Here is a 54,934-nt window from a genome sequence, read left to right as displayed (position 1 = left end):
GGAAAGAGGGCCCGTGCCCCGAAGGCCGGGGCGATCCCGCCGATCACCCGTGACGACCAGCGGTCGAGCGGGTGGGGCGCCGTATCGGCGAATTCCGGCGCCGCGGTGACATGGGGCCAGAAGCCGGGCTCGTCGGGGGAGATCAGCGCGATCGTCTCCTCGCCCTCATGCGCCAGCCCCGAGACGAAGAGCCGGTGCGGCGCGAGAGCCTCCCCGAGTGCCGCGATCACCGGGCTTTCGGCAACCGGGGTTTCGCTCACCGGCGGCGCGGCTTCACGCGCGGTTCGGTGGTGCGGATCATCGACCCCGCGCCATGTTCGGTGAAAAGCTCGAGCAGGCAGGCATTGGCAACCCGGCCGTCGACGATGACGACCGCGCGCACCCCGTCTTCCACCGCCTTCAGCGCGGTTTCGACCTTGGGGATCATGCCGCCCGAGATCGTGCCGTCGGCGATCAGCGCGGTGACGTCGTCGGGGGTAAGCTCGGTGATCACCTCGCCGGCCTTGTTCTTCACCCCGGCCACGTCGGTCAGCAGCAGAAGGCGGTCGGCCTGCAAAGCGCCCGCCACCGCGCCCGCGGCGGTGTCGCCGTTGACGTTGAAGGTCTCGTTCTCGTTCATGCCGGTGGCGACCGGGGCGATCACCGGGATGATCCCGGCGTTGTAGAGGTCGCGGATGACCTGCACGTTCATCTCGACGGGGCGTCCGACGAAGCCCAGTTCGGGATCGTCCGCCTCGCAGACCATCAGGTCGTCATCCTTGCCCGAGATCCCGACCGCGCGCCCGCCCTGATCGTTGATCGCCTGCACGATGCGCTTGTTGACGAGACCCGAGAGGATCATCTCGACCACTTCGACGGTGGCCTTGTCGGTCACCCGCTTGCCGCGCACCCAATCGCTCTCGATCCCAAGTTTCTTGAGCATCTCGTTGATCATCGGTCCGCCGCCATGCACCACGACCGGATTCATGCCGACCTGGCGCATCAGCACGATGTCGCGGGCGAAATCGGCCATCGCCTCGTCATCGCCCATCGCGTTGCCGCCGAATTTCACCACCACGACGGCGCCGGTATAGCGCTGCAGGTAGGGAAGGGCTTCGGATAGGGTGCGGGCGGTTGCGATCCAGTCTCGATCCATGGTCTGCTTTCTCATCAGCTGTTCCTCGGAGGCAGCGGCGGTCCCATCTTGCTAGACCCAATCGGCGGGCTTGGAAAGGGCAGGCCGTTGCGCTCGGGGCAAAAGCGGCTAGGGTCACGCGGGCGCAAACGGGGAGACGAATGATGGATGATCGCAAGGTAATGCTGCTGACGGGGGCGAGCCGCGGGATCGGTCATGCCACGGTGAAACGCTTCGCCGCCGAGGGCTGGCGGGTGATCACCTGCTCGCGCCACGCGTTCCCCGAGAGATGCCCCTGGGGAGGCGGTCGCGAGGATCATATCCAGGTCGATCTCGCGGACCCGAACCAGACGATCCGGGCGATCGAAGAGATTCGCTCGCGTATCGACGGGCGGCTGCATGCTCTGGTGAACAATGCCGGGATATCCCCCAAGGGCCCCAATGGCGAGCGGCTCAACACGCTCGACACCGATCTGCGCGCCTGGGGTCAGGTATTCCACATCAATTTCTTCGCCTCGATCGTGCTCGCGCGCGGGTTGGTGGAGGAGCTCTCGGCCGCGCAGGGTGCGGTGGTGAACGTGACTTCGATCGCGGGCTCGCGGGTCCATCCCTTCGCGGGGGCCGCCTATTCGACCTCGAAAGCCGCGCTCAAGGCGCTGACCCGCGAGATGGCGCATGATTTCGGGCCCCTGGGCGTGCGGGTGAACGCGATCGCGCCGGGCGAGATCGAGACGTCGATCCTGAGCCCGGGCACCGAGAAGATCGTCGAGGCCCTGCCTCTGCGCCGCTTGGGGCAGCCCTCGGAAGTGGCCGACGTGATCTGGTTCCTGTGTTCGGATGCCTCGAGCTACGTCACCGGCACCGAGATCGAGGTGAATGCCGGCCAGCACGTCTGAGGCGGTTCAGCCCTTCTTGCCGATCCGCGGCTCGGTCCCCATCGCGAGCCGCGCGATGTTGGAGCGGTGGCGCCAGAAGATCAGCACGGCTAGGCCCGCGGCGAGCATCATGAGGTCGCGCCGCTCGAAGGCGAAGGCGAGCGGAACCGTGGTCGCGGCCGAGACCAGCGCCGAGAGCGAGGAGATGCGCGTCACAACCGCGGTCAGCAGCCACACGCCGCAGGCGGCGAGGCCGACCGGCCAGGACAGCGCGATCATCGTGCCAAGGAAAGTCGCCACGCCCTTGCCGCCCTGGAAACGCAGCCAGACGGGATAGATATGGCCGATGAAGGCGGCGGCGCCCGCGACCTGTGCGGCGGTCTCGCCGAGAAAATAGCGCGCGATCAGAACCGCGATGGCGCCCTTGCCGCTGTCGAGCAGGAGCGTGGCGAGCGCGGCGGGCTTGTTTCCGGTGCGCAGCACGTTCGTCGCCCCGATATTGCCCGAGCCGATCTTGCGCAGATCGCCCAGCCCCAGAGCGCGCGTGATCACCACGCCAAAGGGGACCGAACCGAGCAGGTAGCCCAGTGCAGCCACCAGCCCGAGCCATACGGACCCGTTCTCAAATCCCGGCATTGCCTGCCCTCGCCTCGCTTATAAGTCGTTATTGTTTCTATAAACCTGCACCCCTGAGACGAATGTGGCAAGCGTTTTGCCCTCCATCCGCGAGGTGTCAAATGGTGTGTTCTTGGATTTCGAGCGCAGTTTGAACCGGTCGAGCACGAAGGGCGCGTCCGGGTCGAAGAGCACCAGATCGGCGGGTGCGCCTTCGGCGAGCCGACCCTGCGGCAAACCCAGACGCTTCGCCGGGTTGAGCGCCAGCCCGCGGAAAAGCTGCGGCAGCGAGAGCTGACCGGAGTGGTAGAGCCGCATCGCCGCCGGCAGGATCGTCTCGAGGCCCACCGCGCCCGAGGCGGCCTCTTCGAAGGGTAGGCGCTTGCTTTCCTCGTCGGCCGGAGTGTGCATCGAACAGATCACGTCGATCAGCCCCTCGGCTACCGCCTCGATCACCGCGAGACGGTCTTCCTCGTCGCGCAGCGGAGGCGTCAGCTTGAAGAAGGTGCGATAATCGCCCACGTCGAGCGCGTTGAGCGTCAGGTGATGGATCGACACGCCCGCGGTGACGTCCAGCCCCGCCTCCTTGGCGCGCTTGAGCGCGGGCAGGGCCTTTGCGGTGGTGATCTGGTCGGCGTGATAGGCAAGCCCGGTCATCTCGACCAGCGCGAGGTCGCGCTCCAGCCCCATGCGTTCGGCCATCGGCGAGACGCCGGGCAGGCCGCGCAGGCTCGCGAACTTGCCCGAGGTGACGGCCGCGCCTTTCGACAGGCCCGGTTCCTGCGGATGGCCGATCACCAGCACGCCGAGGCTCGCAGCATAGGTGAAGGCGCGCTGGAGCACCTTGGTCTGGTCCGAGACCCGCGCGACATCGGTGAAGGCGACCGCGCCCGCATCCTTGAGAAAGCCGATCTCGGTCATCTCCTGGCCGTCGCGACCCTTGGTCAGCGCGGCCATGTGCAGGATGCGCACCGGCGCATCCGCGGCGCGGCGGCGCACGAATTCCAGCGTCTCGGGCGTGTCGATGGCGGATGCGGTGTCGGGGCGCGCCACGATCGTGGTCACCCCGCCTGCCGCCGCCGCGAGCGCCGCCGAACGGAAGCTTTCCATATGCCGCTCGCCCGGCTCGCCGATCTTCACCCCGAGATCCACGATCCCCGGTGCCAGACATTTGCCGCCGCAGTCGATCACCTCGGCATCCGCGGGGGCGGACATGTCGCCGATCGCGGCGATCCGGCCGTTGTCGATCACCACGTTGCCGGTGGTTTCGCTCAGCGCTTCGGGGTCGATGAGGCGGGCGTTTTGAAGGAAGATCGTCATCGGCTGGGCCTCGTTCAACTCATCATCATGCGCCGCGCGTTGCGGGCGCTTTCGATCCGCTCGACCACCGGTGCGCTGTCGGCGAGGTGCCGGATCAGGTGTTTCGCGCCCGAGCGGGTCACGATCTGCACATCGCCCATCAGCCGCCGCACCGTCTCGATTTCCAGAAGCATCACCTGCCGGCCCTGCGGTCCGATCAGGCGTCTGTCGGTGAGCTGCCAGCGACGCGCGAAGGCCTCGGATTTGAAATACCAGCCGCGTGCCGCCATCCCGAGCGCGATCGCGAGCAGCGCAACCGGGATCTGGTGCGGCTTGCCAAGCGCGATCAACACCGCGCCGGCGAGCGCCATGCCGATCCCGGCGAGCCAGAGGTGATCGCTCCAGTAGCGGCGCGTATCGGGTGCGAAGACCGCAAGCACCGTCTCGTCCTCGTCGAGCGGCAATTCGCTCTCGGGGCCGGGGCGGTAATTGAGGACCTCGTCGCGCTCAAGCTCAGACATAGGTGCCCTCGTTGAGCGCGCGTCCGCGATCGGCGCGCAGGTTGCGCGCCAGCAGGTCCATCACCGCCATGCGCACCGCGACGCCCATCTCCACCTGTTCCTGAATGACCGAGCGGTTGATGTCGTCGGCAATGGTGCCGTCGATCTCGACGCCACGGTTCATCGGTCCCGGATGCATCACGATGGCGTCGTCCTTGGCATAGGCCAGCTTCTCGGCATCCAGCCCGTAGCGGTGGAAATATTCGCGCTCGGACGGAATGAAGCCGCCATCCATGCGCTCTTTCTGAAGCCGCAGCATCATCACCACATCGGCGTCGCGCAGCCCTTCGCGCATGTCGTCATAGACCTCGCAGCCGAATTCGGCCACGCCCGACGGCATCAGGGTGGGGGGCGCGATCAGGCGCACGCGGTTTTCCATCTTGCCCAGCAGGATCAGGTTCGACCGCGCGACCCGGCTGTGCGCCACGTCGCCGCAGATCGCGACGGTGAGGCGCTGGATCCGGCCCTTCTCGCGCCGGATCGTGAGCGCGTCGAGCAGCGCCTGCGTGGGATGTTCGTGCTTGCCGTCGCCGGCATTGATCACCGCGCATTCGACCTTCTGCGCGAGCAGGTCCACCGCGCCGGACGATCCGTGGCGCACGACCAGCAGGTCGGGATGCATCGCGTTGAGCGTCAGCGCGGTGTCGATCAGCGTCTCGCCCTTCTTCACGCTCGAGGTCTGCATCGCCATGTTCATCACGTCCGCCCCGAGCCGCTTGCCCGCCAGTTCGAAGGAGGCCTGGGTGCGCGTCGAGTTCTCGAAGAACATGTTGATCTGCGTCATCCCCTCCAGCGCATCCGTCTTCTTGACCGTGCGACGGTTGAGATCGACATATTCTTCGGCAAGGTCGAGAACTGTGCGGATATCCTCGGGGCTCAGATGCTCGATCCCCAGCAGGTGCCTTGGGCGAAATGCCATTGCGCGATGCTCCGGTTGGACTGGTCCCGCTTATGGCAAACGGGGGGGCGGGCGTCCAGCCGCTTTACCGTCGCATGTCGGCAGATTAGGGTGACGCGATGGAGACTCAAGCGCCCCCGGAATTCGACTATCACGCCGCTCTGGCCGCTCTCGAATGGCAGCTCGAGATGGGTGTGGACACGCCGATCGCCGACGAGCCGGTCGATCGCTACGAGCTTCCGGGCAAGCAGGCCGCGCCGCAACCGCCCGCGACGGACGCCGCGGCCCCCGATCCGGCGCTTCCGCCGGTGGCGCAGGTCGCAAGGATCGAGGGACCCGATCCGGTCGTCGTCGCGCGCGAGGCGGCAGGCCGGGCCGACAGTCTCGAAGCGTTGCGGGCGGCGATCGAAGCCTATGATCTGTGCGAGCTGAAGAAAGGCGCGCGCAACACCGTATTCGCCGATGGTAAGCCCTCGGCGCGGGTGATGGTGATCGGCGAGGCGCCGGGGCGCGAAGAGGACCAGAAGGGGCGCCCCTTCGTGGGGCGTGCGGGGCATCTGCTCGACCGGATGTTCGCAGCGATCGGCCTTTCGCGTGAGACGCCGGATGCCGAGGCCGGTCTCTATATCACCAATGTCCTGCCTTGGCGCCCGCCCGGAAATCGCGAGCCCGAGGCCGCCGAGATCGCGCAGATGCTGCCCTTCCTCGCCCGTCACGTCGATCTCGCCGATCCCGACCTGATCGTGCTGATGGGCAACGCGGCCTGCGCTGCCGCCCTCGGCAAGCGCGGCATCCTGCGGCTTCGCGGCACCTGGGCCGAGGCTTTCGGGCGTCCGGCGCTGCCGATGACGCACCCCGCCTATCTGCTGCGCAACCCTGCGGCCAAGCGCGAGGCCTGGGCCGACCTTCTGCAGATCCGGGCACGGCTCCTGGCGCAGGGGTGAGGGGCGCGAAAATCCGTCGCGCGGCCGTGAAAAAAGTGACGGAAGTTCCGGGCTTGCACGTATAACAAACCGTTCCCCTCCGCTGCAGGGGCGCGATAAGATGAGATCGCGTCTTCGCGCGGTGGCGTGAGCGCTGATCCGAGACCGGAATACTGGAGATCACATGCGGTTTCTCACCCGCTCCCTGATGGGGCTGTTCTTGCTGGCGCTCACCCTCGGCCTGCTGGCGATGGGCGGGTTTTCGATCTTCAAGGCGATCGAGGCGCGCAAGAGCGCGAGCGGTCGGGCCCCTGCCGCGCGCGAGCGGGTCTTCGCGGCCAATGTGATTGCGCTCGACTACACCACGATCGAGCCGGTGCTGACCGCCTATGGTGAGGTGCGTTCCACCCGCGAGCTGGAACTGCGCGCGGCTTCCGCGGGCACGATCGCGACGCTCGCGCCCGATTTCGAGGACGGGGCGGACGTCGCGAAAGGCGAATTGCTGGTGAAGCTCGATCCGGCCGAGGCGCAGGCCGCGCGCGACACCGCCAAGGCCTCGGTGGCCGAAGCCGAAGCCGCGCTGGCCCAGGCCGAGCGGTCGCTCGCGATCGCCCGCGACGATGTGGCGGCGGCGCAGCGGCAGGCGGATCTGCGCAAGTCGGCGCTCGAACGCCAGCAGAGTCTCTCGGATCGCGGCGTGGGCTCCGCCTCCGCGCTCGAGACGGCGGAATTGGCCGCCTCCGCGGCCGAGCAGGCGGTGCTCAACCGCCGTGCGGCGCTCTCCTCTGCGCAGGCCCAGCTCGATACCGCGCGCACCGGGCTGACCCGCGCGCGCATCACGCTTTCGGAGGCGGAGCGCAAGCTGGCCGATACCGAGATCCGGGCCGAATTCGCCGGGCGCCTCGCCGAGGTGAATGCGGTCGCGGGGGGGCTCGTGTCGAATAACGAGATGCTCGGGAAGCTGATCGACCCGTCCGCGCTCGAAGTCGCGTTCCGGGTCTCCACCGCGCAATTCGCGCGTCTGACGACGAGGCAGGGCACGCTGCGCGATCTTCCCGTCACCGCGGACCTCAACAGCTCCGGCGCGCGCCTGCGCGCGGAGGGGCATCTGACGCGGGTTTCTCCGGCGGTCGAGGCCGGGGTGGCCGGGCGCCAGCTCTTCGCGCAGGTCACACAAGGGGCCGCGCATCTGCGACCCGGCGATTTCGTGACCGTGCAACTGCGCGAGCCGGCGCTCGAGAATGTCGCGAAGATCCCGGCCGCGGCGGTCGATGCGAAGAACACGGTGCTCGTCCTCGGCCCGGAGGACCGGCTGGAGGAAGCGCCGGTCGAGATCCTGCACCGTCAGGGCGATGCGGTCATCATCCGCGCCGATCTCAAAGCGGGGACCGAAATCGTGGCCGAGCGCACGCCGCTTCTCGGGCGCGGGATCAAGCTGCGCCCGATGCGTCAGGGCCAGTCCGCCACCCCTGCGCCGAGCCGGACGGTCAAGCTCGATCCCGAACGCCGCGCCAAGCTGATCGCCTTCGTCGAGGGCAATGCGCGGATGCCCGAGACGGCGAAGAAGGACCTGATCGCTCAGCTCTCGCAGGACGAGGTGCCGGCCGAGACGGTCCAGCGGCTCGAATCGCGGATCGGAGGCTGAGATGGCGGGGCCGAAGGACCTCGGGTCGATCCCGCGCGGACGTGGCCTGATCGGGCTGTTCACGCGCCACGCGACGCTTGCCAATATCGTGCTTGTCATCATGCTCTGCGCGGGGATCGTGGCGGTGCCGCGGATGCGCGCGCAATTCTTTCCCGACTCGGTCGAGGAAACGGTTTCCGTCTCGGTGAAATGGCCGGGCGCGGGGGCGGAGGAAGTCGACCGCGCGATCATCCAGGTGCTTGAACCCTCGCTCATCGCCGTGGAGGGCGTCGAGCATTCCGAAAGTCGGGCCTCGGAAGGCTCTGCGCGGATCTCGCTCGATTTCGAACCGGGCTGGGACATGTCGCGCGCGGTCAACGATGTCGAGAACGCGCTCGCCACCGCAGGGGACCTCCCCGAAGGCGCCGAGGCGCCGGAGGTCCAGCGCGGCGTCTGGCGCGATACCGTGACCGATCTGGTGATCACCGGCCCGCTCTCGGTCGAACAACTCGGTCGGTTGGGCGACGAGGCGGTGACCCGGCTCTACCAGCAGGGCGTGACGCGCACCTCGCTTGCCGGGATCGCAGCGCCCGAGACCGTGGTCGAGGTGTCCACGGTCTCGATGATGGCGCATGACGTGACGCTGACCCAGATCATCGACGTGATCTCGGCCGCGGCCTCGACCGATCCGGCAGGCGATGTGGCCGGCGGCGCGACCCGCGTCACCACCGGGGAGGAGCGTCGCAGCGCCCCCGAAATCGCCTCGCTGGTGATCCGGACCGAGCCCGACGGCTCGCAACTCACCGTGGGCGATGTCGCGACGATCCGGGTCGAGGGCGGCAACCGGGACCGGGCCTATTTCGTGGGCGACAATCCGGCGGTGGTGATCAATGTCGCGCGCTCGGCCGCGGGCGACGCGATCGCGATCCAGAAGAAGGTCGAGAGCGTCATCGCGACGATGCAGCCGACGCTGCCCGCGGGGACCACGATGGATCTGGTGCGCACGCGCTCGGACCGGATCACGCAGCGGCTCGATCTGCTGTTGAACAACGGGGTGCTCGGGCTCGCCCTCGTGCTGGGGCTTCTGTTCCTCTTCCTCAATGCGCGCACCGCCTTCTGGGTCGCGATGGGCATCCCGACCTCGATGGCCGCCGCGCTGGCGGTGATGTATTTCTCGGGGATGACGCTCAACATGATCTCGATCTTCGCGCTCATCCTGACGCTGGGGATCGTGGTCGATGACGCCATCGTGGTGGGCGAACATGCCGATTTCCGCGCCCGCCATCTGGGCGAGCATCCGGTGATCGCCTCCGAGCGCGGTGCGCGCAGGATGGCCGCACCCGTCTTCGCCTCGACCCTGACCACGGTGATCGCCTTTGCCGGGCTCACGATGATCGGCGGGCGCATGGGGAGCATGATCCTCGACATTCCCTACACGGTGATCGCGGTGCTCGCGGCCTCGCTCGTCGAGTGCTTCCTGATCCTGCCCAACCACATGAGCCACGCGCTGCGCCACACCTCCGAGGGCAAGTGGTACGACTGGCCGTCGCGCAAGGTGAACGAGGGGCTCGCATGGTTCCGCCGCGTCGTGATGAAGCCGCTCACCCGCGCAGTGGTGGCGGCGCGTTATCCGGTCATCGCGGCCGCCATCGCGCTGCTGTTCTGGCAGGTCTCCTTCGTGCTCTCGGGCAAGGTCCAGTGGCGCTTCTTCAGCCCGCCCGAGCAATCCACCGTCAGCGGCTCCTTCGCGATGGTCGAGGGGGCGACTCGGGCCGATACGCTCGAGATGATGCGCGCGATGCAGGCGACCGTGACCAAGGTCGCGAAGGAGTTCGAGGACGAATACGGGGTGAACCCGGTCGAATACGCGATCGCGCAGATCGGCGGGGCGTCGGGCCGGGGGCTCGCCTCGGCCGATACGAAGGATGCCGATCTGCTCGGGTCGATCTCGGTCGAGGTGATCGACCCCGACTATCGCCCCTATTCGAGCTTCGAATTCGTCTCGCGCCTGCAAAAGGAAATGCCGCATCTGCCGCTCGTCGAGGAGATCAGCTTCCGCCGTTACAGCGCGGGCGGGGCGGGCGACGGGATCGACGTGCAATTCTCGGGGGCGGAGACGCGCGTGCTCAAGGAGGCGGCGGAGGACCTGAAGACCGCGCTCGCACAATTCCCCGAGGTCTCCGCGGTCGAGGACAACCTCGCCTATGACAAGCGCGAGATGATCCTCGACCTGACGCCGCAGGGCGAGGCGCTGGGCTTCGATATCGCGACGCTGGGGCGCGAGCTGCGCGCCCGGCTCAATGGCACGGAAGCCGCGAGTTTCCCCGACGGGGTGCGCACAGCAACGATTCAGGTGGAGCTTCCGAAAGACGAACTCGCCGCCGATTTCATCGACCGGATGCAGTTGCGCAGCCCCTCGGGCAAATGGGTGCCGCTGGCCGATATCGTCGCGGTGCGCAGCCAGACCGGGTTCTCGACGATCCGGCGCGAGGATGGCGTGCGGCAGGTCGCGGTCACCGGCGATATCTCCGAGGATGATCCGGCGCGCGCCAACCAGATCACGGCGCAGATCGAGAAGGAGATCCTGCCGCGGATCGCCGAGGAGCGCGGCGTGAGCTTCCAGCTCGCCGGTCAGGCCGAACAGGAGCGTGATTTCCTGTCGGACGCGCTGGTCGGCCTCGTCATGTGCCTCGTGGGCATCTTCATCGTCCTTGCCTGGATATTCGCGAGCTGGACCCGGCCGCTCGTGGTGATGTCGGTGATCCCCTTCGGCGCCGTCGGCGCGATCTGGGGGCATTATATCTGGGACATGCCGCTCTCGATGTTCTCGGTGGTGGGCGCGATCGGCATGGTCGGGATCATCATCAACGACGCGATCGTCCTGATCTCGACGGTCGACGAATATGCCGAGAAACGCGGCCTCGTTCCGGCGATCGTCGATGCGGTTTCGGATCGTCTGCGCCCGGTGCTGCTGACCACGCTGACCACGGTGCTCGGCCTCGCGCCGCTACTGTACGAACAATCGAGTTCGGCACTGTTCCTCAAGCCGACGGTCATCACCCTCGTCTACGGGCTCGGTTTCGGGATGGTGATCGTGCTGCTGGTGGTGCCTGCGGTGCTGGCGATCCAGCTCGATTTCGGGCGTCAGATCCGTGCGGTGCGCCACGGGGCGCGTGTCGTTCGGCTGCGCGGCGTCCTGGCCGGGGTGGCGCTGCTGCTGACGGGGGGCTTCGCGGTCACGCTCGGGCGCGCGATGGTCGAGGGCGGGGCGCTTCTGCCGGCCTTCGGGGCCTTCGCGCTGATCTCGGCGCTGATCGTGGGTCTTGCCGGGGTGCTCGCGCCACGCTTGTTGCGCGGACATGTCCGGCACATCGCGCCGCCAGATGCCTGAATTCAGCGGGTGCAGCCGTCGATCTGCACCGCGCCGCGATCGGAAAGCACGGTGATGCGTATGTCTTTCGGGTCGACATCGAAGGGCTCGGCCTCGGGGGGCACGAAATCCGCCGTGGCGACGAGCTGATCGCCCTCGCGGTGGCTCTGGGCCTCCGAGACCCAGACCGGCGTCGAGGCGAGTTCGAAAAGCGGCTGTTCCGGGCCGATCGCGGGCGGCAGCGTGATCCGTGCGGTCACGTTCATCCCGTCGCGGACGGGTTGCACGGTGCATTCGGTGGGCGCGACGATCCTTTTCGGCTCGGCGGCGAGCGCGGTTTCGATCCGCGGGTCGGGGGCGCCCTTGCCTGTCAGGTCTGCCTCGAAATGCAGGTTCGCGGGGATGCAGATCTTGTCGCAGATCCCGATCGTCGCCTCGATGCGCAGATCGACCGTCTTCGCCGTGTCCTCGGGGGTGATCTCGATCGGGAGGATCAGACCGCCATGATAGCCGACCGTCCGAATCCCGGCCGTGTCGAACACCTCGGGCGCGGGCCAGTGCAGTTTCGCCTTGCCGAGGTTCTCGGATCCGGCGAAGGCGATCTGTGGCGGAATGCCCGCATCGCCGGGCGCGCGCCAATAGGTCTTCCAGCCGGGCGCGAGCGCGATCAGGAGACCCGCCATGCGCGTGCCGTCGTCACGTTGCCATCCTTCGAGGATTTCCGCCCGCTCGAGGCCCGGCGGCAGCGGCTGATCGGTCAGCGCCGCAAGCTGCTGCGCGGAGGCCGCAAGCGGAAGGGTGCCGAGAAAAAGCCCGAGAACTGGTAACAGACGCGTCATTGCTTTTCATTATCCTGCGCGGGGGCGACGCCAAAGTCACAAACGCGACAGGTCGGTGCAACAAATCCGCGCAGGGCCGCCGTGTTCGGGATGCGGGCTTGAACCCTGCTCGGGGCAGCGCCACCTTGAAAGGAATGAACCGGATGTGTGGCAAGGGGGCGGATATGGATCTGACGGGCAAGTTTCTGATCGCGATGCCGGGGATGGGGGATCCGCGCTTCGAACATTCGGTGATCGCCGTTTGCGCCCATTCCCCCGAGGGCGCGATGGGGCTGATCGTGAACAAGCCCCTGCCGAAACCCGATTTCTCGGAGCTTCTCGAGAGCCTCGGGATCGAGCCGGAAGGCTCCGATAGCAGTACGCACCGCCCGATCCTCTTCGGCGGCCCGGTCGAGACCGGGCGCGGCTTCGTGCTGCATTCGCCGGACTGGCGCAGCGCGGAAGGGCAGATGGAGGTTTCCGAACGGCTCCGGATGACGGGTACGCGCGACATTCTGGAGGATATCGCGATGGGGCGTGGCCCCGACCGCGCGCTGATGGCGCTTGGCTATGCGGGCTGGGGGCCGGGCCAACTCGAGGAGGAGATCCTCGACAATGGCTGGCTCACCGCCGATGGCGACGCCGATCTGGCGCTCGATGACGATCACGCCACGAAATGGATGCGCGCGCTCGAGGGCATGGGGATCGACCCGCGCACGCTTTCGGCCGCGGCGGGGCGGGCCTGACCGCTCGCGCGCGCCTCACATCACTTCAGCACTCCGTGAAGCGTGACGCAGATCAAGCCGTCTCGCGCGGCATGAGCGCACCTTCCGATCGAAGACAGTTTCGGTCAAAGGAGGAAGGACCATGTCTCTTACACGCCGGGCCGCACTCGCCCTCGCTCTCGCCGCGTTGCCGGCGCTTTCGATCACGCCCGCAATGGCTGCCGACAGCGTCGTGAAAGTTTCGCTCTGGGACAAGGGCGACATGTCGATGGACACTCTCGGAAAGGTGCCGCCGATGGGCTTCGCCATGGTGGGGGCGGCCGAGAAGGACAAGACCGCAACGATGGGGGTCACCGTCACACCCGACGCGGTGCCCGCCGGAAAGGTGACCTTCGAAGTGACGAATGACTCGAAGGGAACGATCCACGAGATGATCGTCTCGCCGGTCAAGGACATGTCGACGCCGCTCCCCTATATCGATGACGAGATGCGCGTCGACGAGGACGCCGCGGGCCATCTGGGCGAGGTCTCCGAGCTCGATCCCGGGGCGAGCGGGGCACTGACGCTCAATCTCAAGCCGGGCTCCTATATCCTCTTCTGCAACATCCCGGGCCACTACGTGCTCGGCATGTGGACGCTGTTCACGGTGAAATAAGCGGCTCTGGAACGGGCTGCGGCGGGCCGGTCCTTCGCGGCCAGCCCATTTTTGTGGCCGCGCTCAGTCGCGCGGGGCGGCGGCGCGGCGCAGGCGGTCGTTGATCGCGCGGCCCAGCCCGCTCTCGGGTACCGGCGCGAAGGCGAGGGTCGCGACACCGCGCTCGCGCGCCAGCGCATCGCCCTTGCGCAGGGTGGCGAAAAGACTGGCCGCCGCCTCGGTCAGATCGCCCCTGGGCGAGAGGTTCAATGCCGCCTGGCCGCATCCCGGACCGAACCCGATCCAGATCTCGTCCGGACGCGGATCGGTCACGTCGAGGCGCACCGCCGCACCCGGCGCGTAGTGGGACAGGAGCTGACCGGGTGCATTCGGTTTGGCCGCATCGCCGCCGGTCGGCAGTTGCAGGCCGAGTTCGGCTTCGAGTTCCTCCGCCGCGATCCCGCCGGGGCGCAGCAGCGCGGGCGGGTCGAGCGCGAGGATCGTCGATTCCACCCCGACCGCGCAGGGGCCGCCATCGACCACTGCGGCGATTTTCCCGGCCAGCCCGTCGAGCACATGCTGCGCCGTGGTGGGGCTGATCTTGCCCGAAGGATTGGCCGAGGGCGCCGCGAGCGGCCCGCCGAACGCGGTCAGAAGGGCACGCGCGACCGGATGGGCGGGCAGACGGATCGCGACCGTGTCATTTCCCGCCGTCACCAGATCGGAGAGACCGGCATCGGGACGCAACGGCAGGACAAGCGTGAGCGGTCCGGGCCAGTATTTGCGTGCGATCTGGCGCGCGGCCTCGGAGAAGACCGCGATCTTTTCGGCGGCCTCCAGCGAGGGCAGGTGCACGATCAGCGGGTTGAAATGCGGCCGTCCCTTCGCGGCGAAGATCTCCGCCACCGCCCGGTCGTTGCGCGCATCCCCCGCGAGCCCGTAGACCGTCTCGGTCGGGATGGCGACGAGTTCTCCCTGCCGCAACAGCTCCGCCGCGCGGGCATAGCCGGCGGGATCGGGGGCGAGGATCGCGGTCTCGTGGGGCATTGGGGTCCGTGACGCAGCGTTGAAGTTGAAGAGGGATACCCGTGCGATAGGGTGTCGGCATCCAAAGAGGACATAGAGGCGCGTGCACAGAATGCCAAGCGGCGCCCGGAGGAGACCCATGAGCTACCGTTCGCCCGTTGCCGATATCCGCTTCATCCTCGACAAGGTGGTGCCGCTCGCACCGGTGGCCCAGACCGAGCTTTTCTCCGAAGCGACGCCCGACACGGTCGAGGCGATCCTGACCGAGGCGGGACGGCTTTGCGACGAAGTGATCGCGCCCACCCTGCGTGACGGCGACCTCGATCCTGCGCGCCTGGAAAACGGCGTAGTGCGGTCCCCGAAAGGGTTCAAGGAGGCGTTCAAGGCGATCGGCGAAGGCGGCTGGGTCGGGATCGCGGCCGATCCCGAATATGGCGGCATGGGCCTGCCGCAGGCGCTGAACGTCGGCTTCAACGACATGCTCTCGGGTGCGAACCTCGCGCTGCAGCTCAACCCGCTGCTCACGCAGGGCCAGATCGAGGCGCTCGAACATCACGCCAGCGACGAGATCAAGGCGCTCTACCTGCCCAAGCTGATCTCGGGCGAATGGTCGGGCACGATGAACCTGACCGAGCCGCAGGCGGGCTCGGATGTTGGTGCGCTGCGCACCAAGGCCGAACCCAATGGCGATGGCAGCTATGCGATCACGGGGCAGAAGATCTTCATCACCTGGGGCGACTCGGATGCGGTCGACAATGTCTGCCACCTCGTTCTGGCGCGCCTGCCCGACGGGGCGCCCGGCACGAAAGGGATCAGCCTGTTCATGGTGCCCAAGCGGATCCCCGACGAAAACGGCAATCCGGGTGTGGCCAACTCTCTCAAGGTCGTTTCGCTCGAACACAAGATGGGCCTTCACGGCTCGCCCACCTGCGTCATGAGCTACGAGGGCGCGACCGGCTGGATGGTCGGCGAGGAGCACAAGGGCATGGCCGCGATGTTCACGATGATGAACAACGCGCGGCTGAACGTGGGCGTGCAGGGGATCGGCGTTGCCGAAGCCGCGTTCCAGAAATCGCTCGAATACGCGAAGGATCGCGTGCAATTCGCGCCGATCGTCGAACATGCCGATGTGCGCCGGATGCTGGCCGAGATGAAGGCCGAGATCTTCGCCGCCCGCGCGATCGCGCTGGCCTGCGGCGTGGCGATCGACATGGGCCGCGCGACGGGCAAGGACAGCTGGCAGGCGCGCGCCGCGCTCCTGACCCCGATTGCCAAGGCCTATGGCACCGATATGGGGATCCGGGTGACCAATCTCGGGATCCAGGTCCATGGTGGCATGGGCTATATCGAGGAAACGGGAGCGGCCCAATTCGCGCGCGACGTGCGCATCGCCGCGATCTACGAGGGCACGAACGGGATCCAGGCGATGGATCTTGTCGGCCGCAAGATGATGGATGACGGAGCTGCGGCCTTCCGTCTGCTGCAGGAGATCGAGGACGAGGCGCGGGCCGCGCGCGGCGATTTCCCGGTGCTCGCCGAGGATGTCTGGCAGGCCGCGGAGGCCTTGCGCGAACATACCGAATGGATGGTGGGCCAGGGGATGCAGGACCGGTTCGCGGGCGCCGTTCCTTATCTCGACGCTTTCGCACGGGTTCTGGGCGGCTATTATCATCTGCGTGCCGCGATGGCGGAGGGACGCAACTCCGCGCGCGGTCATCTCGCGGCGGTCTATATCCGGCGCTTGATGCCGATCTACGCAGCCTCGCTGGCCGAGGCGAAAGAGGGGGCCGAGGGGCTTTACGCGCTCTCGGTGGAAGATCTCGAGGCATGAGAGACGAAGGCGCAGGCATCCGATACCCTTGGCCCGAGCCTCCCGAGCCGGGCGCCGCGGTCGAGGTCGCGGAGGGTGTTTTCTGGCTGCGCCTGCCGCTCCCGATGACGCTCGATCACGTCAATTGCTTCGCGCTTGACGAGGGCGAAGGCTGGACGCTGGTCGATCCCGGCATCGACACCCGCAAATGCCGCGCCGCGCTGCAGGCGGCGCTGGACGGGCCGCTCGGGGGCAAGCCCGTCACCCGGGTTCTGGTGACCCATTATCATCCCGATCATATCGGGCTGGCCGGATGGTTGCAGGCGCAGGGTGCCGAACTCTGGACCACGCGGACCTCGTGGCTGTTTGCGCGCATGCTCACGCTTGATCCGCAGGACCGCCCGGTCTCCGAGACGCTCGACTATTACCGCCGCGCGGGGATGGATCCGGAGATCTTCGCGAAACGCGTGGAGGAGCGTCCGTTCAACTTCGCCGATTGCGTGCATCCGATGCCGCTTGGCTTTCGCCGGATCGTCGAGGGCGAAGAGATCACCCTTGGGGGCCGGCGCTGGGTGGTGCGGATGGGCGATGGGCACGCGCCCGAACATGCGACGCTGTGGAGCCGCGATGATGATCTGGTGATCGGTGGGGATCAGCTCCTGCCGTCGATCTCTGCAAATCTCGGGGTCTATGCGACCGAACCCGAGGCCGACCCGCTCAGCGATTGGCTGGTCTCCTGCGAGCGGTTCGCGCGCATCGCCGAGGCGCGGCACCTCGTGCTGCCCGGCCACAAGCTGCCCTTCACCGGGTTGCCGCTGCGGCTGCGCCAGATGGTCGAGAATCACGAGGGCGCCCTGAGGCGCCTGCGCAACCATCTCGCCGAACCGCGCACGGCCTGCGAATGTTTCCCGCCGCTCTTCAAGCGCCGCATCGACGAGGGGACCTACGGGCTCGCGCTGGTCGAGGCGATGGCGCATCTCAACCATCTCTGGCACAAAGGTGAGGCAAGCCGGACCCTGCGCGAGGACGGCGCCTGGGTCTGGAGCCTAACATGACGGACATTCGTACCACCGCCGAAGCCCATGAAGAGACCGCCCTTCCGCGGGCGCGGGTGACGCAGACCTCGGACGATGCCCCCAAGACCGCGGAGTTGCAGCCGCTCCCGCCCCAGCTCTTGCGCGAGCCGCCCGAGGGCAAGAGCCCCGCGCAATGGGCCTATGAACGGCTGTTGCTCTATATCCAGAACTTCGAAGAGCAGTTGCAGGATGACGAGGAGGTCGTGCTCGGCCTGACCGGCGGCGAGGCGGGCGTGCTCCAGATCGAGGGTATCGGCTTTTTCGATCCCGATATCCTGACCTTCTACGGCGTCGACGAATACGGCGCGCGCACGCAGCTCATCCAGCATGTCGGCCAGCTCAACGTGATGCTGATCGCCCAGCCCAAGGCTCCCGAGGACGAGACGCCGCGCCGGATCGGGTTTCGTCTGGCCCGCGCGCTGGGAGAAGATGCCGCCAAGACGCAAGACGAGGCGTGACAGCTACCGATCGCTCGGCTAGGTTTTCCAGCGGGAGAACTGCGTAATTAGGGAGTACGCGCAATGGTCGATCACCAGCACGGCAGCATGAACATCCGTGACCAGGAAAAAACATTCTCAGGTTTTGTGCGCTTCGTCACCTATGCGGTGATTGCGATCATCTGCGTTCTGGTGTTTCTCGCTCTGGTAAACGCCTGACGCGCTGCGGCGCGGCGGAAAGAGACACCTTCAGAACGGGAGATCGGGCAGATGATGCGCCTGCTTCTCGTCTGCCTGATGCTGCCGATCCTTCTGGCCGGTTGCGGTGCAGACCATATCTATGCCTCGGACGCCGAGGTCGCGAAATACCGCTATGTATCGGACGAACCGCCCTCGCTGACGCTTTACACGGTGATCAGCACGAATACGGGGGCGGGCGGGCATTCCGCGCTGCTCATCAACGGGCGCGAGCGGATCATCTTCGACCCGGCGGGGACCTGGAATCACCCCTGGGCTCCCGAGCGCAACGACGTGCATTTCGGCATCACCGAGAAGATGCGGAAATTCTACATCGACTATCATGCGCGCGAGAGCTGGTATGTCCGGGCGCAAAAGATGCCGATCACCATGGCGCAGGCCGATCAGCTGATGGCGCGTGTGGAGCGCAACGGTTCGGTCAACAAGATGATGTGCGCGGATTCGGTCTCGAGCGTGTTGCGCGACATGCCTTGGCTGCATGACCAGGTCCCCTTCACCTTCTCGCCGCTCAAGCTTTCCAAGGCCTTCGGACAGCTCCCCGGCGTGACGGAGAAAGATCACTACGACAACGATCCGGATGACAATTCGGGCGTTCTCATGATCCAGCAGCAGGCGCCCGAGCACGGCACGAACCTGCCGTTCTGAGCCCGGCTCACCGGGCCCGCGCCTGTCTTTGCGACAGCGCGCGGGCCAGCGCCGGCCCCGCGATCAGCACCAGCAGGAAACGCGCGATCTGCATCGCCATAACGAAGGGCACGTCCACCTGCGTGCCCGCCGCGATGATTGCGACCGAATCCGCGCCGCCGGGGCTCGTGGCGAGATAGGCGGTGACCGGCTCGATCCCCGCGAAGACCACGAGGAGCCCCGCGAACCCGGCGCAGATCGCGATCAGCGCGAGGATCGAGGCGAGTATGCGCGGGAGCAGTCTCGCGGCGTGGCGCAGGACCTCGCGGGAGAAACGCAGCCCGATCCCCCAGCCGACGACAGCGTAGCTCACCGCCAGGACGGGCGCGGGCAGGGTGATCGTGACGAGGCCAGCGGCGCTCGCGGCGAGCCCGAGTCCCATCGGAAAGATCAGCCCGCCGCCCGGCACCTTGAGGCGCAGACCGAGAAAGGCCGCGCCGATGCCGAGCGCGAGCGTCTTCGCGACCTCGATCACGATCAGCGTGTCGGGCGTGGCGGGCGCGGGTGCGGTGACGCCCGGATGGGCGACCCCGAACAGGCGGACCACCGCGGTCGCCGCGATCGCGCAGCACGCGACACGGGTATATTGCATCACCGCGACAAGCCGCATATCGGCGCCGTAGCTGTCCGACATCAGCGTCATCACCGTCGCCGCGCCGGGCGAGGAGCCCCAGATCGCCGTCGTCCCCGGAAGCCCGCCGGCGCGGGCCATCACCCAGCCGAGTGTCGAGGCGCCGAGCACGGTCGAGAATGTCCCGGCGAGAAAGATCGGCCAGTCCCGTGCGATCTCGGGCAAGAGCGAAGCGGGCAGTTTCGAGGCGATCATCACGCCGACCACCCCCTGTGCCGCGATGAAGGCCGCGCGCGGCATCGGCACGCCCCCGCCGCTCGCCGCGAGCGCGATCGCCGCGGCCATCGGCCCGAGCAGGAGCGCTGCGGCCAGATGCGCGGCCGCCAGCAGCCAGGCGAGGAGGACCGACCCGCCCAGCAGCACCGTCCAGCGGATCGCGAGGCTCCAGCGGGCGGGGTCGGGACGGGAGGCGAGAGTGTTGCGCATGGCGCCTCTTGCGGGGTCGGGATCACCTCCGTCACCATCAGATAGGGGAGGGCGCGTCAAGGTCCTGCCCCGCGCAGCGCGGATGGCAGGACCGAATGAACGCCAGAGCGGGGGTAGGACCGGGCTCTGGCAGATCCCGGCCACGGCCGGCGCGGATATCTGCCATCTTTCTTCTCGCCCGACCGTGAAAACGATTGATCTGACGTTGAAACTCGCCACCCTAAGCGCAGTCCCGTGCAACGGACGGGAACTGACAAATGGGAGGAAAGGATGTTTCACAACATCAAGCTCGGGGCGCTCGTCGCCACGGCTGTCGCCTTGAGCGCGCCTGTCGCCAAGGCCGAGAATTTCATCAACATTCTGACCGGGGGCACCTCGGGGGTCTATTATCCGCTCGGCGTCGCGCTGTCGGAAGTCTATGGCCAGAACATGCAGGATGCGCGCGTCCAGGTGCAATCGACCAAGGCTTCGGTCGAGAACCTCAACCTGCTCCAGCAGGGGCGGGGCGAACTGGCTTTCGCTCTGGGCGATTCCGTGAAGGATGCCTGGGAGGGGAATCCCGAGGCCGGGTTCAAGGCACCGCTGAGCAAGCTGCGCGCGATCGCGGCGATCTATCCGAACTTCATCCAGATCGCGTCGCTCAAATCCGCCGGCGTCACGACCCTGACCGACCTGAAGGGCAAGAGCCTCTCGGTGGGGGCGGCCAAGTCGGGGACCGAGCTCAACGCGCGCAAGATCTTCGGTGCGGCGGGCATGAGCTATGACGATCTGGGCAAGGTCGAGTACCTGCCCTTCGCGGAATCGGTCGAACTGATGAAGAACCGTCAGCTCGATGCGACCTTCCAGTCCTCGGGACTGGGCAACGCCGCGCTGAAGGATCTCTCGACCACCCAGGACGTGACCTTCGTGTCGATCCCGGCCGAGATCGCCGACAAGCTGGGCGCGCCCTACAAGGCGGGCGTGATCCCGGCGGGCACCTATCCGGGCCAGGATGCCGACGTGCCGACGATCGGGATCACCAATATCCTCGTCACCCGCGAAGGCGTCTCGGATGAAGAGGCCTACCAGATGACGAAGCAGCTCTTCGAGCATCTCGACACGCTCAAGGCGGCGCATTCGGCCGCGAACGGCATCTCGCTCGAGGCGGCGGTGCAGGGTCTGCCGATCCCGCTCCATCCGGGCGCCGAGCGCTATTACAAGGAAATGGGCGTTCTGAAGTAACGCCACATGCAAGATGAGGGAGGGCGGCGCGCATGGTCGGGTCGCCCTCACCATTCGGGGGAGGAGGACATCATGGATATGGACAAGGAAGCGGCGGTCGATGCGGTGGTGCACGACCCGCTCGCCGATGGTTTCCCGCATAGCCGCGAGGGTCGCGCGCTGTTCTGGCTCGCCGTGGCCTTCTCGATCTGGCAGATCGGTTTCGCCGCGCATGTGATCACCCCGTCGAGCCAGGTGGCCCGTGCGATCCATGTGGGCTTCCTGCTCGCGCTCGGTTTCCCGCTCCTGTCGATCGCGAAGGGCTACGGGCCGGTCGGGCGCACGCTTGCCTATCTCCTCGCCGCGGGCGGGGTCGCCGTCGCCGCCTATCAGTGGATCGAATACACCCCGCTCCTGTTGCGCGCGGGCGATCCCACCACGCTCGATCTGACGATGGGCGTGGTTCTTCTGGTGACGGTCTTCACCGCGGCCTGGATGCTGATGGGACCGGCGCTTCCGATCATCGCGGGCTGTTTCCTCGCCTATGGCTTCTTCGGCCAGTATTTCCCCTCTCCGCTCAACACCCGCGGCTATGCCTTCGAGCAGGTGGTCGAGCAGATGAGTTTCGGCACGGAAGGGATCTACGGCATCCCGACCTATGTCTCGGCGACCTACATCTTCCTCTTCATCCTCTTCGGCTCGTTTCTCGAGAAGGCGGGGATGATCAAGCTTTTCACCGATGTCTCGCTGGGGCTCGTCGGTCACCGCATGGGCGGCGCGGCGAAGGTCTCGGTCCTCTCGTCCGGGCTGATGGGCACGATCTCGGGATCGGGCGTGGCGAATGTCGTCACCACCGGCCAGTTCACCATCCCGCTGATGAAGCGCTTCGGCTATCGTCCCGCCTTTGCGGGCGGGGTCGAGGCCACATCCTCGATGGGCGGGCAGATCATGCCGCCGGTGATGGGGGCGGTGGCCTTCATCATGGCCGAGACGCTGGGCGTCGATTACGTCGAGGTGGTGAAGGCCGCGCTGATCCCCGCGATCCTCTATTTCGCGGGCGCGTTCTGGATGGTGCATCTCGAGGCGGGCAAGCGTGACCTGCGCGGCCTGGCGAAATCCGAGTTGCCGAGCCCGCGCAAGGCGCTGCGGGAAGGCTGGTACCTGCTGCTGCCGCTCGGCGTGCTCGTCTACCTGCTGTTCTCGGGCTACACGCCGCTCTTCGCGGGGACGGTGGGCCTGTCGCTGACGGGGCTGCTGATCCTCGGCGGCTCGGTCGCCCTCGGGCTGCCCAACCAGGTGCTGCGGATGATCTTCTGGATCGTGATCGCGCTGGTTGCCGGGGCCTTCTTCGAAGTCGGGATCTGGGCTGTCCTCGCGGCTGTCGCCGTGCTTGTCGCGATCAACGCCTTCATCAAGGGCGGGCGCGAGACGCTGGCGATCTGCCGTGACAGCCTTGCCGACGGCGCGCGCACCGCTCTGCCGGTGGGGATCGCCTGCGCCCTGGTCGGTGTGATCATCGGCGTGATGACGCTGACCGGGGCCGCCACGACCTTCGGCCAATTCATCGTGGGCGTCGGCAAGTCGAGCCTGTTCCTGTCGCTGGTCCTGACGATGATTACCTGCATCGTGCTGGGCATGGGGATCCCGACGATCCCGAACTACATCATCACCTCCTCGATCGCGGGACCGGCGCTGCTCGATCTCGGCGTGCCGCTGATCGTGAGCCACATGTTCGTCTTCTATTTCGGCATCCTCGCCGACCTGACGCCGCCCGTGGCGCTCGCCTGTTTCGCGGCGGCCCCGATCGCCAAGGAAAGCGGCCTCAAGATCAGCTTCGAGGCGATCAAGGTCGCGGCGGCCGGTTTCGTGGTTCCCTTCATGGCGGTCTATACGCCCGCGCTGATGTTGCAGGATGGCGGGCCGCTCGCGGCGGCGATCGGCTACTGGCCTGCGGTCGCCTATGTGATCTTCAAGGCGCTCATCGCGATCGCGCTCTGGGGTGTGGCGGTGATCGGCTGGCTCGGGCGTCCGCTCGCGCTGTGGGAACGGGGGCTCGGCATGGTCGCCGCCTTCACGCTGATCGCGGCGCTGCCGCTGACCGACGAGATCGGGTTCGCGCTGGTCGCGGCCTTCGCGGGCGCGCTCTGGCTGCGCCGGGAAAGGGCCACCGCATGAGCGCGACCTGCCTCATGGTCGGCGCGGCGATGATCGCGCTTGCGCCCTCGGGCCAGTTCAGTCTGGATTGGACCCATTCGGTCGAGAAGGAAGGCTGGCGCGAGCATTGGCAGGTCACCGATCACCACTCGCTGCGCCTCGTCGGCGCGGCGGTGAAGGGATCGGGTGCGGGCATGGAGCCGGGACCGGGCGGGCATTTCGAGGATGGCTGGTGGGTCTGGAAGGCGAACGGCCCGGAAGTTCCCGAGATCGAACTCGCGGCCTCCGGGGCGACCGTTTCGGGCTGGACGCTGTGTTCGGAAAGCTGCGAGGTGGTGGGCGCGCGACGCGAGGCGCCGATCCGCATCGCACCTTGTGACGCGGATGCCGGGGGCGAAGGCTAGCCTCGCCGCGCGAGAGGAGGGGCAGGATGGCACGAGCGGGCGCGCGCATGACGCTCTGGCGCGTGATCGCGATCTGCGCGGTCTCTGTCGCTGCGGCGGTGGGGGCGTGGAACATCACGCTCTCAAGCATCGACGCGCGGCTCGAGCGCAGCCTGATCCTCACCCTGCGCGCCCTCGAGACCGAGATCGACCGTTTTCGCTACCTGCCTTCCGTGGTCGGCGAGGATGCCCGAATCCGCCGCGTGATCGAGCAGCCCGAGGCGCCCGGCGCGGTGCTCGATGCCAACCGTTACCTGGCGCAGGTGCTCGGGCTCTCCGGCGCGGATCAGCTCTATCTGATGGACGGGCAGGGTGTGACGCTCGCGGCCTCGAACTGGGACAGCCCGGCCTCTTTCGTCGGGCATGACTACAACTTCCGGCCCTATTTCCGCGATGCCATCGCGACCGGGCGCGGCGCCTTCTACGCGATCGGGGTGACGACCGGGGTGCCGGGCTATTTCCTCTCGGCCCGGATCGGGCGGGGAGACGAGCGGCCCGGCGTCGTCGTCGTGAAAATCGATCTCGATCCGCTGCAACAGGCCTGGGCGCAGGCAGGGCAGGCCGTCGCCGTGGCCGATGCCGATGGGGTGGTGTTCCTCTCGGGCAATCCGGGCTGGCTCTACCATCCGCTTCACGGCCTCGATCCCGAGGCCCGCGGGCGGCTGGCCCGTTCGCAGACCTATCCGGGCCGCGATCCGGCGGGGGCCGCGCCGCTGATGCAGGGGGCGGCGCAATGGATGTTCGACGCGAGCGGGGCGCGGCTGCGCAGTCGCACGGCGGATTTCGGCGAGGGCTGGACGGTGGTGGCGGCCTCTCCCGTGCGCCCCGCCTTGCTCGCGGCGCTGATCGCCGGGGCGGCTGCGGCACTGATCTCGGTGCTGGGGCTCGCGCTGGCGAAGACGCAGGCGCAGCGGCGTCAGCTGGTCGCGCTGCGCCTGCGCCAGTCCGAGATGCTCGAACGCAAGGTGGCCGAACGTACGCAGGCGCTCGGGCGCGAGATCGAAGCCCGCCGGCAGACCGAGGCCGAGTTGCGCGCCGCGCAGGAGGGGCTCGTGCATTCCGAGAAGATGGCGGCGCTCGGCCGGATGTCGGCGGCGATCGCGCATGAGATCAGCCAGCCGCTCGCGGCGATGGAGGCCACGCTTACCGCGGCGGGCCTTGGCGTCGCGCGCGATCCCGAGAAGACCGCGACGCGGATCGAGACCGCGCGCAACCTGATCCGCCGGATGCAGCGCACGATCAAGCATCTCAAGAGCTTCTCGCGCAAGGATACGGCGGCGCTCGCCCGTGTCGAGATCGGCGCGGTGGTCGCAAGCGCGTTGGAACTCGTGGCGCCGCGCGCCCGGGCGCAGGGCATCAAGCCGAAGGTGGTCGCCCCGGACGGGCCGATCTTCGCGCAGGCCGGCCGGGTGCGGCTCGAGCAGGTGCTGGTGAACCTGCTCCTGAACGCCCTCGACGCGGTCGAGGGGCAGCCCGGCGGCGCGGTCGAGCTGCGTCTCGAGGCGGCGCCCGACGCGGTCCGGATCTCGGTGCGCGACAGCGGCCCCGGCATCGCCCCCGAAGACCTGCCGCGCGTCACGGAGCCGTTCTTCTCGACCAAGCAGGACGGGGAGGGGCTGGGTCTCGGCCTCGCGATTTCGCAAGCGATCCTCGCGGAGATCGGTGGCCGGCTCGAGATCCGCTCGACACCGGGCGCGGGGGCGGAGATGGTCGTGACGCTGGCGCGCGCAACCGAAGAGGAGGAGGCATGAGCGCTCTGATCCATGTCGTCGAGGACGACGACGACCATCGCGCGGCGCTTGTCGATCTGGTCGAGGCGGGCGGGCATGACTGCGCAGGCTTCGCCTCGGCGCAGGATGCGCTGGCTTCCGCCGAACGGCCCGATCTGGTGGTCAGCGATCTGCGGATGCCCGGCATGGACGGGTTCGCGCTGCTCGAGGCGCTCAAGGCGCGCGCGCCCGATCTGCCGGTGGTGATGATCACCGGGCACGGCGATGTCTCGCATGCGGTGCGCGCGATGCAGCTCGGCGCGGAGGATTTCCTCGAGAAACCCTATGACGGGGCGCATCTGCTCGCGGTGATCGAGCGCGCGCTGCGGGCGCGCGCGGCGCGCACCGAACTGGCGCGTCTGCAAGGCGAGATCGCACGGCGCGACGGGGCGGAGATCCTCGGCCAGTCGGCTGCGATCGAGGCGCTGCGCGGGCGGATCGCGGCGCTCGGCCCGCTCGAAATCGATATCGTGGTCACCGGCGAGACCGGCACCGGCAAGGAGCTGGTGGCGCGCGCCCTGCATGGGGCGAGCCCGCGCGCCGAGGGGCCCTTCGTGGCGCTCAACTGCGCGGCCCTGCCCGAGAGCCTGTTCGAGATCGAGGTCTTCGGTCACGTGGCAGGCGCATTTCCCGGCGCGCAGGACAAGGCGGGCAAGCTCGAGGCGGCCTCGGGCGGGACGCTGGTGCTCGACGAGGTGGAGGCGATGCCCGCGCCGCTGCAGGCGAAGCTCCTGCGGGCGCTGCAGGAGCGGCAAGTCGAGCGGCTGGGGGAGAATCGCCTGCGTCCGCTCGATCTGCGGATCATTGCGCTGTCGAAGTCCGACCTGCGCGCGCTGACCCTCGACGAGAGCTTCCGCCCCGATCTCTTCTATCGCCTCGCGGGGGCGGAGATCGCGCTCGACCCGCTGCGCGGACTGGGCGCGGATATCGTGCTGCTGTTTTCGCATTTCGCCGAGCTGGCGGCGCGGCGATACGGCCGGGACTTGCCGGAGATCTCTTACAGCCTGCGCGAACAGCTCAAGCGACGTCCCTGGCCGGGCAATGTGCGCGAGTTGAAGGCGGCGGCGGAGCGCTACGCCCTCGGGCTCGATCTGCCCGAGGCGCCGGCGGCGTCAACCTCTTCCCCGCAGACACTCGCCGACAAGGTCGCGGCCTATGAGGCGCGCGAGATTCGCGCCGCGCTCGAACGCTGCCGCGGAAATACCGAACGCGCGGCCCAGGCGCTCGGAATCGCGCGCCGGACGCTCAATGACAAGATCAGCCGCTATGGCATTCGCGCGGAGTGAGGCGCAGGCCCGGATTTTACGAGGAAAGGGGGAGTGGTGCTGCTGGAGAGACTTGAACTCTCGACCTCTCCCTTACCAAGGGAGTGCTCTACCGCTGAGCTACAGCAGCGCCGGTTTCGGTCCGTCGCTTCGACCGTGGGCGGGGATTTAGACGCAATCGCGATAGGGTGCAAGGGCAAATCTTGCCTCTCTCTCGACAGGATTTCGCTACCGCGTTAAACGGAGCGCCATGACGGGCAGGAAGACAGACGGATCGGACAAGGATCGCACCGCGGAGAAGACCCGTGAGGAGCGCCTCGCGGAGGCGCTTCGGGCGAATCTGCGCAGGCGCAAGGCGCAGGCGCGCGCGCGCCAATCCGATGCGATGCCTCCCGAAGAGCAAAAGAACGAGGGCAGTTGAGATGGACAGCATTGTCGTGCGCGGAAACGGTCCGCTTTCGGGGCAGATCCCGATCGCCGGGGCCAAGAATGCCTGTCTGGCGCTGATGCCGGCCACGCTTCTGAGCGATGAGCCGCTCACCCTGACCAATGCGCCGCGGCTCTCGGATATCCGCACGATGACCGAGCTTCTCGCGAGCCTCGGCGCCGAGGTGACTGCGCTGCAGGACGGCAAGGTGCTTGCGGCCTCGTGTCATGGCGAGATCAACCCGGTCGCCGATTACGAGATCGTGCGCAAGATGCGCGCCTCCAATCTGGTGCTCGGTCCGCTGCTGGCGCGGATGGGGCATGCGGTGGTGTCGCTGCCGGGCGGCTGCGCGATCGGCGCGCGCCCGATGGACATCCATGTCGATGCGCTCTCCGCGCTCGGGGCCGAGATCGAGCTGAAGGACGGCTACCTGCACGCAAAGGCCCGCGGAGGGCTCAGGGGCGCGACCCACGAGATGCGTTTTGCCTCCGTCGGCGCGACCGAGAATTTCCTGATGGCGGCCTCGCTGGCGAAGGGGACCTCGGTGCTCAAGAACGCCGCGCGCGAGCCCGAGATCGTCGATCTCGCCAGATGCCTGCGCGCGATGGGGGCGCAGATCGAGGGGGATGGAACCTCCGAGATCGTGATCGAGGGCGTGGAGCGGCTCCATGGCGCGACCCATCCCGTGGTCGCCGACCGGATCGAGCTGGGCACCTACATGCTTGCGCCGGCGATCTGCGGCGGCGAGGTCGAGTGTCTGGGCGGCCGGATCGACCTGATCGAGGCTTTCTGCGAGAAGCTCGACGCCGCCGGGGTCTCGGTCGAGCAGACCCATACGGGTGTGAAGGTGAGCCGCAAGAACGGGCGGATCCGCGCGGTCGACGTGGTGACCGAGCCCTTCCCGGGGTTCCCGACCGATCTGCAGGCGCAGATGATGGCGCTGCTGACCACCGCCGAGGGCACCTCGGTTCTGGAAGAGAAGATCTTCGAGAATCGCTTCATGCACGCGCCGGAACTGACGCGGATGGGGGCGAATATCGAGGTCCATGGCGGTCACGCGACGGTGCATGGCGTCGAGACCCTCAAGGGTGCGCCGGTCATGGCCACCGATCTGCGCGCCTCGGTGTCGCTGATCCTCGCGGGGCTGGCCGCCGAGGGCGAAACCGTGGTGAGCCGCGTCTACCATCTCGATCGCGGTTACGAGCGCGTCGAGGAGAAGCTGAAGGCAGTCGGCGCTCATATCGAGCGTGTGAAAGCGAGCTGAGCGGCTGGCAATCGCGGCCCTCATACCCATATCCTCAGGCAGAGGTGTTCACGATGCGTGATGCGAAATTCGAAGATGTGGGCGAGGGCGCGATCGCGCTCCGGGCCGAAACCGAAGACGACCTGGCGGTGATCGCGGCGCTCGCGCAGGACGCCGTCCTGCCGATCACGGAGATCGCCTGGGAGGCGAAATCGCGGCGGCTTGCGCTGCTGCTCAACCGTTTCCGCTGGGAGGACAAGGCGCAGGCGGAGGCGGAGAAGCGCCCCTATGAGCGCGTGCGCGCGCTCCTCGTGATTTCCGATGTGACCCGTATCGCGAGCATGGGCATCGACCGGTCGGACCGCGATCTGGTGCTCTCGATCCTCGACGTCACCTTCGAGGCGAAGGAGGATGGCGCGGGCCGGGTGGTGCTGACGCTCGCCGGCGATGGCGCGATCGCGGCGGATGTCGAATGCCTCGATGTCGATCTGCGCGATGTGGAGCGTCCCTACCGGGCGCCTTCGGGCCAGGCGCCGCACCATCCCGAGTGAGCCGCGGGCTCAGGCCGGGGATGCCTCCGGCGGGGATATTTTCATCAAGAGGAAGCGGAAATGCCCGCAAGGGCGGGGGCGGCGCTTGCGGGGGCGGGCGAGAGCCTCTAATCCCAAGGTCGGACAAGGAGTAAGCCGATGCCGCAGTTTCTGGACAGGCGCGAGGACGGGTTCGAGGCGCGCTTTACCGAACTTCTGGGGATGAAGCGCGAGGACAGCCCCGATGTGGATGCGGTCGTCGCCGAGATCATCGCGGATGTCCGGACGCGCGGCGATGCGGCGCTGATCGAGCTGACCGCCAAATTCGACCGGCTGGAGCTGACGTCCGCGACGCTGGCCTTCTCGCCCGAGGAGATCGAGGCCGCGGTGGCGAAGGTTCCCGAAGACGAGCGCGCGGCGCTCGAGCTCGCCGCCGAACGGATCCGCGCCTATCACGCGCGGCAGATGCCGGAGGATGCGCGCTGGCGCGACGCGAGCGGGGCCGAACTCGGCTGGCGGTGGAGGCCGGTCGGGGCGGCGGGGCTCTACGTGCCGGGGGGGCTGGCGAGCTATCCTTCCTCGGTGTTGATGAATGCGATCCCGGCGAAGGTCGCGGGCGTCGAGCGGCTTGTCGTCGCTTGCCCGACCCCGGGTGGCGCGGTCAATCCTCTGGTGCTGCTGGCCGCCCAGCTTGCGGGCGTCGATACGGTCTACCGGGTCGGGGGCGCGCAGGCGATCGCGGCGCTGGCCTACGGGACCGAGACGATCACGCCGGTCGACAAGATCACCGGGCCGGGCAATGCCTTCGTGGCGGCCGCCAAGAGGCGGGTCTTCGGGCGCGTGGGCATCGACATGATCGCGGGCCCTTCGGAGATCCTGGTGATCGCGGATGGCACGGGCGATCCGGACTGGATCGCGCTCGACCTGATGAGCCAGGCCGAGCATGACGAGAGCGCGCAGGCGATCCTGATCACCACCGATGCCGCATTCGGGCAGGCGGTCGTGAAAGCGGTCGAGGCGCGGCTCGAGACGCTCGAGCGGCACGCGATCGCGGGGGCGAGCTGGCGCGATTTCGGCGCGGTGATCGTGGTGCGCGATCTCGACGAGGCGGCAGCGCTGTCGAACCGCGTCGCGCCCGAGCATCTCGAGCTGTGCGTGGCCGACCCCGATACGCTGGCCGAGAAGATCACCCATGCGGGCGCGATCTTCTTGGGCGCCTACACGCCCGAGGCGATCGGCGATTATGTCGGCGGGCCGAACCACGTCCTGCCCACGGCGCGCTCGGCGCGGTTCTCCTCGGGGCTCTCGGTGATGGATTTCCTCAAGCGTACGACGCTTGCGAAGATGACGCCCGAGGCGCTCAAGGCGATCGGGCCGGCGGCCGAGACGCTGGCGATCTCGGAAAGCCTCGAGGCGCACGGGTTGTCGGTGCGCGCGCGGCTCGATGCGCTCAATGTCGGAGAAGGCTGATGTCGCGGATCTCGCATATCGAGCTCGAGACCGGCGGATTGCCCGCCCCGTCCTCCGAGATCGAGCAGGAGCGCCGCGTCGCGATCTTCGACCTGCTCGAGGATAACAGTTTCGACCTTCCCGGCCGCGACGGCATGCCCAAGCCCGAGGGGCCCTTCGCGCTGACGCTTTCGGTGCAGGATCGCCGCCTCGTCTTCGACACCAAGACCGAGGCGGGCGACAAGGTCGCCGAGTTCCATCTCTCCTTCGGCCCGTTCCGTCAGGTGGTGAAGGATTACTTCCAGATTTGCGAAAGCTATTTCGAGGCGGTGAAGAAGCTGCCGCCTTCGCAGATCGAGGCGATCGACATGGCGCGGCGGGGGATCCACAACGAAGGCGCGCGCATCCTCCAAGAGCGGCTGGAGGGCAAGGCCGAGATCGATATCGACACTGCGCGCCGCCTCTTCACCCTCGTCGCCGTGCTCGCGCCGAGGTAAGCCCATGGGCACGCTTCCCAATTCGGTCCTGTTCGCGTGCGATCACAATGCCACGCGCTCGCCCATGGCCGAAGGGATGATGAAGAAGTTCTACGGGACCGAGTGTTACGTTCAGTCGGTCGGGGTGAAATCCGATCTCGAGATCGACGGGTTCACCATCGCGGTGATGAGCGAGATCGGAGTGGATCTGGTGCGGCATCGCTCGCGTTCCTTCACCGAGTTGCAGGAATGGGGCGATGACCTCTCGGCCTTCGACCTGGTGGTGGCGCTGTCCCCGGCCGCGCAGCGTCAAGCGCTCGAACTGACGCGCTATTTTCATCTCGATGTCGAATACTGGCCGATCCTCGATCCGACCGGGATCGGGGAGACCCGCGAGACCAAGCTGGCCGCCTATCGCGACACGCGCGACCAGATCCGCCGCCATATCATCGACCGTTTCGGTCCGCCCAAGGAGTAAGCCATGCCCCGCGCCCGCGCCCTCGACACGATCAGCCGCTATTACGACGCCTTCAATGCAGGCGACGCCGCCGGAATGGAGGCGCTGCTGGCCGAACCCTTCGCGCATCACGTCAACGAGGGTAAGATACGCCACGGCATCGCCGCGTTTCGCGAATTCAACGCGCATATGAGCCGCTGCTACCGCGAGCAGCTCACCGATGTGGTCATCATGGCCAATGACGCGGGCACGCGCGCGGCGGCGGAATTCCTCGTCAACGGCGTCTATCTGGAGACCGATGACGGGCTGCCGGAAGCGCGCGGTCAATCCTATGTCCTGCCCGCCGGAGCCTTCTTCTCGCTCGACGAGGGCAAGATCACCCGCGTCGTGACCTATTACAACCTAGCCGACTGGATCGCGCAGGTGTCGTGATGGAGGTGCGCAGGCTCACAGGGGCGGCGCTCGACGCGGCGCTCGACGATGTGGCGCGGCTGCGGATGGCGGTGTTCCGGGACTGGCCCTATCTCTATGACGGCTCGCTCGACTATGAGCGGCGCTACATGGACAGCTATCGCAACTCCGATACGGCTGTCGTGGTCGGCGCCTTCGACGGGACGCGGCTGGTCGGCGCGGCGACGGGAACGCCGCTCGAGGATCACGCCGAGGATTTCGCGGCGCCTTTCGCGCAGACCGGGCTGAGGCTTGCGGACGTGTTCTATTGCGCGGAATCCGTGCTTCTGCCCGAGTATCGCGGGCGGGGACTCGGCCACGCCTTCTTCGATCACCGCGAGGCCCATGCGCGCGAGCTGGGCCGGGCGCATTCGGTCTTCCGCTCGGTGATCCGACCCGAGGATCATCCGATGCGGCCTGCCGGATACCGCCCGCTCGACGCGTTCTGGATCCGGCGCGGCTATGCCCCGATGGAGGGGGTGATCGCGCGGTTCAAATGGACCGATCTGGGCGAGGGCGCACAGAGCGAGAAGCCGCTGCAATTCTGGGGGCGTGCGCTGTGAGCCGGGATATCACCATTGCCGCCGCGGCCTATCCGCTCGACTGGTTCGAGAGCTGGGATGCCTATGAAGCCAAGATCGGGGCCTGGGTCGCCGAGGCGGCACGGAAGGGCGGGCAGCTTCTCGTCTTTCCCGAATATGGGGCGATGGAACTGGCGAGCCTCGGGGGGGCGGAGGTGGCCGCGGATCTGGAGGCCGCGCTTGCGCATGTCGCGGGGCTGCGGGGGCGGATGGAGACGCTTTTCGCGCGGATGGCCGCGCAATACGAGGTGCATATCCTCGCCCCGTCCGGTCCGGTGATCGAGGGGGGGAGGCGGCTCAACCGGGCCAGCCTGTTCGGCCCGGACGGGCTGATCGGCCATCAGGACAAGGCGATCATGACCCGCTTCGAGCGCGAGATCTGGCATGTCGATGCGGGCCAGGGCCTGACGCTTTTCGACACGTCTCTCGGGCGCATCGGCGTCGCGATCTGCTATGACAGCGAATTTCCTCTCCTCGCCCGTGCGCTGGCCGAAGCCGGCGCCGAGATCCTTCTCGTGCCCTCCTGCACAGACACGGTTGCGGGCTACAACCGCGTGCGGATCGGCGCGATGGCGCGAGCGCTCGAAAACCAGTGCGTCGCCGTGCAGGCGCCGACCGTGGGCGACGCGCTCTGGTGTCCTGCAGTCGATGAGAACCGCGGCGCCGCGGCGCTCTTCGCTCCGCCGGACGGGCAATGGCCGGAAAGCGGCGTGATCGCGCAGGGCGAGGCCGACTCACCGGGCTGGGTGATCGCGACGGTCGATCTCGGGAGGGTCGAGACGAGCCGCCGCGAGGGAGCCGTTTTGCCCTTCGAACATTGGTCAGAGCAGTCCGATGCGATCCGATCGGTGCGAATAGCACGGGAAAACCCGGGGCCGATTTGACATTACCCTTGAATTTCGCGGCTTTCGGGCGCATTTAAACGCTCGCCCGCGGATGGAGCGGGTAACAAGATATGGAGTGACCATGGCCAAGGAAGAAATGCTCGAATTCCCCGGTGTCGTGAAGGAACTCCTGCCTAACGCGACGTTTCGGGTCGAGCTGGAAAACGGCCATGAGATCATCGCGCATATGGCGGGCAAGATGCGCAAGAACCGCATCCGTGTTCTGGCTGGCGACAAGGTTCAGGTGGAAATGAACACCTACGACCTCACGAAGGGTCGTATCAACTACCGCTTCAAGTGAAGCTGATCCTCGGTTCGGCGAGCCCGCGACGGCGCGAGCTTCTGGCCCAGCTCGGGCTGGAGCCGCATGAGGTGCGCCCGGCCGATATCGACGAAACCCCTCTGAAGGGCGAGCGCGCGCGCGACTACGTGTCCCGGATGGCGCGCGAGAAGGCGATGGCGCTGAATGTCGCCCCCGACGAGGTGATCCTGAGCGCCGATACCACGGTCACCGCCGGACGCCGCATCCTCGGCAAACCCGAAGACGAGAAAGAGGCGGCGGAGTTTCTCTGGCTCCTCTCGGGGCGTCGCCACCATGTGCTGACGGCGGTCGCGGTGCGCACCGCCGCAGGGCTGCGCGAGCGTCTCGTCGATACGGTGGTGAAATTCAAACCCCTGAGCAATGCCGAGGTGAATGGCTATCTCGGGTCAGGCGAGTGGCGCGGCAAGGCCGGCGGCTACGCGATCCAGGGACGCGGCGGCGCCTTCGTCCCGTGGATCCAGGGCTCCTTCACCGCAGTCGTGGGGCTGCCCCTGGCCGAAACCGCGGCCTTGCTGGCCAGCGCAGGCATTGATGGAGAGCCGACATGAAGGGACGCGTCGTCCTGCTTGACGAGATCGCCGGTCGCGAAGCGGCCGCGCTGATGGTCGACGGACAGCTCGAGGAACTGATCGTCGACGCCGGGGATGCTCTGCCTTTCGCCCCCGGCACGATCCTGCGCGGCGTGGTGGGACGCCAGATGAAAGGGCAGGGCGGTGTCTTTGTCGATCTGCCCGACGGTGCGCGCGGCTTTCTGCGTGAGGCGAAGGGGCTGTCTCCGGGCCAGAGCGTGATCTGCATGGTCTCGGGCGGCACCGAAGCTGGCAAGGCGCTCCCCGTCACGCTGCGGGTGCTCTTCAAGTCCCGCTACGCGATCGTCACGCCGGGCGCGCCGGGTATCAACGTCTCGCGCCGGATTCGCGAGAGCGAACTGCGCGACGAGGTCCAGGCGATCGCCGAGGCCGCGATGGAAGGGTCCGAGATGGGCGTGATCCTGCGCTCCTCCTGCGCGCAGGCGGCGGTCGAGGAGATCGCCGAGGATGTCGGCGCGATGAAGGATCTGGCCGAGCAGGTCATGTCCGATCTCGAGGGTGGCCCGGAACTGCTCGTCGATGCGCTCGATCCCCATGAGGAGGCCTGGCGCGACTGGGCCGATCCCGCGCCCGACGAGGTGATCGAGGGCGGGTTCGACGATCACGGCGTGACCGATGCGATCGAGGCGCTGCTGCAGCCTCGTGTCGCGCTGCCGGGGGGCGCGCATATGATGATCGAGCCCACCCGCGCGCTGATCGCCGTCGACGTGAATACGGGCAACGACACCTCGCCAGCCGCCGCGCTGAAGGCCAATATCGCCGCCGCGCGGGAACTGCCGCGCCAGCTCCGCCTGCGCGGTCTGGGCGGCCAGATCGCGGTGGATTTCGCGCCGATGCCCAAGCGCGACCGGGCGACGCTCGAGCAGCAGCTGCGCCGCGCGATCAAGGGCGAGGCCGAGACGACGCTCGCCGGCTGGACGCCGCTGGGCAATTACGAAATCCAGCGCAAGCGCGACCGTGTGGCGCTGGCCCAGCTTCTGCGGGGGATGTGATGAGCTGTCCGATCTGCGGCAAGGCGACCGATCCGAAATACCGTCCCTTCTGTTCGAAGCGCTGCGCCGATGTGGATCTGGCGCGCTGGCTCAACGGGTCCTATGTCATTCCCGGCGATATCGCCGAGGAGGAAGAGCGCGCGCCGACCGGTCCCTCGGGCGACGATCTCCCCTCCGGCAAGCCCCACTGACGCCTGCCACCCCGATCGCGGAATTTTCTGCGAAATCCCTCTGGACAGCCCCCGCAGCCTCGTCTAGTAACCGCTCCACCAAGACCGCAAGGTCCAGTGCCCGGATAGCTCAGTTGGTAGAGCAGCGGATTGAAAATCCGCGTGTCGGTGGTTCGAATCCGCCTCCGGGCACCACTTAAGCTCTTGAAAATAGATGGTTTTTGCGGCCGATTTCGTGCCGGAGCTTGCCTTATTTTAGTCGAAAATGGCTCGGGGATACACTTGGGACACATTTCCCATATCGCTAGAAATCCTGTCCTTCATCATCAAGCGAAGGCTTAGGTGGCGAATCTTCAAGGGAGACAGTTTCAGGAGCGCCTTGAGGTTGGCCTGGTTCGAAGGGGGATGCGACTCAAACAGCATCGGGATATTCCTTCAAACCGTTGCCCGCTTCCGATGAAATGCTGTCCTAGTCGCGAGCCTCGAAAGCCATGCCGCGCGCGAACCGGTCGGTCACGCGCTGTCACTCCCATCTTCGGAAGTGCGACCCAAACAGGTGGAGCGTTCGTGCGAGTCACTGCTCTGCCCCTGAGAACTGGGCCGCCTGAAGCTGGAGTTTTCCGCTAAGTTTCCCTGGCTGGGAGAGGAGCGGAATCGCATGAAGGCATCGAAGTTCACAGAGGCGCAGAAGGCGTTCATCCTGAAGCAGGGCGAGGAAGGCACGCCGGTCGCAAAGATCTGCCGCAAGGCCGGGATCAGCTAGGCGGCCTACTTCAACTGGAAGAAGCGATATGGCGGCTAAAGCAGCTTGAGGACGAGAATGCCCGACTGAAGAAGATCGTGGCCGACCTGACGCTCGACCGCGAGATGTTGAAGGACGTCATCCGCCGAAAACTCTGAGGCCTTTCCGGAAGCGACAGCTCGTCGACGGGATGTTGGTCGATTGGAGCGTGTCGATCCGCCGGGCCTGCCGGCCCTTCCCTTACTCGGACTAGACGATGCTTTGCCCCGTCGAGGCCCAGTCAGCCATGAACCCCTGCAAGCCTTTGTCGGTCAAAGGATGCGTAACGAGCGCCTTTATCACGCTCGGCGGCAGCGTGGCGGCATCCGCGCCCGCGAGCATCGCTTCCGTCACGTGATTTGCCGAGCGCAGGGAAGCCGCAAGTATCTGCGTATCAAGTTCAGGATAATTTTCGAACACGGTGCGGATATCGCGCAGCAATTGCGTGCCGTCGAGATTGATATCGTCGAGCCGCCCCACAAAGGGTGAGACATAAGTCGCGCCAGCCTTTGCCGCGAGTAGGGCTTGGTTAACCGAGAAACAGAGCGTCACGTTGGTCTCGCGGCCCTCTTCGCGCAGAGTGCGGCAAGCACGCAGCCCGTCCATCGTGAGCGGAACTTTGATGCAGATGTTCCGGGCAATTCTTCCGAGCACCGCGGCCTCGCGCATCATCGTGTCATAATCGGTTGCCGCAACCTCTGCAGAGACCGGGCCCTCGACAATTGCTGCAATCTCAGTGATTGCTTGAAGGATATGCGCACCACCTTTGGCGATCAGGCTCGGGTTGGTGGTCACCCCATCGATAAGATGCACCTCTGCGAGCGCGCGGATGGCCGCGACATCCGCGCTATCTGCGAAGATCTTCATGTCAGTTTTCTCCTTTTCATCAAAAACTTGGCGTCGCTTCTTAGGCAGGCAGGGTGAGATCAGCCGTGATACTTTCCGCAAGAACTCGGCGTGCATTCGCCAGATCATTGAGACGAGCCCGCGCAAGGGCTTGTTCATGGGGGAGCCCATACTGAAGCCAACGCGCGATCAACCGCTCCTCAAGCACGTCCATCGGCGGTGAGAGCATCACAGTCGCATCAAACAGCGGCTTGAATGAAGACCAGCCCTCGATCCCCAACAACAGATAGTTTCCCTCCACGACGACGATTCGTCGGTCAGGAGGGAGCTCGCCGCAACCAGGAAGCGTTCGATCCTCAGTCCGGGAAAAGAGCGGGTAGCGGATTACGGACCGGTCATCGCGCAACCGACGCAAGAGATTCCCGAAACCGATTACATCGAAGGTTTCAGGTGCCCCTTTCACCGCACGTAAATTCCTTGCATCGAGTTCTTCGTTGTCTAGATGGAACCCGTCCATAGGCACGAGACCCGCAGCATCTGCCCTATTACCGCGTGCATTGAGGGCGGCGACCACGGCCGCCGCAATCGTCGATTTTCCGGAGCCAGGTGGCCCTGCGATCCCGAGCACGACCCTTCCGCCATCACGAGGAAGGCTATCGACCAAATCGAGAATGGCCCGCGTTTGCACTTCACGTCCCTCCATCGCTCAGGCCGCTTCATTCACATCGTCGGGCTGCTTGGCGCCGGTCATGTAGGCCACCGCATCCGACATGGTGTGCTTCTTCGGGTCGATCGTGCACAGACGCTTGCCTAGGCGGTGGACATGGACGCGGTCGGCGACCTCGAAGACATGGGGCATGTTGTGCGAGATCAGGATGATCGGCAGCCCCTTGGCCTTGAGATCGAGGATCAGGTTGAGAACCTGCCGGCTCTCCTTCACCCCGAGCGCGGCGGTGGGCTCGTCCATGATGATCACCTTCGAGCCGAAGGCGGCGGCACGAGCGACGGCCACCCCTTGGCGCTGCCCGCCCGAAAGCGTCTCGACCGCCTGATCGATGTCCTGAATGGTCATCAGTCCCAGATCGTTGAGCTTCTCGCGGGCAAAGGCGCGCATCGCGGGCTTGTCGAGCATCCGCAGCCATGTGCCCAAGGGGCCCGGTTTGCGCAGCTCGCGGCCGACGAACATGTTGTCCACGATCGACAGCGCCGGCGAGAGCGCGAGCGTCTGGTAGACGGTGGAGATGCCCGCATCCTGCGCCTCGAGCGGGCTGCGGAAGCTGACGGGCCTGCCCTCGAGCCGGATCTCGCCCTCGTCGGCCTGGACCGCCCCCGAGATCGCCTTGATGAGCGAGGATTTCCCCGCGCCGTTATCGCCGATCACGGCGAGGATCTCGCCCGGATAGAGGTCGAAGTCGCAGTTGTCGAGAGCGGTGACGCGGCCATAGCGCTTGACCAGACCGCGCGCGGTGAGAATGGGGTCCCGTTTCATGCCGACACCTTTCTGATCCATTGGTCGATCGCGACCGCGATGATGATGAGCCAGCCGATCGCGAAGACCTGCCAGAGCACGTCCACATCCGCGAGCCGCAGCCCGGACTGAAACACGCCCACGATCAGCGCGCCGAACAGCGCCCCGAGGATCGAGCCGCGCCCGCCGAAGAGCGAGATCCCCCCGATCACCACCGCGGTGATCGAATGCAGGTTCGCCTCGTAATAGGCCTGCGGGCTGATCGAGCCGACGCGCCCGATCGAGGCCCAGGCGGCGATCGCGCAGACCAGCCCGGCGAGACCGTAGACCGAGAGCAGCGTGCGGTCGGTGCGGATACCCGCCAGCTCCGCCGCCTCCTTGTCGTCTCCCACCGCATAGACATGGCGGCCCCAGGCGGTCTTGTTCAGCAGAAACCAGAGCGCAAGGAAGACGACGATCATCAGGATCGAGCCATAGGTCACCCGCGCATTGCCGATGGCTATGGTATTGCCGAAGAATTTCAGCAGCGGCGCGGCCTTGTCGATATCCTGCGAGCGGATCGACTGCGCCCCCGAGAGCCACAGGTTCAGTGCGTAGAAGATCGACCAGGTGCCCAGCGTCGTGATGAAGGGCGGAAGCTTCACCTTGGTCACCAGAAAGCCGTTCATCAGCCCAGCCCCGGTGCCGCCCGCGAAGGCCACCAAAAGCGCCACCGGTGCGGGCACACCCATATAGACGGCGAGATTGCCCGCGATCACCGACATCAGCACCATGATCGCCGCGACCGACAGGTCGATGCCCGCGGTCAGGATGATCAGCGACTGCGCCGCGGCGAGGATCCCGATGATGGAGACCTGCTGCATGATCAAGGTCAGGTTGAAGGCCGAGAAGAACTTGCCGCCCGCGATCAGGCCGAAGGCGGCGATCGAGAGCCCCAGCACGATCACCGGCACGAGGGTCGGGTTGCCGTGCAGCCCGTGCTGGATCGTGCCGAGGGGGCCGCGTTTCGTCCTCTCGAAGGCGGCAACCGTTCTGTCGCTCTTTTCGAGATCGTGTTCGAAGGACTGGCCGCGGGGTGGTGCGGTCTGGGTCATGTCCGTCATCCTCTCTCTCCCGTTGGGGACGCGCGCGCGTTGCGCGGTGGAGGAAGGGCCGCGCGTGGGCGCCCCTTCCGGATCGTCAGCCGCGGCTCAGCCCCAGCACTGCTTGAGGCCCTCGTCCGAGCTGATCGAGTCGATCCCGTCGACCGGATGATCGGTGATCAGCGTCACGCCCGTGTTGTAGAAATCGAGACCTTCGGAGTTCTGCGGCTTGGTGCCGTCCTTCGCGAAGGCCGCGATCGCCTCGACGCCCTTCGAGGCCATCAGCAGCGGGAACTGCATCGAGGTCGCGCCGATGATGCCCTCCTTGACGTTCTGCACGCCCGGGCAGCCGCCATCGATCGAGACGATCGTCGCCTGGTTCTCGAGTCCCACCGCCTTGAGCGCCTCATAGGCCCCGGCCGCCGCCGGCTCGTTGATCGTGTAGACGAGATCGACGCCCGGATCCTTCTGCAGCAGGTTCTCCATCGCCTTGCGGCCGCCCTCCTCGTTGCCGTTGGTCACGTCATGGCCGACGATGCGCGGATCGTCCTCGTCGCCGATCTTCTTGGCGTCCTTCACGTCAATGCCGAAGCCTTTCATGAAGCCCTGATCGCGCAGGTAATCGACCGAGACCTGGCTCGCGTTGAGATCGAGGAAGGCGATCTTCGCATCCGCCGCCTTGTCGCCCATCCGCGCCTTGGCCCATTCCCCGATCATCTCGCCCGCCTTGAAATTGTCGGTCGCGAAGGTGGCGTCGGCCGTGTCCGCGGGCTCGAAGGGGGTATCGAGCGCGATCACCAGCGCGCCCGCGGCGCGTGCCTTCTCGACCACCGGTGCCAGCGCGCGGCTGTCGGAGGGCGTGATCAGGATGCCCTTGGCGCCCGCGGCCATGCAGCTCTCCACCGCGGCCACCTGGCTCTCGACATCCCCGTCGATCTTGCCGGCATAGGTGTTGAGCTTGATCCCGAGCTCGTTGGCCTTCGCCACCGCCCCTTCCTTCATCTTCACGAAAAACGGGTTCGTATCCGTCTTCGTGATCAGGCAGGCGGATGTCTGAGCCGACGCCCCGGTGGCGATGCCAACCAGAGCGACCGATGCACAAAGACCCACGACGCACCCTTTTGCGAATTTCATAACCTTCTCCCTTGCTGTTCAGCATCCAAAGCGATCGTTGAGAACTTCATGGAAAAGTTATTTCCGTCCGATCGAACGACGTAACGCATCAATTTCCGGGCCGATGCGCCGCCAAGACCGGAATCTCCTCCCTTCCGTGAAGCTAGTCGAGAACTACTCTCTCTGGTTTTCATCTGTCAATAAAAACTTCCGGATGAAGTTTTAATAGAGCGAAATTCACCAGAATGCTTGCGCCTAAAACGTCCCCAACGTAGCATCCGAGCACCCTTAGCTACGCGACGCCCACCCCCGCGCGCACCCCCGACATGGTGAACGATGACCCCAGGACGCCGAGACAGACCGCTGAAATCTGTGCCCCTCAAGGGCTCCAACCAATTGACGGTGAGAGACGTCAATGAGCGCCTTGTTCTTCACCTAATTCGACGCCACGGCACGCTTACTAAAGCTGAGGCAACCCGCGCCACCGGGCTGTCGGCGAACGCAGTGTCAGAGATATTCAAGGCGCTGGAGAACGACGGGCTGCTGCTTCGAGGAGACCCTCTTCGGGGACGTGTTGGCCAGCCGTCAGTGCCGATGCACCTCAATCCTGAGGCAAGGCACTACCTCGGCCTGAAAATCGGCCGTCGGAGCTTCGACATGGTCGCGGTCGACTTTGTCGGCGGGGTCGCCGCGCGGCGCTCCACTTCGCACGACTACCCGACCCCCAAAGGTCTGATCTCCTTCATCAAGGAAAACCTGCGTCCACTACTGCGCTCGGCCAAGCTCAAGCGCGAGGATTTAGCGGCGAGTGGGATCGCGATGCCCTCGGAACTCTGGCACTGGGCCGAGGAATTCGTGGCCCCGCGTGCAGAATTAGAGAAATGGCGAAACTTCGACGTTAAGGCCGAACTGGACTCGCTTCTCCCTGGGCCAATTTCCATCGAGAATGACGGCACTGCCGCCTGTCGCGGCGAGCTTGTTTTTGGGCCGCCAACCGACAAGCAGGATTACATCTATTTCTTCGTCGGCACATTTATCGGGGGCGGTGTCGTTCTCAATGGCAGCGTGTTTCCAGGGCGTTGGGGAAACTCCGGCGGCTTTGGACCACTACGAATCCCCGACGAGCCCGGAGGTCATCGCTTGATCGACCACGCTTCGCTAGCTGTCCTCGAGCGCCTCTTGGGGGAGCATAACTGCGACACCAAGTTACTATATGATGACAGTGCAGACTGGTCGGCGCTCGAACCCGTGCTTTCTCGTTGGATTACGCGAGCCTCCAGGAGCCTCGCTCATGCGATCGTCTCGGCACAGGCCGTGATCGATTTCGAAGCGGTGATCATAGACGGCGCTCTTCCCCACACTATCCGCGATCGCCTCGTTGCTGAAGTTGACCGGCATTTCTCCCACCTCGATCTTCAGGGGGTATATCGGCCCGAAATTTGTGCCGGTCATTTCGGTTCCATCATTCGCGCCCTCGGTGCGGCCGCCTATCCGATCTCCAATGACTTCATGATCGACCAAAACACCTTGCTACGCAAAGAGCCCGCCGGACAGCTGTCTCGGTGATACGAAGGATAAGATACATGTGAACTCGTCCCCCGCCGCGCTCCGGCCCATTTCGTCCTTGAGCGACCTGTGCATCAAAGCGAGTTCGCATTTCGAAGGCAAAACTCCAAACTCGAAACAAAAGCAGCCGGACAACTGTCCGGCTGCTTTCATGGCAAACTCTGAGCGATAGGGGCTTCACCAGAGTTCACCGGATGCGCTCTTACGGGGTCAGTGAAAGCGCATCGGGAGGGATTACTCTTGAGAGATCCGGCGAATTTCATCAAGCCGCGCAGCCACAATCGGGTCACAACGCGGACAAAAATACACAACAAGGGAACGAAGAGCACGCAGTATTTTCATGTTGGGCCCTCGATACGAAAGCTTCATTCATTATCCATAATTTAAAGGCTGCGGCCACAATGCGGCGGGGAAAAGGCGGAGATGGGCGCACATAAAGGCAAGAACGTGAAATTCAAAAGGCCCCGCACTCTAGGGTTGCATGAAGCATCCTTCCTCGGGAGCTCGTAATCTAGACCACTTCGAAACGACCCACTGGATCCAGCCGAAGTCAGGCCGTGCGATCGACGCCGGGAGCCGTGGCACTCGAGCGGGGCATCGGACATGTCTGCGCAGGGAGCCGTAATCCCGGCAGCTATTCCAATGCGATCACGAGTTGTCGTGGCAATAGCCATCCAGAACCATGAGCGCTGCGAGATTACGGCCATCTGAGAGAACACAACTCCCGATATTCTGGCCGTCGCCATCCTGCCGGATGACTTCACAGGTGACCGTTTCTTTGCCGACGAGTTTACGCAAGTGTGCGGTCGCATCGTTGCTTTCCTGCGCAGCGGGCGCGGGACAATCTATGGATTCCATTCGAATTCGGCGGCCGTCGATGTCAACAACATTGCCCTCTTGCACTCCCATCACGGGGCCAGAGATCCTCGTTCCTTGTAACATATGGGAAAGAGGCCCAATATAATCGGCCCCCCGCTCCACTCCGACAAAAGCTATCAACGCGATCCCGGCGATCGGGACGAGCATCGGAATCCATGCGCGTCGCAGCCTTACTCCGAGTGCCGTGTCACTCATCTGACCTCTACGCGCAGCCTCATCGACAAAAGACCCGACCTGCTGCGCAGTGTTGCCATCGAGATTTTTGGAAATGAGTTTCGAGATTGCCTTCGCCTCTGAGGTGCTGAGCTGCATCCGATTGCCATGTCTTTCGAATTTAGCGAGCGCATCTTGCAGGAGGTTGCGCTCCCAGACTTTCAGGCGTCGTGAAGCGAGCAGGAAATTGATCCTGCGAACCGTTTCATCAGCGCGTTCATCCGTAAAAGGCATACGAAAAATATATCTTTAATTCATTTGACATCAAGCATTCTGAGACACTGCGCAACCAACCGCCACTAAGCGGTCTGCTTGCGCAAATCATGCAGGAAAAACCACGTGACAGGTCACTCAAGCGGCGTCTATGGCTAGCCCGAACTGCTCGCAAACGAGCGATACACGGCAAAACATTGCAATCACAGGTTGTTTGTGGTAATTTAACTAAGGGGCTGGCCGATTGAGCGAGGAATCGTCATGCCTCACGTATTTTCAGCCTCTCCATACGGTTTGATATCGCGCATCGATTGGAAAGATGGCGATATGCTCGTCTCGTTCAGTGATGGCAGGGAGATCACTTACCGCGGCGTTCCAGAGCACCTTTATCGGGAATTCGCTGCCGCCTATGCACGGTGTGTTGAATCCATAAAAGCACAGGATAAAGCGACTTCCGAGCCTCAGAAGAAAACTGCGCGAACGAAATCCTTCACCAAGCCCAAAAGGATCAGTGAGGAGGCCTTTACTCCCCACAGCACTCTTGAAACCATCTGACACGTATCACCGGGATTTGCAGGATTCCATGCAGTCGAGCGCATGCTCAGACAGCTCTGAACGCTGCGAAGTTAATAGCCCTGAGGCAAAAACTTCCGCATTGCTTTCCGCAGTTGAAAGAGCGGTCGGAGGCGACGCCCCGGTCGGTGCAACGCATGTTGAAGCCGCCCTATTATTTCTGGCGAACGAGCCTGATCTGATCCCCGCCGCACAGTCCAACGTTGCTATGACCCCCGCCCAGAAACTGAGAATGGCCGCGTAGATTCTACGACCAAGTCCCCACAAAAACGGGGGGATTGAAAATCGCGTGTCGGTGGTTCGAAGCCGCCGCCGGGCGCCATCTAACTCTTAGAAATATTAGGGTTTTGCCGTTTCTTTCGGCTCGATCTAAGGGTGTCTGCCTGTTGTTAAGTCGCTGGGGATACACCCGGGGACGCATCTGCAAATACTAGAATTCCGGCCCCTCGTCCGAAGGTGAGGGCAATGGCGCCGATTTTGCGGAGGGTTTGGGTTCATTAGCAGACTGAAATGGTTCGAACACGTTCGCAAGCTCCGCGGCATTCTGCCCATCTCTGCAGATTTCCATGGCCTCGGCAGAAATGACCACTTCGTCTCCAGCTCCGAAAACCACCTTGATCGCGTGGCGATCGGGGATCCGCCGCCAACTCCAGCCGCGAAAACCTTTCCTGAGCAGGTAGAGTGCTTGAGCAAGCCAAGCGCCGAAGGTCATTTCATCGGGATTGCCATGATCCGCATCAACCGCAGTAAAATGATCTCGATCTTCAGGAGCCTTTGATCGAGTTCTCCCAGCTTTTCCTCCAGGACCTGCTGCAGCTCCACGCTTGCTTTGAGCGCTTCTTCTTGTTGGTGCCGGAGTTCCCGGTTCAACCGCAGTTCCGTGTTCAATGTGGAAAGCGCTGCGAGGAACTGCTCCGCCAAATCCGAGTTGGAGCGTTCCAGAAGCTTGAGGAGTTCCCTGAGCGGAAGAAGTGTGTCGGTTTTCTTGTCGAGCGCTACCAGGCGATTGATCACCACCTCCCAAGAGGAGACAGGTTGCATCGATTTCGGTTCTTGCGGCACGGGTAATGTTCTCCAGTTTGGTTTGGATGGGTGGGAGCTCGCAGATGAGGCGCGCGACGGGTAAGGCTTTGGCGAGCAAAAGCCGAGCCTTGAGGTGGCGTGGTTCCCAGGCGGTGCCAAGTTCGCTGCCGCGTAGAAAGCCGTAGGGGGTTTCGAAAAGGTGGCTCTGCTTGCCGTAGATGTTCACATCAGTGGTCAGAATGATGGGCTCTGGCATAGCCTCCAGTAGGGCGGCGAGTTCTTCGATGGAGGTGGGGGGATCCAGCGCGAAGATGGCTGTGAAAGCACCATGCAGGGATTTTGCCTTGGCGTTTGTAAGGTTGCGCTCCGGTGTTGGAGGGGAAAATGTCGGAAACGATGGGTCGAAATACTCCGGCACGGGCAACCCGAGCATCTTGGCCATCTCTTGATGGTTGCGATCAGTTTTGCGTCGCGACAGGGTGGCTTTCACTCGATCGCCCAGAAATGTCTGGAGGATGACCGCGACATGAACATGGTCGCATTCGGCGTCGATATGGCGGGCCGCGACCCACGGGATCTGGTGAGGCGGCAGCTGCATCAGTTCCAACTGCGTCAGAATAATCTGCACCCAGAGTTCGCGATCGGCGAGCAGCCCTTTGGGTAGTGAGAGGGTGATGTGAAGGAATTCCCCGCCATCTCCGAAACGCTCGAACTGCTTTCGCAATGCGTGCCGATTTTCGAGGATCAACGTGCCGCCGATGGGATCAGCCCCATCTCTGAATATGTAATCCTCGATGAATTTCGCGTCCCGATGGCGCTTCGTGTGAGCCCGCATCGTCAGGTCTCCGACCAAGCGCGAATTGCAGCGGCCAAGTCGCGAACCTCTCTCGCGAGTGCGCGGCCTTCCCCCGACAATCGTGGACCGAGCGCGTTCACCGCGAGAGAAAGTCGCCCGAGTTGTTCAGCGATCTCGGCCCCCTTCGCCTGGCCTGGCGCTATTCCGGCGAGCACACGGTCTCGTAGGTATTTTCCACGCGTTGGACTGCCTGCGGCTTTCCGCTCGCTCTCAAGAAAATGGTGTTCCTTCGGAGACAGCCGGAGCTTCACGATGGCTGTTCTTCGTTCAGACACCGAGCCGCTCTCCCTCAACACGGGCGATCCAGTTTTCGATATCCGCGACGCGAAAACGGGCGCAGTTCATTCCGAGCGAAACCTTCCGCGGGAAGTCAGGCCGATCACGGTGCCACCTGTCGATCGTTGCGCGTGTCACGCCGAACATCTCTGCGACTTGGTTGATCGTATAGTATCGCGTGGGGGCGTTGTTGCTCATGGCGGGTCTCCTCGGTTTGCGCGAATTGCGCGTTTGATCTAGAAGTCCGGCTCGGGTTGCCCGTCCGGGTTGCATTCTCAAAATAGTTCATTTTTCGCCGCGAATCATGGGGAAGAGGGGAGTTATCCCCAGAAAGCTGTGGATAACCAATTGCTTGAGGGGGTGTTTCTGGGGCATCCTGTCCCCGTTAGGGGACAGGATGATTTGGCCGCCGCGACGGTTTTTTTGATCGCCCCGCACCCCTCCGGCCCAGTCTCGCGCGCACTAGAACCTAGAGAGTGGTGGAAATCGGGCCCGATTTCGCGTGCGTCCCTCGTGATGCCTTACATGTCTTCGCGCGGGCACAGCCCGTCGCGGGGCGCCTCGGGCGAGGGGGACGAGGGCTGCGGCGAGCACAGCGGTGCCAACCACCGCGCCAACTCCTCGCCCTTCAGCTCGCGCCTCTCGAGCAGCGCCTGCGCCATCGCCTCGAGCGTGGCTTGGCGTGCGTGGAGAAGGGCGCGGGCGCGGGTCTCGGCCTTGGCGATCCGGGCCCGCACCCGGCCGTAAACGTGGGGGTTGTGCAGGGCGACATGATCGGGCGCGTCGAGCCAGACCAGCTGGTGATGGCCGAGACCATAGCGGGTCTCGATCCCGACCGCATGCCGGGTGGCGCGCGCGAGATCGGAGTCCTGCGTCCCGCCGGCCCCGGCCGAGGCTTCGCCGAGCACGAGGCTCTCGGCCGCGCGACCTGCCAGCAGGCAGGTCATGTCGTCTTCGAGATCGGAAAGGCTGCTGAGGGCGCGGGTGGGGGCGCCATGGGCCTCGCCGCCGCCATTGCGGGTGAGCACGAGACGGCTGGTCGCGCTGAGCCCCAGGGCGGCATAGGCGATGGCATGGCCGCATTCGTGCAGGGCCACGCGCCAGTCATGGGACGGGTCGGTTACCTGCAGGGTCGTGAGCTGTCGTGCGAGATCTTCGACGACGAGAGGGCGCCCCTCGTCGCGGGCCTCCGAGCGCGCGGCGCGGATTGCGGCATCGAGCTCGGCAGCGGACTGGCCGACGGCGGCGCGCGCGAGGGCACGCAGCGTCTCCTCCGGCCAATCGCATTGCGCCCGCAACATCCCCTCGAGCGCGGTCGCATCGGGCAGGGGGACCTCGACATGGGTGTCGAAACGCCCGGGGCGGAGAATGGCGGGATCGATCGCGCCGGGATCGTTCGTCGCGCCGACCAGAAGCACGCCTTCGGATAGCATGAGCGCATCGATCTCCTGCAGAAAGGCGTTGATGACCTGGCGCTGATACGTCTTGCCGTGCTGGTCGCCGCCGAAGCGCGAGCCCGCCGCATCGGTCTCATCGATGAAGAGGATCGCGGGGGCCGCGGCCCGGGCTTCGGCGAAGGAGCGGCGCATCGCGCCGAGCATGTCGCCCAGATGTCCTGCTGCTTGCCATTCCCCGAAGCCCGCCGAGATGAAGGTGACCCCGGCGCTTGCGCCCATCGCGCGCGCGAGCCAGGTCTTGCCGGAGCCGGGAGGACCGAAGAAGAGCGCCGAGCGCGTTGCCTCCGACCAGTCGATCTTGCGCGCCTTCCAGTCGGCCAGATCGCGCACCATGCGCTTCGCGATGCGCAGCGCCTCGGTGTCACCGGCGATCTGATCGAGGTCGGGGCCTGCGGTGATCACGCGGGGTCGCGCCGCCTTGGCGAGTTGATTGGCCGCTTCAAGCGCACTCGGTGCGCGCAGCGCGAGGGCTCGGGCAGCTTGCGGGACCGAGGCGAGGGCGGCGTTCTCGGGAAGCGCGCGGCGCAGGGCCTCCAGATCGATCCCCTCGGAATAGGTCATTGCGAGCTGGGCAAGCGTGATCTCCCGGTCGACCGGCGCGAGGGTGAGGGGAACGGGCAGGAGTGTGAGAAGCGCACGCGGCAGACGGATGTCGTCGGGAAGCAGGATGAGGGTCGCGCGGTGGGTCTCGAGCCCCTCGCGGATCTCCCTTTCGGGCGGCTGCGTCTTGGTCCGGCTCGGGAGCAGGATCGAGAGCCGTGCGAGCGCGTCGATGTCGCGTTGCAGCTTGTCGCGAGGCGGGGTGGCCGATGGCGGCAGGAAGAGCGCAGCAATACGATCCGCGATCTCGCTCATATCCTCGCGGCTAGCACCCTGAAGGAGCGTGACCGCTCCGGGGCGCGTGAGCGCCTCGATGCGCTCTGCGGTTCCGAAGGTTGCGGCGAGCCGCAAGGTCAGGAGGAGCAGATGCGGCGTGATGATCGAGCCGGGAAGCGCTTTCGCGCCCGGCTCTTGGGGCTGGGCCTCGGGACCAGAGAGGTGCAGATGGCCCCCGTCGAACTCGAGGTCATATCCATCGTCTCCGCCGTTGCTGCTGCCGGGTGCGCGGCGTGACGCGGATGAGGTCGGTGCGGGGCGCTTGTCGCTCATCTCGTCGCGCAGGCGAAAGACGGCTTCGAGCGCGAGCGGGCCCCAGCTCGGGGACAGGTCGAATTGGGTCATGGCGGAACCTCGTCTTATGGGGGAGGGGAGAAAGAGGGAAGGAAAGGGAGGAGGCGGTGGCCCCGGGATGGGGGCCACCAGGGAGAGGGGCTGTGTCGTGGACGCCCGCGGTCAGCGCCGCACCTTGCGGAGGCGCACCTGGCGGGCGCGGTGCTTGGTGCGGCTGCGCGAGGCCGCACGGCGCTCCTTGCGCATCAGCCGGTCGAGCTTTTGCGAGATCGGTTGCTCGAGCTCGGGCCGGTAGATCTCCGACTTCACCTTGAGCAGGTGCGCGAACTCCTCGGGCGGAACGCGCCCCTCGGGAAAACGGGTCGCGAGCCAGGCGTGGAGCTTCTTCTCGAGCCGCTGCGCCTGACGCCCCGACCGGATCGGGACGGATTTGATCAATTGCCGCGGCAGATCCGGAACCCGATGGAGCTGGTGGAGCAGGCGGCTCTCGGGATCGCGCGAGAAGCCGAGCTTCACGACATGCTTGTCCGGCGCAAGCGTGATGCGCATCAGGTAGATGGCGCTCGGCTCCGCCGACCAGCATTCACCACATTGGGGGCAGTCGAACCGACCGGTCTTCATGTTCACCCGCGCGATGCGCGTGACGATGCCACAGCCCTCTTTATGCCGGTAGAGCCGGTAGTTGTGATTGCCTTCGGGGTCGGGGCCGATCAGCTGCCAGCCGCGGGCGATCGCCTCCTCCTGCTCACGCGCGTGCTGGCAGGTCTCGCAGCGGTGGCTCACCTCGCCGCGCGCGATCCGTTCGACAAAGCCGAACTGCCGGCGGAGCTCATGGCCGCAAGGTGCCTTGTAGACTCCGTATCGGGTGTCCGACGGATCGCGGCGCAGGAAGCGCAGATGCGCGCGCCTCGCCCGGCTCTGCCTGCGCCGCGCGAGGCAATGGGGGCAGAGGGGGCGGGCGTTCATCAGGACGAAGAGCTTCGTCGAGGAGAGCTCGCCGCAGCACTTGCACCGGAGTGCCAGGTGGTAGCGGTCCGTGACGCGGGCGATGAGCTCGAAGCCTTTCTTGCGCGCCATCTTCTTCCAATGCGCATGAAGCGCGCCGGGATGGATGGGCTGGGGCGTCCCGCCAATGGGCAGGGTGTTCGGGATGGGCTGGGACATGGCCAGACCTCCTTGTGCAGACGTATGGGGGGAGAGGGGGAGGGCGCGCGGAAGCGTGCGCCGGGAGGAAGGTGCGGGCGCCACCACAGGCGGCGCCGCCCGCAAGCGCGTCCCCGTTCAGCCGGGCCGGCGGCCCGGCAGGGCAGGCGAACAGGGTATCGGGAAGGGGAGGAGGGTCAGATGCTGGCGGCGAGATCCGCGCAAGGATCGTGACCGCAGAGGTCGAGCGCGACGAACCCCTCGAAGAGCGCGAGCGCCGAGCGGGTCATCGCGTTGACATGGCGATGGGTTGCGGTCTCGTCGGTCAGCAGGAAGTCCTCCGCCTTGAGGCGGGCGATCGCGGCGAAGCGCGCAACCTCTTTGGGACCGGCCGCGTCCATCGTCAGATGCAGCATGAAAGCCGCGAGCCTGAGCGGCCGGTCGGCGGGGCGCACGACATCCGCGTTCAGGAGATCATGGACCAAGGCACCGAGGCGCTCCTCGGCGAGTTCCGTCGCCTTGAGCCAGCCGCTGCAGGCAATGTCCCAGATATCGATATCGGCGAGATCGCGATTGCACTCGATCACCTCGGCGAGCGCGAGCAACAAGCGCTCGAAGAGCGTCGAGATCGGGGAGGGAATGTAGGTGGACGCGTCTTCATTCGCGGCTGTGCGCGTGGTAGTGACGAAATTAGCCATGGTCGGTCTCCTGTGACGAGATTGGCTGTGGTGAGAGCGTTGGCGAGGGGCCCTAATCCCTTGCCTTCGCTCGCATAATATGGCACCAAAAAACCAAAGTGTCAACTAAAAGGATTCGGTGTCATGGAAGAGAAGAAGAAAGGCCGGCCGCGGGTAGATACAGAGGCGGTGAACCTTCGTCTCAGTCGCGAGATGCTGCAGGCGATCGACGAACGCCGGAGGCTCGAGAGCGATCTGCCGACCCGACCGGAAATGATCAGGCGTGCCCTCGCTCAGTGGTTGGCTGCGAGTGAGGAGTGAAAGGCTAGATCGGCGTTTTGTCTTGAGTGGAATCGAAGAAATTCGCCGAGGCGACGCGGTCGCGATCGGAGGGCGCTTTCTGACCGTTTGCGTAGGTCTGAAAAATTCTCAGTTCAAATTGATCCGCTTTGGGGGTAGCTAAGGGAGAATCCTATTTCTTCTTTTCCTTTCCATGTCGTCTAGAGAACAAAATTTCCCCGTCGAAATCTTTTATGCAAAATCTGACCTGAACCGCTTCGCGGAGGCTCATGGGTTTTGCCAATTCGCTTACGCACGCTCGATTTCGGGCGGTCAATTCTCTGACGGCGCTGCCGTGTTGTCGAACTATTCAAACGAATGGCGCGACGCTTACCTTCTTGAAGGGGTAGGCGCACTGGACCCGGTCCTCCAGGAAAATTTTTGCCATGGCCGTTTGTTTTCTTGGAACGAACTTCTTGAGAAGAGTGTCTCTGCGCGGCGCTTCTTCCAGCTCTCTAATGCGCATGGGATAACTTCCATCGGCTTCTCCGTGCCGATCCGAAGCGGGCCGCGACATTGGAGCATGCTGAGCCTTACCACGGGCGAGCGGAGCTCTCCTGGTGTCAAGGCAATGGAGGCTTTGGCGAACCGGGCGCGTAGCTTGGCACTCGAATTCCACAATGATGTATTTCCAAGCTATGCACGCACAGGTCGTTTCGTGGGACTGTCAAAGCGTGAGCGCGAAGTGCTTTTCTGGGCTGCTTCGGGGAAGACATCTTGGGAGACCGGGGCAATATTGGGCCTGAAAGAACAGAGTATTAACGGCTATCTCAGAAATGCATGTCAAAAGCTCGAAGCGACAAACAAGACTGCAGCGGTTGCAGCGGCTATTCGCGCGGGGTTGATCTGAGTTTTATGAAATTCCTTCCTCGCCGTATTCGAAGGAAAGCCGTGTCGTATTGTCGTCCGCTTGGGCGTCTTTTCGGTTAGTTCTGTTGAATGAATGACCGATTTCCACCGGTGCAGTGCGTCACTGGCATGAGAGATGTAGATCTTTTTTTCGACCAAGACGCGGCCGGATGCGTGCTCGCGTTATTCGGGATGTTCGTGGCGGATGAAGAAAAGCCCGGAGGAAGGCTCCGGGCTTCATTTGTTTGGCCGGCGGCCTGCCTGTGGATCAGCAGCTCGGGTTCGCGGTGCAGGCGGCATTGTAGCCGGTGGTCAGGCCACCATTGAGCTCGTAGCCATCCGCGGAGTCGGTCGCATTGACGGTGCCGACGATCGCCGAGGTGTCGGTGCCGGTGATGATCTTCCCGTCGAGCGAGCCGGTCTTGTCGTAGAGGAGGGTGCCCGCGCCATCGCGCATCCGCATCGTCATCGTGTTGGAAGCGAGCTGAGCGCCCGAGACCGTCGCGTTGCCGAACACCTCGATGTTGTTGTCGGCATTGCTCGCGATCGAGTCGATCGCCGCGGTGCCGTTGGCGAGATCGAGGTTGACCGAGACATTCCCCGTCGCCACGCGCCAGGTATCGGCACTGGTCTGCTTGTAGGACAGTTCGATCTGGCCCGTGTAGACGCCGGTGGGCGCGCTCACCACGGTCGGGGTATCGCCGGTCATCGTGTAGGTGACACCCTGATCGTCGGTCTGGAAGCTCACGAGCGCATCGCCGTAACCGGGAAGCACATCCACCCAGGCGGCATACTTCTTGGAGTTGATCACCTGAGTGTTGGTGTAGCGCGTCACACCATTGCCCAGATCGATCGTTCCGCCTTTTTTCGCAAAGGCGATCACGCTCGAAATATCCGAGCCGTCGGGCGCCACGAGCGGATCGTAGACCGGCGGGGCGACGACGGAGCCACCGCCACCGCAGGCAGAGAGCGCGACCGCCGCGATCAGAACTGAACCTCGCACTAGTTTCATTTTTTCCCTTCCGATTGTCTTGTTGCCGCGCGTTGCCTCAGTGGACGAGAATGCGATCGGCGCGCGGCCAGATCTCGCGGCATGAAGATTTTGACTTTGTTTTCATGTTCTTATATGCACCGACAGTTTTGGATCACGAAAGGGCATAGAAATTGGGTATTGCCAGACTGTTATTTGCTGTCGCCATCGCGGTTCTCTCTGCGGAGCCTGCTTTCTCGTCATCGAGCGATGAAGCGATTGCACTCTCCGGCGCCCCGCGACTGGCGGTATTCGCGCTCTCCCAGCCGGAAAGATCACTTCGGGATCGCTGGGAAATGCGGCGTCTCTTGATTTCGCTCGCGTTTGAAGGGCGCGTCTTGGTGGCATCAAGGATCGAAGCGCACGTTTCCCCGTTTATCCGCTACGACAGCAATCTAAATGGCGGATTTCCCGTTTCTTCCCTCACCGTCGGTGGGCTGACCTTTCAAATCAATCCTGACGATGTCCGCAAGAAGGGCGCGTTGGTGGGGCTGGATGGCCAAGCCAGTTTTGCAATGCCGCTTGCGGATGGATTGGCTCTCTCTGGGGTAGGGCAGGTCGAACTGGGCTATGCCCCTCAACAACGTGTCGACAAAACGCAATTATCGGGCAGCCTCTGCGTCGAGCGCATGTTCAATACTGCGACATGGCTCTCCAGTTGCCTGAGTGGTTACAAGCAGGTTTTCGATCTGGGACAAGATCGCGGGATCTCCGGCAGCCTCACATTGAGGCAGGAGTTGCTCGTCGGACAGAGCTTTCACGAGCTAACGATTGGAGTGTCCAGAAAGCGGGAGTTGGCGAACGGGGGTTCCAACCAGAACATTGTTTCGCTCGGCATGATTTCTGCTTTGCGAACTGGATTTGCGCTGAACACCAATTTCTCATTCGGCGATGCGGTTTTGGGGGAGCTCGTGATGCGCAACAGGGTTGGTATTGGTATATCAGGTTTGATTGCGGGACGGCCAACGAGCGTTTTCTTCCACCGAGAAGAGAGCCGTGGATCTCTTTACTTAGGCCAACCGCGTCGAGACCGCACGCTTACCGTTCAGATGATCCGATCGCTGCCGTGGCGGTGGAGCGCCGAGATTTCCTATTCCCTAATCCGAAGTTCTGCCGATGTCTTCGATGACAATTTTCTTGGCTTCTCAGTATCAAGACGCTTTTGATGATCACGAGGCGTGCGTGAAAGCGTTTTGATGAATATTCTTTTAGATGTTGAATAGCCCGGCGTTTCTTAGACGCCTTCGTGTCTCAGTTTTTGCTGCCGCTCGAAGTCGACGGGCGACAGAATTCCGTTTCGGGCGTGCTTGCGCTTCGGGTTGTAGAACATCTCGATGTAGTCGAACACATCCTGCGTGGCTTCTTCCCGTGTTCGGTAGTTTCGTCGCCTGATCCGCTCACGTTTGAGCAGGTTGAAGAAGCTCTCAGCTACCGCGTTGTCATGGCAGTTTCCGCGGCGGCTCATCGGGTGCTTCAGATTGTGGGCCCGAACGAACGCCGCCCAGTCCATGCTGGTGAATTGGCTGCCTTGTCCGAATGGATCAGAACCTTCGCCCGGGGTTTTCTCCGCTATGTCGCCATCAGCAGCGCTTGCAGGACAACGTCTGTCGTCTGGCGGCTCTTCATTGCCCAGCCGACGACACGACGCGAGAAGAGATCAATGACCACGACGAGATAGGCGAAGCCTTCCTGCGTGCGGATATAGGTGATTTCGGTCACCCAGGCCTTATCCCGTGTCGCCACGTCGAACTGTCGGTCCAGAGTGTTGTCGACCAAGACCGAAGGCTTTCCGCCATACTTTCCCGGTCGGCGCTTGTAGCCGATCTGCGCCTTGATGCCGGCCAGCTTGGTCAGGCGGGCAACACGGTTCAGGCAGACGCTTTCGCCTTGCTCGAGAAGGTCGTCATGCAGTTTGCGGTGACCGTAGACCTTGCCACTTTCCACCCATGCCTCCTTCAGCATCGCAGTCTGTCGTCTATCTTCCTGAGCCCGCTTGCTCAGCGGCGCCTTCAGCCACGCTGAGAGCCCACTCGGTTGGATACGAAGGCAGCGGCACATGGCTCTGACGGAGAACTGCCCGCGATGCTCGGCCACGAACGCATATCTCACTTTGCATCCCTGGCGAAATACGCGCTCGGCATTGTCCTCGGACCATGTATGGATGGCTCCCGCGTG

General features: G+C 65.0%; 55 protein-coding genes, 2 tRNA genes and 2 pseudogenes (1 of these 59 cut by a window edge). 36 read left to right on the top strand and 23 right to left on the bottom strand.

Going from position 1 to position 54,934, the window contains the following annotated elements; all coding sequences use genetic code 11:
- Positions 1-260 carry the 5' portion of a hypothetical protein gene (locus DW2_RS06275; RefSeq protein WP_051855534.1) on the bottom strand. The gene continues 391 nt to the left of window position 1, outside the view, so the window shows 260 of its 651 coding nt (coding positions 1-260); the start codon lies at positions 258-260; its stop codon lies off the left edge, out of view.
- Positions 257-1,135 carry an acetylglutamate kinase gene (argB, locus tag DW2_RS06270; protein ID WP_038144662.1) on the bottom strand — a complete coding sequence of 293 codons (879 nt, stop codon included), beginning with the start codon at positions 1,133-1,135 and terminating at the stop codon, positions 257-259. Before argB ends, DW2_RS06275 begins: the two co-directional genes overlap by 4 nt.
- A 143-nt stretch (positions 1,136-1,278) precedes the next feature.
- Here argB and DW2_RS06265 point away from each other — a divergent pair, with 143 nt between their 5' ends.
- Positions 1,279-2,010 carry an SDR family NAD(P)-dependent oxidoreductase gene (locus DW2_RS06265; RefSeq protein ID WP_038144659.1) on the top strand — a complete coding sequence of 244 codons (732 nt, stop codon included), beginning with the start codon at positions 1,279-1,281 and terminating at the stop codon, positions 2,008-2,010.
- A 6-nt stretch (positions 2,011-2,016) separates the two neighbouring features.
- On the opposite strand, the gene plsY is transcribed toward DW2_RS06265, so the two are convergent.
- Genes plsY through DW2_RS06245 form a run of 4 tightly spaced genes read right to left on the bottom strand, consistent with a single transcriptional unit; the run spans position 2,017 to position 5,382 of the window.
- A complete protein-coding gene (gene plsY, locus DW2_RS06260) occupies positions 2,017-2,625 on the bottom strand; it encodes a glycerol-3-phosphate 1-O-acyltransferase PlsY (RefSeq protein ID WP_038144658.1) in 609 nt (202 codons plus the stop codon).
- A gap of 18 nt (positions 2,626-2,643) precedes the next feature.
- Positions 2,644-3,924, bottom strand: coding sequence for a dihydroorotase (gene pyrC / locus DW2_RS06255; protein WP_038144656.1), 1,281 nt, complete (start codon positions 3,922-3,924; stop codon positions 2,644-2,646).
- 14 nt (positions 3,925-3,938) lie between these two features.
- The gene (locus DW2_RS06250; protein WP_051855530.1) at positions 3,939-4,424 is read right to left on the bottom strand and encodes a hypothetical protein; all 486 of its coding nucleotides are present in this window, start codon (positions 4,422-4,424) and stop codon (positions 3,939-3,941) included.
- On the bottom strand, positions 4,417-5,382 hold the full coding sequence (locus DW2_RS06245) for an aspartate carbamoyltransferase catalytic subunit (RefSeq protein WP_038144655.1): 966 nt from the start codon (positions 5,380-5,382) through the stop codon (positions 4,417-4,419). Before DW2_RS06245 ends, DW2_RS06250 begins: the two co-directional genes overlap by 8 nt.
- A gap of 98 nt (positions 5,383-5,480) precedes the next feature.
- Here DW2_RS06245 and DW2_RS06240 point away from each other — a divergent pair, with 98 nt between their 5' ends.
- The 3 genes from DW2_RS06240 to DW2_RS06230 all read left to right on the top strand — a co-directional run bounded on the left by DW2_RS06240 (position 5,481) and on the right by DW2_RS06230 (position 11,299).
- Positions 5,481-6,305, top strand: a complete 825-nt coding sequence (locus DW2_RS06240) for a uracil-DNA glycosylase (RefSeq protein WP_038144652.1) — start codon at positions 5,481-5,483, stop codon at positions 6,303-6,305.
- A gap of 163 nt (positions 6,306-6,468) precedes the next feature.
- On the top strand, positions 6,469-7,929 hold the full coding sequence (locus tag DW2_RS06235) for an efflux RND transporter periplasmic adaptor subunit (RefSeq protein ID WP_038144644.1): 1,461 nt from the start codon (positions 6,469-6,471) through the stop codon (positions 7,927-7,929).
- 1 nt (position 7,930) lies between these two features.
- Positions 7,931-11,299 carry an efflux RND transporter permease subunit gene (locus DW2_RS06230; RefSeq protein ID WP_038144643.1) on the top strand — a complete coding sequence of 1,123 codons (3,369 nt, stop codon included), beginning with the start codon at positions 7,931-7,933 and terminating at the stop codon, positions 11,297-11,299.
- A 2-nt stretch (positions 11,300-11,301) separates the two neighbouring features.
- Here the strand turns inward: DW2_RS06230 and DW2_RS06225 are convergent, their stop codons facing one another.
- A complete protein-coding gene (locus DW2_RS06225) occupies positions 11,302-12,117 on the bottom strand; it encodes a protein-disulfide reductase DsbD domain-containing protein (protein WP_038144642.1) in 816 nt (271 codons plus the stop codon).
- Between the two features lie 164 nt (positions 12,118-12,281).
- On the opposite strand from DW2_RS06225, the gene DW2_RS06220 reads away from it, so the two are divergent.
- Together DW2_RS06220 and DW2_RS06215 are read left to right on the top strand one after the other, a co-directional pair.
- Positions 12,282-12,842 (top strand): YqgE/AlgH family protein, encoded by a 561-nt coding sequence (locus DW2_RS06220; RefSeq protein WP_038145085.1) that lies wholly within the window; start codon positions 12,282-12,284, stop codon positions 12,840-12,842.
- Between the two features lie 121 nt (positions 12,843-12,963).
- The gene (locus DW2_RS06215; protein WP_202900097.1) at positions 12,964-13,476 is read left to right on the top strand and encodes a hypothetical protein; all 513 of its coding nucleotides are present in this window, start codon (positions 12,964-12,966) and stop codon (positions 13,474-13,476) included.
- Positions 13,477-13,539: 63 nt separating this feature from the next.
- Here the strand turns inward: DW2_RS06215 and DW2_RS06210 are convergent, their stop codons facing one another.
- Positions 13,540-14,502: an L-threonylcarbamoyladenylate synthase gene (locus DW2_RS06210; RefSeq protein WP_038144641.1), complete on the bottom strand. Its 963-nt coding sequence runs from the start codon at positions 14,500-14,502 to the stop codon at positions 13,540-13,542.
- A 118-nt stretch (positions 14,503-14,620) separates the two neighbouring features.
- Here DW2_RS06210 and DW2_RS06205 point away from each other — a divergent pair, with 118 nt between their 5' ends.
- From DW2_RS06205 to DW2_RS06185, 5 genes are all read left to right on the top strand, one after another.
- Complete coding sequence (locus DW2_RS06205) at positions 14,621-16,312, top strand: acyl-CoA dehydrogenase family protein (RefSeq protein ID WP_038144640.1); 1,692 nt, start codon at positions 14,621-14,623, stop codon at positions 16,310-16,312.
- Positions 16,309-17,346, top strand: coding sequence for an MBL fold metallo-hydrolase (locus DW2_RS06200; RefSeq protein ID WP_038144639.1), 1,038 nt, complete (start codon positions 16,309-16,311; stop codon positions 17,344-17,346). Before DW2_RS06205 ends, DW2_RS06200 begins: the two co-directional genes overlap by 4 nt.
- On the top strand, positions 17,343-17,825 hold the full coding sequence (locus tag DW2_RS06195) for a DUF6173 family protein (protein WP_038144638.1): 483 nt from the start codon (positions 17,343-17,345) through the stop codon (positions 17,823-17,825). Before DW2_RS06200 ends, DW2_RS06195 begins: the two co-directional genes overlap by 4 nt.
- 63 nt (positions 17,826-17,888) lie before the next feature.
- Entirely contained in the window at positions 17,889-18,023 is a 135-nt protein-coding gene (locus tag DW2_RS06190; protein ID WP_038144637.1) for an aa3-type cytochrome c oxidase subunit IV, read from the top strand.
- Positions 18,024-18,074: 51 nt separating this feature from the next.
- A complete protein-coding gene (locus DW2_RS06185; protein ID WP_238321273.1) occupies positions 18,075-18,707 on the top strand; it encodes a hypothetical protein in 633 nt (210 codons plus the stop codon).
- A 7-nt stretch (positions 18,708-18,714) separates the two neighbouring features.
- On the opposite strand, the gene DW2_RS06180 is transcribed toward DW2_RS06185, so the two are convergent.
- Positions 18,715-19,803, bottom strand: a complete 1,089-nt coding sequence (locus tag DW2_RS06180) for an AbrB family transcriptional regulator (RefSeq protein ID WP_038144636.1) — start codon at positions 19,801-19,803, stop codon at positions 18,715-18,717.
- A 270-nt stretch (positions 19,804-20,073) separates the two neighbouring features.
- Between DW2_RS06180 and DW2_RS06175 the strand changes: the two genes are divergently transcribed.
- The 5 genes from DW2_RS06175 to DW2_RS06155 all read left to right on the top strand — a co-directional run bounded on the left by DW2_RS06175 (position 20,074) and on the right by DW2_RS06155 (position 26,655).
- Positions 20,074-21,024: a TAXI family TRAP transporter solute-binding subunit gene (locus DW2_RS06175; RefSeq protein WP_038144634.1), complete on the top strand. Its 951-nt coding sequence runs from the start codon at positions 20,074-20,076 to the stop codon at positions 21,022-21,024.
- A gap of 72 nt (positions 21,025-21,096) precedes the next feature.
- Entirely contained in the window at positions 21,097-23,178 is a 2,082-nt protein-coding gene (locus DW2_RS06170; RefSeq protein ID WP_202900096.1) for a TRAP transporter permease, read from the top strand.
- Positions 23,175-23,561, top strand: coding sequence for a DUF1850 domain-containing protein (locus tag DW2_RS06165; protein WP_038144632.1), 387 nt, complete (start codon positions 23,175-23,177; stop codon positions 23,559-23,561). Before DW2_RS06170 ends, DW2_RS06165 begins: the two co-directional genes overlap by 4 nt.
- A gap of 26 nt (positions 23,562-23,587) precedes the next feature.
- Positions 23,588-25,351 (top strand): sensor histidine kinase, encoded by a 1,764-nt coding sequence (locus DW2_RS06160; RefSeq protein WP_038144630.1) that lies wholly within the window; start codon positions 23,588-23,590, stop codon positions 25,349-25,351.
- Complete coding sequence (locus tag DW2_RS06155) at positions 25,348-26,655, top strand: sigma-54-dependent transcriptional regulator (RefSeq protein ID WP_038144628.1); 1,308 nt, start codon at positions 25,348-25,350, stop codon at positions 26,653-26,655. The genes DW2_RS06160 and DW2_RS06155 overlap by 4 nt, the downstream gene beginning before the upstream one ends.
- A gap of 34 nt (positions 26,656-26,689) precedes the next feature.
- Here DW2_RS06155 and DW2_RS06150 read toward each other — a convergent pair.
- Positions 26,690-26,764: transfer RNA gene (locus DW2_RS06150), tRNA-Thr, on the bottom strand.
- A gap of 120 nt (positions 26,765-26,884) precedes the next feature.
- On the opposite strand from DW2_RS06150, the gene DW2_RS20055 reads away from it, so the two are divergent.
- The 15 genes and pseudogenes from DW2_RS20055 to DW2_RS06080 form a co-directional block, all read left to right on the top strand.
- Positions 26,885-27,055, top strand: coding sequence for a hypothetical protein (locus DW2_RS20055; RefSeq protein ID WP_202900095.1), 171 nt, complete (start codon positions 26,885-26,887; stop codon positions 27,053-27,055).
- Position 27,056: 1 nt separating this feature from the next.
- A complete protein-coding gene (gene murA / locus DW2_RS06145; protein ID WP_038144627.1) occupies positions 27,057-28,325 on the top strand; it encodes a UDP-N-acetylglucosamine 1-carboxyvinyltransferase in 1,269 nt (422 codons plus the stop codon).
- 53 nt (positions 28,326-28,378) lie between these two features.
- Entirely contained in the window at positions 28,379-28,855 is a 477-nt protein-coding gene (locus DW2_RS06140) for a DUF2948 family protein (RefSeq protein ID WP_038144626.1), read from the top strand.
- Between the two features lie 138 nt (positions 28,856-28,993).
- Positions 28,994-30,304: a histidinol dehydrogenase gene (hisD, locus tag DW2_RS06135; protein WP_038144625.1), complete on the top strand. Its 1,311-nt coding sequence runs from the start codon at positions 28,994-28,996 to the stop codon at positions 30,302-30,304.
- Positions 30,304-30,780 carry a UPF0262 family protein gene (locus DW2_RS06130; RefSeq protein WP_038144624.1) on the top strand — a complete coding sequence of 159 codons (477 nt, stop codon included), beginning with the start codon at positions 30,304-30,306 and terminating at the stop codon, positions 30,778-30,780. The genes hisD and DW2_RS06130 overlap by 1 nt, the downstream gene beginning before the upstream one ends.
- Positions 30,781-30,784: 4 nt before the next feature.
- Entirely contained in the window at positions 30,785-31,237 is a 453-nt protein-coding gene (locus DW2_RS06125) for an arsenate-mycothiol transferase ArsC (protein ID WP_038144623.1), read from the top strand.
- A 3-nt stretch (positions 31,238-31,240) separates the two neighbouring features.
- Positions 31,241-31,648: a ketosteroid isomerase-related protein gene (locus DW2_RS06120; protein ID WP_038144616.1), complete on the top strand. Its 408-nt coding sequence runs from the start codon at positions 31,241-31,243 to the stop codon at positions 31,646-31,648.
- Positions 31,648-32,229 carry a GNAT family N-acetyltransferase gene (locus DW2_RS06115; RefSeq protein ID WP_038144615.1) on the top strand — a complete coding sequence of 194 codons (582 nt, stop codon included), beginning with the start codon at positions 31,648-31,650 and terminating at the stop codon, positions 32,227-32,229. Before DW2_RS06120 ends, DW2_RS06115 begins: the two co-directional genes overlap by 1 nt.
- Positions 32,230-32,237: 8 nt before the next feature.
- Positions 32,238-33,131: a carbon-nitrogen hydrolase family protein gene (locus DW2_RS06110; protein ID WP_038145076.1), complete on the top strand. Its 894-nt coding sequence runs from the start codon at positions 32,238-32,240 to the stop codon at positions 33,129-33,131.
- A gap of 82 nt (positions 33,132-33,213) precedes the next feature.
- Positions 33,214-33,432, top strand: a complete 219-nt coding sequence (gene infA / locus DW2_RS06105; protein WP_010397442.1) for a translation initiation factor IF-1 — start codon at positions 33,214-33,216, stop codon at positions 33,430-33,432.
- Positions 33,429-34,001 carry a Maf family protein gene (locus tag DW2_RS06100; protein ID WP_038144614.1) on the top strand — a complete coding sequence of 191 codons (573 nt, stop codon included), beginning with the start codon at positions 33,429-33,431 and terminating at the stop codon, positions 33,999-34,001. Before infA ends, DW2_RS06100 begins: the two co-directional genes overlap by 4 nt.
- Positions 33,998-35,035: a ribonuclease E/G gene (locus DW2_RS06095; protein ID WP_038144609.1), complete on the top strand. Its 1,038-nt coding sequence runs from the start codon at positions 33,998-34,000 to the stop codon at positions 35,033-35,035. The genes DW2_RS06100 and DW2_RS06095 overlap by 4 nt, the downstream gene beginning before the upstream one ends.
- Complete coding sequence (locus DW2_RS06090) at positions 35,035-35,226, top strand: DNA gyrase inhibitor YacG (RefSeq protein WP_038144607.1); 192 nt, start codon at positions 35,035-35,037, stop codon at positions 35,224-35,226. The genes DW2_RS06095 and DW2_RS06090 overlap by 1 nt, the downstream gene beginning before the upstream one ends.
- Before the next feature lie 98 nt (positions 35,227-35,324).
- Positions 35,325-35,400, top strand: a tRNA-Phe gene (locus DW2_RS06085).
- A gap of 463 nt (positions 35,401-35,863) precedes the next feature.
- Positions 35,864-36,176: pseudogene (locus DW2_RS06080) on the top strand (transposase); the annotation flags it as partial.
- Positions 36,177-36,196: 20 nt separating this feature from the next.
- Here the strand turns inward: DW2_RS06080 and fsa are convergent.
- The 5 genes from fsa to DW2_RS06055 form a co-directional block, all read right to left on the bottom strand.
- Positions 36,197-36,853: a fructose-6-phosphate aldolase gene (gene fsa / locus DW2_RS06075; protein ID WP_038144606.1), complete on the bottom strand. Its 657-nt coding sequence runs from the start codon at positions 36,851-36,853 to the stop codon at positions 36,197-36,199.
- Between the two features lie 40 nt (positions 36,854-36,893).
- Entirely contained in the window at positions 36,894-37,535 is a 642-nt protein-coding gene (locus DW2_RS06070; RefSeq protein WP_051855527.1) for a nucleoside/nucleotide kinase family protein, read from the bottom strand.
- Positions 37,536-37,538: 3 nt separating this feature from the next.
- On the bottom strand, positions 37,539-38,321 hold the full coding sequence (locus tag DW2_RS06065; protein ID WP_038144604.1) for an ATP-binding cassette domain-containing protein: 783 nt from the start codon (positions 38,319-38,321) through the stop codon (positions 37,539-37,541).
- Complete coding sequence (locus DW2_RS06060) at positions 38,318-39,394, bottom strand: ABC transporter permease (protein WP_038145070.1); 1,077 nt, start codon at positions 39,392-39,394, stop codon at positions 38,318-38,320. Before DW2_RS06060 ends, DW2_RS06065 begins: the two co-directional genes overlap by 4 nt.
- Before the next feature lie 96 nt (positions 39,395-39,490).
- The gene (locus DW2_RS06055; protein ID WP_051855525.1) at positions 39,491-40,516 is read right to left on the bottom strand and encodes a sugar ABC transporter substrate-binding protein; all 1,026 of its coding nucleotides are present in this window, start codon (positions 40,514-40,516) and stop codon (positions 39,491-39,493) included.
- 315 nt (positions 40,517-40,831) lie between these two features.
- On the opposite strand from DW2_RS06055, the gene DW2_RS06050 reads away from it, so the two are divergent.
- The gene (locus DW2_RS06050; protein WP_038144602.1) at positions 40,832-42,061 is read left to right on the top strand and encodes an ROK family transcriptional regulator; all 1,230 of its coding nucleotides are present in this window, start codon (positions 40,832-40,834) and stop codon (positions 42,059-42,061) included.
- A 648-nt stretch (positions 42,062-42,709) separates the two neighbouring features.
- Here the strand turns inward: DW2_RS06050 and DW2_RS06045 are convergent.
- Entirely contained in the window at positions 42,710-43,387 is a 678-nt protein-coding gene (locus DW2_RS06045) for a thermonuclease family protein (protein WP_038144600.1), read from the bottom strand.
- 240 nt (positions 43,388-43,627) lie between these two features.
- On the opposite strand from DW2_RS06045, the gene DW2_RS06040 reads away from it, so the two are divergent.
- Positions 43,628-43,921: a hypothetical protein gene (locus DW2_RS06040; RefSeq protein ID WP_156102905.1), complete on the top strand. Its 294-nt coding sequence runs from the start codon at positions 43,628-43,630 to the stop codon at positions 43,919-43,921.
- A 448-nt stretch (positions 43,922-44,369) separates the two neighbouring features.
- On the opposite strand, the gene DW2_RS19685 is transcribed toward DW2_RS06040, so the two are convergent.
- The 5 genes from DW2_RS19685 to DW2_RS06010 all read right to left on the bottom strand — a co-directional run bounded on the left by DW2_RS19685 (position 44,370) and on the right by DW2_RS06010 (position 50,562).
- On the bottom strand, positions 44,370-45,797 hold the full coding sequence (locus DW2_RS19685) for a relaxase/mobilization nuclease domain-containing protein (RefSeq protein WP_156102904.1): 1,428 nt from the start codon (positions 45,795-45,797) through the stop codon (positions 44,370-44,372).
- A 288-nt stretch (positions 45,798-46,085) separates the two neighbouring features.
- Positions 46,086-46,292, bottom strand: a complete 207-nt coding sequence (locus DW2_RS06025; protein ID WP_038144594.1) for a helix-turn-helix transcriptional regulator — start codon at positions 46,290-46,292, stop codon at positions 46,086-46,088.
- A 323-nt stretch (positions 46,293-46,615) separates the two neighbouring features.
- Positions 46,616-48,772, bottom strand: coding sequence for an AAA family ATPase (locus DW2_RS06020; RefSeq protein ID WP_051855519.1), 2,157 nt, complete (start codon positions 48,770-48,772; stop codon positions 46,616-46,618).
- A gap of 111 nt (positions 48,773-48,883) precedes the next feature.
- Positions 48,884-49,885 (bottom strand): GIY-YIG nuclease family protein, encoded by a 1,002-nt coding sequence (locus DW2_RS06015; protein ID WP_202900094.1) that lies wholly within the window; start codon positions 49,883-49,885, stop codon positions 48,884-48,886.
- Positions 49,886-50,061: 176 nt separating this feature from the next.
- A complete protein-coding gene (locus DW2_RS06010; protein WP_038144593.1) occupies positions 50,062-50,562 on the bottom strand; it encodes a hypothetical protein in 501 nt (166 codons plus the stop codon).
- 123 nt (positions 50,563-50,685) lie between these two features.
- On the opposite strand from DW2_RS06010, the gene DW2_RS19340 reads away from it, so the two are divergent.
- Together DW2_RS19340 and DW2_RS19335 are read left to right on the top strand one after the other, a co-directional pair.
- Positions 50,686-50,862 (top strand): ribbon-helix-helix protein, CopG family, encoded by a 177-nt coding sequence (locus tag DW2_RS19340; protein WP_081874880.1) that lies wholly within the window; start codon positions 50,686-50,688, stop codon positions 50,860-50,862.
- Positions 50,863-51,034: 172 nt separating this feature from the next.
- Entirely contained in the window at positions 51,035-51,730 is a 696-nt protein-coding gene (locus DW2_RS19335; RefSeq protein WP_081874879.1) for a helix-turn-helix transcriptional regulator, read from the top strand.
- Between the two features lie 267 nt (positions 51,731-51,997).
- Here the strand turns inward: DW2_RS19335 and DW2_RS06005 are convergent, their stop codons facing one another.
- Positions 51,998-52,741 carry a hypothetical protein gene (locus DW2_RS06005; RefSeq protein ID WP_156102903.1) on the bottom strand — a complete coding sequence of 248 codons (744 nt, stop codon included), beginning with the start codon at positions 52,739-52,741 and terminating at the stop codon, positions 51,998-52,000.
- 152 nt (positions 52,742-52,893) lie between these two features.
- Here DW2_RS06005 and DW2_RS06000 point away from each other — a divergent pair, with 152 nt between their 5' ends.
- Positions 52,894-53,925, top strand: coding sequence for a hypothetical protein (locus DW2_RS06000; RefSeq protein ID WP_156102902.1), 1,032 nt, complete (start codon positions 52,894-52,896; stop codon positions 53,923-53,925).
- A 68-nt stretch (positions 53,926-53,993) separates the two neighbouring features.
- Here the strand turns inward: DW2_RS06000 and DW2_RS05995 are convergent.
- Positions 53,994-54,934 (bottom strand): annotated as a pseudogene (locus DW2_RS05995) (IS3 family transposase); the annotation flags it as partial.

The organism is Thioclava atlantica (genome assembly GCF_000737065.1).
Lineage (GTDB): Bacteria > Pseudomonadota > Alphaproteobacteria > Rhodobacterales > Rhodobacteraceae > Thioclava > Thioclava atlantica.
Note: the sequence above shows the minus strand (reverse complement) of the source record. Positions and strands in the feature narration are given on the sequence as shown.

What these genes read in the sequence shown, in the direction of transcription:
- DW2_RS06060 (WP_038145070.1), bottom strand. Translation starts at nt 39,394, where the DNA reads ATGACCCAGACCGCACCACCCCGCGGCCAGTCCTTCGAACACGATCTC.
- DW2_RS06230 (WP_038144643.1), top strand. Translation starts at nt 7,931, where the DNA reads ATGGCGGGGCCGAAGGACCTCGGGTCGATCCCGCGCGGACGTGGCCTG.
- DW2_RS06170 (WP_202900096.1), top strand. Translation starts at nt 21,097, where the DNA reads ATGGATATGGACAAGGAAGCGGCGGTCGATGCGGTGGTGCACGACCCG.
- DW2_RS06250 (WP_051855530.1), bottom strand. Translation starts at nt 4,424, where the DNA reads ATGTCTGAGCTTGAGCGCGACGAGGTCCTCAATTACCGCCCCGGCCCC.
- plsY (WP_038144658.1), bottom strand. Translation starts at nt 2,625, where the DNA reads ATGCCGGGATTTGAGAACGGGTCCGTATGGCTCGGGCTGGTGGCTGCA.
- DW2_RS06180 (WP_038144636.1), bottom strand. Translation starts at nt 19,803, where the DNA reads ATGCGCAACACTCTCGCCTCCCGTCCCGACCCCGCCCGCTGGAGCCTC.
- hisD (WP_038144625.1), top strand. Translation starts at nt 28,994, where the DNA reads ATGCCGCAGTTTCTGGACAGGCGCGAGGACGGGTTCGAGGCGCGCTTT.
- DW2_RS06185 (WP_238321273.1), top strand. Translation starts at nt 18,075, where the DNA reads ATGATGCGCCTGCTTCTCGTCTGCCTGATGCTGCCGATCCTTCTGGCC.
- DW2_RS06265 (WP_038144659.1), top strand. Translation starts at nt 1,279, where the DNA reads ATGGATGATCGCAAGGTAATGCTGCTGACGGGGGCGAGCCGCGGGATC.
- DW2_RS06130 (WP_038144624.1), top strand. Translation starts at nt 30,304, where the DNA reads ATGTCGCGGATCTCGCATATCGAGCTCGAGACCGGCGGATTGCCCGCC.
- DW2_RS06040 (WP_156102905.1), top strand. Translation starts at nt 43,628, where the DNA reads ATGCCTCACGTATTTTCAGCCTCTCCATACGGTTTGATATCGCGCATC.
- DW2_RS06205 (WP_038144640.1), top strand. Translation starts at nt 14,621, where the DNA reads ATGAGCTACCGTTCGCCCGTTGCCGATATCCGCTTCATCCTCGACAAG.
- argB (WP_038144662.1), bottom strand. Translation starts at nt 1,135, where the DNA reads ATGGATCGAGACTGGATCGCAACCGCCCGCACCCTATCCGAAGCCCTT.
- DW2_RS06140 (WP_038144626.1), top strand. Translation starts at nt 28,379, where the DNA reads ATGCGTGATGCGAAATTCGAAGATGTGGGCGAGGGCGCGATCGCGCTC.
- DW2_RS06240 (WP_038144652.1), top strand. Translation starts at nt 5,481, where the DNA reads ATGGAGACTCAAGCGCCCCCGGAATTCGACTATCACGCCGCTCTGGCC.
- DW2_RS06160 (WP_038144630.1), top strand. Translation starts at nt 23,588, where the DNA reads ATGGCACGAGCGGGCGCGCGCATGACGCTCTGGCGCGTGATCGCGATC.
- DW2_RS06065 (WP_038144604.1), bottom strand. Translation starts at nt 38,321, where the DNA reads ATGAAACGGGACCCCATTCTCACCGCGCGCGGTCTGGTCAAGCGCTAT.
- DW2_RS06210 (WP_038144641.1), bottom strand. Translation starts at nt 14,502, where the DNA reads ATGCCCCACGAGACCGCGATCCTCGCCCCCGATCCCGCCGGCTATGCC.
- DW2_RS06175 (WP_038144634.1), top strand. Translation starts at nt 20,074, where the DNA reads ATGTTTCACAACATCAAGCTCGGGGCGCTCGTCGCCACGGCTGTCGCC.
- DW2_RS06195 (WP_038144638.1), top strand. Translation starts at nt 17,343, where the DNA reads ATGACGGACATTCGTACCACCGCCGAAGCCCATGAAGAGACCGCCCTT.
- DW2_RS20055 (WP_202900095.1), top strand. Translation starts at nt 26,885, where the DNA reads ATGACGGGCAGGAAGACAGACGGATCGGACAAGGATCGCACCGCGGAG.
- fsa (WP_038144606.1), bottom strand. Translation starts at nt 36,853, where the DNA reads ATGAAGATCTTCGCAGATAGCGCGGATGTCGCGGCCATCCGCGCGCTC.
- infA (WP_010397442.1), top strand. Translation starts at nt 33,214, where the DNA reads ATGGCCAAGGAAGAAATGCTCGAATTCCCCGGTGTCGTGAAGGAACTC.
- DW2_RS06045 (WP_038144600.1), bottom strand. Translation starts at nt 43,387, where the DNA reads ATGCCTTTTACGGATGAACGCGCTGATGAAACGGTTCGCAGGATCAAT.
- DW2_RS19685 (WP_156102904.1), bottom strand. Translation starts at nt 45,797, where the DNA reads ATGCGGGCTCACACGAAGCGCCATCGGGACGCGAAATTCATCGAGGAT.
- DW2_RS06245 (WP_038144655.1), bottom strand. Translation starts at nt 5,382, where the DNA reads ATGGCATTTCGCCCAAGGCACCTGCTGGGGATCGAGCATCTGAGCCCC.
- DW2_RS06115 (WP_038144615.1), top strand. Translation starts at nt 31,648, where the DNA reads ATGGAGGTGCGCAGGCTCACAGGGGCGGCGCTCGACGCGGCGCTCGAC.
- DW2_RS06020 (WP_051855519.1), bottom strand. Translation starts at nt 48,772, where the DNA reads ATGACCCAATTCGACCTGTCCCCGAGCTGGGGCCCGCTCGCGCTCGAA.
- DW2_RS06015 (WP_202900094.1), bottom strand. Translation starts at nt 49,885, where the DNA reads ATGTCCCAGCCCATCCCGAACACCCTGCCCATTGGCGGGACGCCCCAG.
- DW2_RS06070 (WP_051855527.1), bottom strand. Translation starts at nt 37,535, where the DNA reads ATGGAGGGACGTGAAGTGCAAACGCGGGCCATTCTCGATTTGGTCGAT.
- DW2_RS06225 (WP_038144642.1), bottom strand. Translation starts at nt 12,117, where the DNA reads ATGACGCGTCTGTTACCAGTTCTCGGGCTTTTTCTCGGCACCCTTCCG.
- DW2_RS06025 (WP_038144594.1), bottom strand. Translation starts at nt 46,292, where the DNA reads ATGAGCAACAACGCCCCCACGCGATACTATACGATCAACCAAGTCGCA.
- DW2_RS06055 (WP_051855525.1), bottom strand. Translation starts at nt 40,516, where the DNA reads ATGAAATTCGCAAAAGGGTGCGTCGTGGGTCTTTGTGCATCGGTCGCT.
- DW2_RS06095 (WP_038144609.1), top strand. Translation starts at nt 33,998, where the DNA reads ATGAAGGGACGCGTCGTCCTGCTTGACGAGATCGCCGGTCGCGAAGCG.
- DW2_RS06165 (WP_038144632.1), top strand. Translation starts at nt 23,175, where the DNA reads ATGAGCGCGACCTGCCTCATGGTCGGCGCGGCGATGATCGCGCTTGCG.
- DW2_RS19340 (WP_081874880.1), top strand. Translation starts at nt 50,686, where the DNA reads ATGGAAGAGAAGAAGAAAGGCCGGCCGCGGGTAGATACAGAGGCGGTG.
- DW2_RS06215 (WP_202900097.1), top strand. Translation starts at nt 12,964, where the DNA reads ATGTCTCTTACACGCCGGGCCGCACTCGCCCTCGCTCTCGCCGCGTTG.
- DW2_RS06125 (WP_038144623.1), top strand. Translation starts at nt 30,785, where the DNA reads ATGGGCACGCTTCCCAATTCGGTCCTGTTCGCGTGCGATCACAATGCC.
- DW2_RS06155 (WP_038144628.1), top strand. Translation starts at nt 25,348, where the DNA reads ATGAGCGCTCTGATCCATGTCGTCGAGGACGACGACGACCATCGCGCG.
- DW2_RS06200 (WP_038144639.1), top strand. Translation starts at nt 16,309, where the DNA reads ATGAGAGACGAAGGCGCAGGCATCCGATACCCTTGGCCCGAGCCTCCC.
- DW2_RS06090 (WP_038144607.1), top strand. Translation starts at nt 35,035, where the DNA reads ATGAGCTGTCCGATCTGCGGCAAGGCGACCGATCCGAAATACCGTCCC.
- DW2_RS06220 (WP_038145085.1), top strand. Translation starts at nt 12,282, where the DNA reads ATGGATCTGACGGGCAAGTTTCTGATCGCGATGCCGGGGATGGGGGAT.
- DW2_RS06235 (WP_038144644.1), top strand. Translation starts at nt 6,469, where the DNA reads ATGCGGTTTCTCACCCGCTCCCTGATGGGGCTGTTCTTGCTGGCGCTC.
- murA (WP_038144627.1), top strand. Translation starts at nt 27,057, where the DNA reads ATGGACAGCATTGTCGTGCGCGGAAACGGTCCGCTTTCGGGGCAGATC.
- DW2_RS06010 (WP_038144593.1), bottom strand. Translation starts at nt 50,562, where the DNA reads ATGGCTAATTTCGTCACTACCACGCGCACAGCCGCGAATGAAGACGCG.
- DW2_RS19335 (WP_081874879.1), top strand. Translation starts at nt 51,035, where the DNA reads ATGTCGTCTAGAGAACAAAATTTCCCCGTCGAAATCTTTTATGCAAAA.
- DW2_RS06005 (WP_156102903.1), bottom strand. Translation starts at nt 52,741, where the DNA reads ATGAAACTAGTGCGAGGTTCAGTTCTGATCGCGGCGGTCGCGCTCTCT.
- pyrC (WP_038144656.1), bottom strand. Translation starts at nt 3,924, where the DNA reads ATGACGATCTTCCTTCAAAACGCCCGCCTCATCGACCCCGAAGCGCTG.
- DW2_RS06050 (WP_038144602.1), top strand. Translation starts at nt 40,832, where the DNA reads ATGACCCCAGGACGCCGAGACAGACCGCTGAAATCTGTGCCCCTCAAG.
- DW2_RS06190 (WP_038144637.1), top strand. Translation starts at nt 17,889, where the DNA reads ATGGTCGATCACCAGCACGGCAGCATGAACATCCGTGACCAGGAAAAA.
- DW2_RS06120 (WP_038144616.1), top strand. Translation starts at nt 31,241, where the DNA reads ATGCCCCGCGCCCGCGCCCTCGACACGATCAGCCGCTATTACGACGCC.